This is a genomic window from Salinimicrobium sp. WS361, from assembly GCF_050750585.1.
Taxonomy (GTDB): domain Bacteria; phylum Bacteroidota; class Bacteroidia; order Flavobacteriales; family Flavobacteriaceae; genus Salinimicrobium.
In genome coordinates this window covers 57,672-105,366 of record NZ_JBOJLM010000013.1, presented here as the reverse complement: position 1 = coordinate 105,366, position 47,695 = coordinate 57,672, and the positions used below count along the sequence as shown (strand labels likewise).

Sequence of the window (47,695 nt, the reverse complement as noted above, 5' to 3'; positions counted from 1 at the left end):
GGTGGTTTTTCCAATGCTGAAGGTTTTAGTCCCTATCTGACCTGTTCCGTTTCCTGAAGTAACACCGCTCATGGTCCAGCTCAAAATTTCCCCCGAACAGTTATCGCTAAAACTCACATTAGGAATAGCGATAGATGCGGTACACTTTCCTGTATCTGTACTCTCAAAAATGTCATTTCCGAGGGTGATTTTTGGCGCTTCATTATCGGTAACCGTAATGTCGACAGCTCCTGAAGCCGTTAATCCCGCTGCGTCGGTGACGGTGTAACTAATGGTGGTTTTTCCAATGCTGAAGGTTTTGGTGCCCACCTGACCTGTTCCATTTCCTGAAGTAACACCGCTCATGGTCCAGCTCAAGGTTTCTCCTGAACAGTTGTCGCTAAAACTCACATTAGGAATAGCAATGGAAGCGGTACACTGGCCTGTGTCTGTACTCTCAAAAATGTCATTTCCAAGGGTTATTTTTGGCGCTTCATTATCAGTAACCGTAATGTCGACAGCTCCTGAAGCCGTTAATCCGGCTGCATCGGTGACGGTGTAATTAATGGTAGTTTTCCCAATACTGAAGGTTTTAGTTCCTACCTGACCTGTTCCATTTCCTGAAGTAACGCCGGTCATGGTCCAGCTCAAGGTTTCCCCTGAACAGTTATCGCTAAAACTCACATTTGGAATAGCGATGGAAGCCGTACACTGCCCTGAATCTGTACTCTCAAAAATGTCATTTCCGAGGGTTATTTCTGGAGACTCATCATCTGTAACAGTAATCTCGACAGCTCCTGAAGCGGTTAATCCTGCTGTATCAGTGACGGTGTAATTAATGGTAGTTTTTCCAATGTTGAAGGTTTTGGTGCCTACCTGACCTGTTCCATTTCCTGAAGTAACACCGCTCATGGTCCAGCTCAAGTTTTCCCCTGAACAGTTATCGCTAAAACTCACATTCGGAATAGCAATGGCTGCCGTACACTTTCCTGTATCTGTACTCTCAAAAATGTCATTTCCGAGGGTTATTTTTGGCGCTTCATTATCAGTAACCGTAATTTCTATAGTTCCTGAAGCGGTTAATCCTGCTGCATCGGTGACGGTGTAATTAATAGTGGTTTTTCCAATGTTGAAGGTTTTAGTGCCTACCTGACCTGTTCCATTTCCTGAAGTAACGCCGCTCATGGTCCAGCTCAAGGTTTCTCCTGAACAGTTATCGCTAAAATTCACATTTGAAATAGCGATAGAAGCGGTACACTTTCCTGTATCTGTACTCTCAAAAATGTCATTTCCGAGGGTTATTTCTGGAGCCTCATCATCAGTAACAGTAATGTCGACAGCTCCAGAAGCCTTTAATCCTGCTGCATCGGTGACGGTGTAATTAATAGTGGTTTTTCCAATGTTGAAGGTTTTGGTGCCTACCTGACCTGTTCCGTTTCCTGAAGTCACTCCGGTCATTGTCCAGCTCAAGGTTTCCCCCGAACAGTTGTCGCTAAAACTCACATTCGGAATAGCGATGGAAGCGGTACACTTTCCGTTGTCTGTGTTCTTGGAAATATTGCTTCCCACATTTATTTCTGGCGCTTCTTCGTCCTTAATGGTAACCGTCATAGAATCCTGATCTGTAGAAGAATTATCGCCGATAGAAGTGAAAACAATAGTAGTTACCCCTTTTTCAAAAGTATGTGTGCCTACCTGTCCTGTACCGGAATCGCTTGTTGCACCACTCATGGACCAGGTAAGACTGTTCCCGGTAAAAGATGCTTCCGGAATATTTATGGATGCTGAACATTTGCCGGAATCGGTCCTCTTTTGAACATCAGCTGGAGCTGTGACCGTGGCATTTTCAGTATTATCATTGAAGCCAAGGGCAAAAATTCCTTTAGGCGATTCATACCAGGGAGCGGTATAATTTTCAGATGGTTGAGGGTAACTAAAGGATTTAAGATCTGGGCTCGACCAGAAGGCACCCAATACAGGGGAGCCGACTAGTAAAAATAGTATCCATATCTTAACAGGAGTAAAATATTTCTCCATACCAAACCATTAGAAATCAGGTGGTAAAAGTAGGAAAAAAAACAAAGCCTTAAATTTTTACTTTATTTTAATAGATTAAAGGCTCCAAACTTGGCTAAAGTGCATAAAGCTAAGAAAATTTTAGTAAGTATTCTTTAAAGTCGATTTACTCCAGAATTACTTTTTTGGTAATGATTCCCTGTGCTGTATGCAGCTTCAGAATATATACTCCAGCACTAAAGCGTTCTACAGGTAGCTCTTCTTTTATTGTTAACGGGATATTGTAATAGACGTGAACCTGCTGTCCTGTAAGGTTGTTCAGATAGATTCTATTGACCTTTATCAGTTCGGGATTTTTAATTAAAATGATTCTGTCTTCATTCAGGTACTGGACTTTGAAAGGCCCATCGTCTACAACAACCGGATCTTCGGGTTCTACTACAGGTGTTTCATCATCTTTAAAGACCAGTTTAAAACGATCTGTAAAGACACCTTCTTCAACTTCTATAGTATATGGTTCGTTTTTTAAATTATGAATTGTGCCTGTGATGCTGTCTTTCAGGAATATTTCCTGATCTTCTGCAATGTTACCCAATCTATCTATGCTAATCTTTACAACTCCTTGTTCTTTTATCTTCACCCCCAGCTGAAGTTCCCGCTCCACATTAAAATCTTCTACTCCCTGTATCACAAATTCGTTATTGTTAAAGTACCAGTACATATCTTCAACATTATTTTCAATAAGAGGGGCGTCATAACCCAAATCGAAGTTATCGGTAGCATTGGGATCGGCAGTGACTAAGATTTGTCGGTAATATCCTTTTGGAGATTTAAATTTCAGCCAAATACGCTGTTGTTCTGCCTTTGAGGTATTTGTACCCTCAATTCCAGAAATTTCTTTCTTTTCCTGGGAGTGAAAAACTGATTTTTTAGCATCATTTTCAGTAATAAATAGTCTTTGATTATTCCTGAAAGTAACCTGTCCGCCATGGATAGTTATATTTGAAATATTTACAATTTCAGGATCTAAGCGGGTATTGACAAAAAAGCCCTGGCCTACCGGAATGAACTGCTGCGGAATGCGCCCGCCTTCATCTTCAGTAGCATTAATCCGGTCATCTATAGCCACAGCAATTACACCGCCTGAGAGATTATAGGTAGCATAGCCGCCAATATATTCTTCGAGATAATGAGTTTTATTGGCAAAATGGGACCAGAAATAGATGGTTCCGTTAAAGACGTTGGAAGTATTTCGGCCATTGATGACGTCTCGCATATTGTCTAGAATAAATTCATCGGCATCAATAGCAGAGGGATATGGATTCCCTAAAAGATAATTTTCTCCTGTGCCCGTGGCATTCATAGTTTCCATTAAAATGGTACCGTTGTTTGGGAGCCCTCTAAAGGTATAGTTTTGTGGGTCGAGTATAGCTGCACTACCAGAGGTACCTTTCATACTGTAGCCTTCCCCCACTTGCAAAGCTCCTGTACTTCCAATATGTTCCCACCTAAAGTAATTATTTGCCGTACCATGAAACTTGTGAAGCCAGTAAGCACTCACTTTGCGCGGGTTTGTAAAACCTGCATCGGCGTGATTGTAGGCGTTGCCAAAATTGATCTTAGCGGGGGTGGGGGTTGTGCCATCCATCATAACTGTTCCTACAGAATAATCGGCGTTAAGGCTTCCGGGACTTACAGGGGAAGACCAGTAATTGTAATTATAGCTGCTGGCAGTTCCTTGTTGGTCTCTATCCAGGAAACCTGTTATTTCCCGGTTTATACCCGAAGTCTGATCTACGATACTTCCATCAGGTTGAATAAGTTGTGATTCTCCATTGAGGTCAATAATACCATCAAGCAGGAGGTAATGGGAGATAAAAAGTCTATTTCCACTTCCACCGCTCGTCCATCCTGTGGGATTCGCTCCTTCCATATCAAGTACATTACTTTCAGATAATAAGCCCAGGACTGTAATGTCCCGATTACCGGAAGTGATATGATGAGAAGTTTTTACTATGTTCCAATCAATAGTACCTGTATGCGGAGGGTCCCAAACTTCAGGGCGCAACCAGGTATCATCTGTTCCCCAAATTCCATCTTTACCAGAATAATAGGGAAGGGGTGCAGTATTCTCCTGATTCGTTTCCATATTGACTAACCTTCCCGGAGATGCTGTTGCAGCACGATCTGGGGTTAACCCATCAAGAGGCATATCTTCTGGTAAGAAAATTACTGGACTAGTGGGTAAAGGTTCGGGTGTTGCCGAGATCAGCCTGTAGTATCCTGCCAGGTCTGAATAATTCAGTCCGCCGGGTACATTCATAAGAATTTGTTCTCCCATTTGAGTGCCATTCGCAATAAGACGCTGATTCATCATAAATCTAATCTGTTCAACAGTAAGTGCTTTATTCCATAACCTAACTTCCTCTATCCAGCCCGAAAATAAATTTTGAGCTTCCCCGTTAACCAGTTCGGCTCCAATCACGGTTCGGGAACCATTCCCATTACCCAAAGCTAAATTTGATCTTTCAATTCCATCCAGGTACAATTTACCATTGGAAATTGCTATGTGATACCATCTGGAATTTGGAGTGACAGCATTTGGTGTGCTAATGTTGAAATTTGGTCCAGAGATAATAGTTCCACCGGCAACGGCAGGTCGTATCCAGGCTTCAAAACTCACTACATTATTATATGGATCATCAATAATTATGTGATCATCTTGTCCATCAAAGTCCAAAGCAATGCAGCCGGCGATAACCACTTCTAATGGACTTACATCTGGAGCACAGGTTTCCGGATTTTCATAAAGGTTACCATTTTCGTCTACCTCTGTAGGTTCAAGGATCCATGATACATTGTATGTTCCTGCTGCTGTGGTAAGAAGCGTAGCATTAGGATCATTTTCCGCCGCAATATTATCAGTGGGATTAGAATCCACTAAAGTTGCCCCTGCTCCTTCAATAGACCATTTACCCACAAAACCGTCTGGAGTGGGGTAACTGATCACGGGCTCATTCTTCCCATTTAATACTGAAGCAGAAAGTTGGGCTTCAAAATTTCCGCAGCTACCATATTCTGCTGAGACCGAGGTGGTGTATTTATCAAAAACAAAAACTTCTATGTTTTCGGCATTTTCGGCTACCTCACAGGCATTTCCGGTGGAGTCGAAAACTAATTTTGTCTTTACTTCAAAAACATTAAGACCAATTTGTTTTGGGGCATATTGAACTGAATTAGTAGTTCCAATAGGAATAACCTGTTGAGGATTTGTATAATCATTCCATTCAATAGTAACATTTCTGGGACCTTCAGGTAATTTTATACCATCTACAGCCCAAATATCACCATCTCTTGCACCGTCAAAGGTAAATTTCAATCTCAGATTGCTTTTTCCCAGGTAATTGCCGAGATCTAACACCATTTTGTTCTTAAGCCGGGATTGGGGAGTGCCGGTTCCAAAACTACTGTAATTGCCGCTGGTTGCACTTCCGCTTATGCTGAATAGAACAGTTTCATAGTTTTGTCCTCCATCTTCAGAAATTTCTACAGTTATTGTGGCTCCGGGTGTTAGGTTGTAGGCCTGATCGAAAGTTACAATTGCCTGATCCATTGCTCCTATACTAAAAATGTTCGTTTCCATGGTAGCATTGTGGTCACCTGATACCATTGCAAATCCCTTATTTCCATCTTCAATTCCGGCATCCCACCTCATAGGACTCATTGAGTATGGACTCGTATTATAATTTGCAGTATTAAAATTATGTGGAGTAGCTCTTGACCAAAAATCCTGATTGGTATTGTTAGCGTTGGTTTCGAAGTTCATATCCTTCCCATCGAGTCTAAAACGCCATCCTTTATTTTTAAGTCCTGCATTATCAAAATTCCCGTTTTCAACTGTGGGAACGCTGTTAGTGTAACCTGTTTCTGAGCTTAAGGTTACCGTATCTCCCAAACAGACAACACTTTCACTTACTGTTACGGGGCTGGGAGTTATATCTGTTGGAATAACACTCAGAATTGCAGTTTGGGAGAAAACATTAGGGCTACAGGCCCCACTACCTATTTCTACCCTAAACACTGTTGTTTCAGGTAGGTTTAAACCCTGTATTGTAGAGGCAGATAACACATTGCCGGTAAAATTTCCCTCCTCTCCGGGTATAGTGATCCATGGAGCACCGTTTATACTATATTTCCATGCCAGGATGTTTCCTGTATGACCTGATAAGGTTATGGGTAAATATCCAGAAGTCGCCCCTTCACATATCATGAAGATCCTGCCGTTGTTATTAGTATTAACAAGATCTTCAAAAGCTAATTTCCCGCCAACTGGTAATGGATCAATAACTATGTCAACCGTACTGCTAACGTCTTCACAAAGCCCTTTTCCCGAAATAGTATATGTAATCTCATGAGGGCCGGTAATGTCATCTGTTTCCGTCCAGGTAATTGCTCCTGTAGTAGCGTTAATTTTACTTCCAAGAGTAGGACTGGAGAAAGTTCCCCCGGTTTCAAAACCACTCACTACCGAAGCACTTTTTGTGGAGATGCAAAAGGACGTACTTGTGTATTCAAATGAGGGATTAGATCTCTTTTCAATGTTAATGGAGAAAGAACCTTCCACCACATCACACCCGTCGTCTTCAATTTCTACTGTGTTTGTTATGATATAACTACCGGCTTCACTGGTCATGATATCAATATTTCCCGTAGTTGTGTCAAGGGAAAGAATTGAACCTTCGGGTATAGCAGTGTAACTAAAGGTTCCTTTAACTGCACCAACTTCAGGAATAGGAATAATTGTTTGCTCAACATTGGGGTCTGAACAATATTCTGCTTCGGAATATGTGAAATCGGGGATAGGTTTTTTATTTATGGTAATAGGTGCCGTATGAGTAACTACAGCACAACCCTGGGCAGAATAATCTACAGTGTTTGTAACTTCATAGGTATCTGGTGTGCTGGCAGCAAAATCAATTTCTCCTGTCGATGCATTGACGAAAACCAGTCCTTCTTTGGAAGAACTAAAAATGCCGGCCACACCGCCATTTAAAAAAGTGGGAGAAGTATTTGATGAATCACTACAAAAAGGTGTCTCTCCGTAAGTGAATTCGGCCACCGGTTTCTCTCCTATGGTCACTTTGAAGATCTTTTCTGCAGCTGTACAACCTGCTTCCTGGGAAGTTATGGTGTAGGTATAAGTTATTGAATACTCTCCAGGGCTAGTACCATTTGGAGTAATGGTTCCAGTAGTTGGGTTGATAGTAAGAGCAGTGTCATCTACTGAAAATAAACCCGTACCATTAGTAAGATTATTTCCGGCGATATGAGGAGTGTAGGTGGTAATATCTGTTTCACAAAATTCTGTGGAAACAGCACTGTTGTCGCTGGGGAGGTAGCTGAATTCAGTTATCACTGGTTGGGCTACTATTGTTAGACTTCTAGTATCCACAGCATCTTCACATACCTGAACACCTCCAACCTCTAATTTGGCAGTTAAAGTAAATGTAAGAGTATTACCAAAATCTGCTGCCACAGGCACATAGGTAGCGCCATTCAAATCTGTGGCATTTAAAATTTGTCCCAGTCCGTTAGTAGTCCATATCAAAGTACTGTAATTTGAGGCAGTGGCCCCTGTTCCAAGATCTAAACTCGTTGAAGTACTACAAACTTCTATATCTTCTCTCGCTTCAACTTCAGGAGGTGAATAAACAGTTACTGTGGCAGGATGAGAAATAATTTGTGAACAACTTCCTTCAGGACTGCTTATTACTACATCATAATTATCGGAATCCTCAAGAGCTAAATCTTTTATAATCAAATTTGCAGTACCTGTACCCGAATACTTAGCTCCATCTGAAATTGGGATGCCATTTTTTCTCCAAACGTAGTCATAGATGTTTCCGGTGGCGACTACAGCAATTTCAACAGCACTCCCTCCAAGACAGACGGGGTAGGTAGCCTCTGGTTGACTGGTGATAATTATACTTTGATTTACTTTTAGTTCTACTTTTTTTGTCGACTGCACATCTGCACAGGGAGCAGTCCCCTTAACCAGAACCGTATATAAACCTGCATCAGAAGCAGCCACTTGTGCAATTGTCAGGGTCGGAGAGTTGGTTCCAACGGGATTTCCATCTTTTGTCCATTCATAAGTCAGACCGGTTCCTGTTGATTCTATGGAAAATTCAACCGGGAAACCTGCACAAGCTTCTACTGGTGTCGAATCATCAAGATCTGTTATAATTTCTACAGGTTCGTTCACAGTTACCGCGCCTGAAACATTACTTGTCACTGCAGGAGTACAGGTTCCGCTAACAATTACGTAGTAATATAAAGTTCCGGAAGAAGTAGTTGCCGGAGTATAAATAGAAGAGGTGGCTCCACTAATTGCAGTGCCTCCGGAATTAGTATTGGTGGAATTGCTGTACCACTGATAGGTTAGGTCTTCTCCTGTAGCTGTTACCGTTAATTCTGCGGCAGGATCCTCCAGACATAAGGTTTGCTCAGTGGTCGAAGGCTGATCAGTTATTTCCGGGACAGCATTCACAGTTACCGCTCCTGAAACACTGCTTGTCACTGCAGGAGTGCAGGTTCCACTAACAATTGCATAGTAGTATAAAGTTCCTGAAGAAGTGGTTACAGGAATATATGTAGCAGAAGTAGCTCCATTAATTGCAGTGCCTCCGGTATTAGCGTTAGTTGAATTGCTAAACCATTGGTAGGTGAGCCCCGCTCCTGTTGCTGTGACTGATAATTCTACAGCAGGATCATCCGGGCATAAGGTTTGTTCTGTGGTCGCAGGCTGAGCGGTGATTTCCGGAGGAGCATTCACAGTTACCGCTCCTGAAACACTACTGGTCACTGCAGGAGTGCAGGCTCCTTCAACAATCACATAATAATATAATGTTCCAGAGGAAGTAGTAACTGGCGTATATGTAGCAGAAGTAGCTCCGCTAATTGCAGTGCCGCCGGAATTAGCGTTAGTGGAATTGCTGTACCACTGATAAGTCAGATCTTCTCCTGTAGCTGTTATCGACAATTCTGCGGCAGGATCCTCCAGGCATAAGGTTTGCTCAGTGGCAGAAGGCTGAGCGGTGATTTCCGGAGGAGCATTCACGGTTATCGCGCCTGTCACGTTGCTGGACACTGCGGGAGTACATGTGCCGCTGACCACCACATAATAATATAAGCTTCCGGCTGTTGCTGTTGCGGGAGTATAGGAAGAAGATGTAGCACCGTTAACTGCGGTACCTCCGCTATTTGAACTAGTCGTATTGCTATACCATTGGTAGGTGAGTCCCGCTCCTGTAGCTGTTACCGATAATTCTGTGGCAGTATCCTCCAGACATAAAGTTTGTTCAGCGGTCGAAGGCTGAACAGTGATTTCCGGAGGAGCATTCACCGTTACCGCTCCTGCAACACTACTAGTCACTGCAGGCGCACAGGTTCCTTCAACAGTTACGTAATAATATAAGGTTCCTGAAGCGGTAGTTGCAGGAGTATAAGTAGCAGAAGTAGCTCCATTAATTGCAGTACCTCCGGTATTAGCGTTAGTTGTATTGCTGTACCACTGATATGTCAATCCGGTTCCGGTAGCTGTAACTGATAATGGGGTTGAAGTATCATTAGGACATACGATTTGTTCAGTGGTTGACGGCTGAGCTGTGATTGCCGGTGGAGCGTTCACGGTTACCGCCCCTGAAACGTTGCTGGTTAGTGACGGAGTACATGTTCCACTGACCACCACATAATAATATAAAATTCCGTGCGTAGTAGTTACTGGTGTATAAGTAGCAGAAGTAGCCCCATTTATCGCAGTACCTCCGGTATTAGAATTGGTTGTATTGCTATACCATTGGTATGTTAATCCGGCTCCTGTGGCTGATACAGATAATTGTGTGGCAGCAGCATTTAGACATAATATCTGTGCAGTTGTTGAAGGCTGAGCAGTGATTGCAGGAGGTGCGTTCACTGTTAGAATCATTTTATCAGATAGTTGAGCGCAATTAAAATTCCCTGTAGTTTTTGTACTTGTGAGAGTTAGGGTAATTGAGCCTATGAAATCCTTTGAAGGAGTAAAAGTAGGATTTTTGGCTTTTATGTTGCTAAAAGAACCACTTCCAGCAGGACTTACAGTCCAGGTTGGGGCATTTTGACCACCACTATTTATATACCCACTATAATCTGAGTCAGTTATACTATAACTTCCATTCATACAAATGGAAGTATCCGCGCCTGCATAGACGGAGGCAGCCTTTTCAATAGTGACCGGCAAGGTAGTAGAACTACTTCCACAAGCATTCATCGCTGTTGCCACCAGATTATATGTTCCTGCATTTAAGTTACTATTATTAATTGTAATGGAGTTAGTTTCCGCTCCGGCCGTAATTACCCACCCGGTTGGCAATGTCCAGTTATAGCTGGTGACATTTGGATCTGAGGCCACCTTATAAACCAGACCAGTATTTGGTGGACAAAGTAGAGTAGTATTTACTGGCCCACCCTGTGTTGGAACAGGATCGAAAACAGGAGTTGCAGGAGGTGTATACCCTTTAATCGTTATTACATTACTGGTTGCAGTAACAGGTGATCCACAGGTGGCATTAGAGGTCATTACCACTGAAATTTGAGAACCATCAGCTAAGGAAGAAGCAGTGTAAGTTGCACCTGTCGCGCCGGAAATGCCTGAACCATTTCTTCTCCATTCATATGTTGGAGAAGCTCCACCATGAACCGGTGTGGCAGTAAATGTTACGGGAGTTGAGCCAGAGGCTGTTGAGGTACAAATATCAGTTGAAGTTGATGAGATGGTAACAGAAGGTATAAGAGTCGGGTTCACAGTCACAGTAATTGTATATGGCTCACCTGCACAATTTTCTGCATTAGCTGTAGGGGTAACAATATACTCTACGGTCCCTGCTGTTGAGTTGCTGGGGTTGATTAAGGTCTGATTTATTGTTGATCCATTTCCCGCACTTGCACCTGTAATACCTCCCGTAACGGTTCCAACGGTCCATGAAAATGAACCTGGAGTAGAAGCAGCCAATGAAATATTAGGTCCGAAGCCACTACATACTGTTGCGGAATTTGCTGTTGTTACAGTAGGTTTTGGATTTACCGTTACTGTAATAGTATAGGGTTCCCCTTCACAGCTTCCTGTAGTAGCTGTGGGTGTTACGATATATTGTACTGTCCCAGCTGATGAGTTGCTGGGGTTGGTTAGGGTCTGATCTATTGTTGATCCATTTCCTGCACTTGCACCTGAAATATTTCCTGTATTGGATCCCACGATCCAGGAGAAAGTACTGGGTGTAGATGCAGTCAATGGAATATTAGGACTTGCACCACTACATACTGTTGCAGAGTTTGCTGTTGTTACAGTAGGTTCCGGATTTACCGTTACCGTAATTGTGTAAGGTTCCCCTTCACAACTTCCTGTAGTAGCGGTAGGGGTTACTATATACTGAACAGTCCCTGCTGTTGAGTTGCCTGGATTGGTTAGGGTCTGATTTATTGTTGATCCTGATCCTGCACTTGCACCTGAAATATTTCCTGTATTGGATCCTACAGTCCAGGAGAAAGTACCCGGTGTAGATGCAGTCAATGGAATATTAGGACTTGCACCACTACATATTGTTGCAGAATTTGCTGTGGTTACAGTAGGTTTCGGATTTACCGTTACCGTAATTGTGTAAGGCTCCCCCGCACAGTTTCCTGTAGCGGCAGTAGGTGTTACGATATATTGAACTGTGCCTGCAGATGAACTACTTGGGTTCGTGAGAGTCTGATTAATGGTAGATCCCGAACCCGCACTTGCACCTGTGATACCTCCCGTAATGGATCCTACTGTCCAGGAAAACGTACTTGGTGTAGAAGCAGTCAAAGGGATGTTTGGACTGGTCTCACTGCATATGGTTGCAGAGCTGGCAGTAGTTATGGTAGGTTTCGAATTTACTGTTACTGTAATTGTATATGGTGCACCTGTACAACTTCCTGCATTAGCGGTTGGTGTTACCACATACTGAACTGTGCCTGTTGTATTACCTGTATTCGTGAGGGTCTGATTAATTGTAGATCCCGAACCGGCACTTGCCCCTGTTATTCCTCCGGTGATAGAACCTACTGTCCAGGAAAAGGAACTCGGTGTAGAAGCACTTAAAGAGATATTCGGACTTGTTCCACTGCATACTGTGATTGAGTTGGTTGTTGTTACCAACGGTTTTGGATTTACCGTAACCGTAATTGTGTAAGGGTACCCTTCACAATTTCCTGTCGTAGCAGTAGGTGTGACGATATACTGAACTGTCCCTGCAGCTGAACTGCTGGGATTGGTTAAAATTTGATTTATTGTCGATCCCGATCCTGCACTTGCACCTGTTATACCTCCTGTGACGGTTCCTACTGTCCAGGAAAACGAGCTGGGTGTAGAAGCATTTAAAGCAATATTAGGTCCGGTTCCACTGCATATTGTTGCTGTATTTGCAGTAGTTACTGTGGGAATTGGGTTCACAGTTACTGCAAGAGAATTACTCGTCAAAGGTGTAGCAAGACAATCGGCTGTAACAACCACTCTAACAGTATGTCCATCCTGAAGAGTATTACCAGTAAAAGTATTGGAAGAAGTTTTTGAACCCTCATTTACCCCATTAACCTGCCATTGGTATAGAAGATTTGTACCAGTTCCATCCAGGGCGGCGGTAAATTCCACAGGTTCCCCTGCACAAATCGTTGTTCCCGGTGATGCAGTGATATTTACAGACGTAGGACATTGTCCCCACCCCAAAATCGAGGTAAGAATAAAAGCCCAAAAAGTGAAAACTTTTAAGAATAGTTTTTTAACCATATTCACAGCATATTGGGGAAGGGGGAGTTAAGACCGAGGGGTGTCTTAACAGTCTAAGGTACTGCGAATTAACTTAAATTATCAGGGCTTTCGGCTAAAGGCCGCAAAAAACGTCCAGAGGTGAGGATTTAACTTATTATATTTTAATTTAACTTTCTGTATGTAAGAATTTTATGATAAAAACTCTTGCATTAGCAAAGGTTTAAAAAAGTCAAAAAAAAAGCCGCCAGAAAATATTTTTCTGGCGGCTTTTAATGAAGGGTTGTTTTGCTATTCTCCCAGGAATGGGTATCTGTAATCTGTTGCAGTTACAAAAGTTTCCTTGATAGTTCTTGGTGAGATCCATCGATATAGGTTGAGGATAGATCCTGCTTTATCATTGGTTCCGCTTCCACGTGCTCCTCCAAAAGGTTGTTGTCCCACAACGGCTCCTGTAGGTTTGTCATTGATGTAGAAGTTTCCTGCGGCATTCTGTAATGCTTTGGTAGCTTCCGCAGCTGCGTAACGGTCTTGAGAAAGAATTGCACCAGTAAGCGCATATTCAGAGTCATCTATCAACTTGAGGGTTTCATTCCATTTTTCATCCTCATACAGGTACACTGTCACTACAGGTCCAAAAAGTTCGGTACACATCGTACTGTATTTAGGGTTCTCTGTAAGTATAACTGTAGGTTCTATGAACCAGCCTTTAGATTTATCGTAATTTCCACCAACTACAATTTCAGCATCGCTGTCATTTTTTGCAGCATCAATGAATTTCGCCAGCTTATCGAACGAAGCCTCGTGAATTACCGCAGTGATGAAGTTGCTCATATCTTCGGGTGATCCCATCTTGAAAGATTTCACATCTTCTACCAGGTAATTCTTAACTTCTGCCCACATGCTTTTTGGGATGTAAACTCTTGAAGCAGCGCTACATTTTTGCCCCTGGAATTCAAATGCTCCTCTCGAAATAGCCGTTGCAACCTGCTTTGGTTTTGCACTTGGGTGCGCAAGAATGAAATCCTTACCACCTGTTTCTCCCACAATTCGGGGGTACGATCTGTAGTTGTGAATATTCTCACCAATCTGCTTCCAAAGGTTTTTAAAGACCGTTGTACTTCCGGTGAAGTGGATTCCGGAGAATTCTCTATTTGCCAGAATAGTGTCTGAGATCATTTTTGGGTCTCCCATCACCATATTAATAACACCATCTGGCAATCCGGCTTCCTTAAATACTTCCATAATTACCTTGGCCGAATATACCTGCGAGTCGCTTGGTTTCCAAACCGCAACATTCCCCATTAATGCAGGGGCCGAGGGTAAATTACCCGCAATTGCCGTAAAATTAAAAGGAGTTACTGCATATACAAAACCTTCAAGAGGGCGGTATTCGAGCCTGTTCCATGCTTCCGAAGAAGATTCAGGTTGTTCCTCATAAATGCGTGTCATGTACTCTACATTGAAACGAAGGAAGTCTATCAATTCACAAGCCGAGTCAATTTCAGCCTGAAATATATTTTTTGACTGCCCAATCATGGTCGCAGCATTGATCTTGTAACGGTAAGGACCGGCAATAAGCTCGGCTGCTTTTAGAAAAACGGCTGCTCTTTGTTCCCATTCAAGATTTGCCCATTTTTCGCGGGCATCAAGAGCAGATTGTATCGCCTTTTCCACATGCTCTTTTGAAGCTTTATGATAGTCTCCAAGATGATGCTGATGATCGTGCGGCGGATTCATAGGTGCTGTATCACCAGTTTTGATCTCTTCGCCACCAATATAAAGTGGTACCTCTACCTTGCTGTTGTACAATTCTTTATAAGCCTTTAAAACGGCTTCTCTTTCGGGTGTTCCCGGGGCATATGACTTTACGGGTTCATTTACTGCCTGCGGAACCTGGAATACACCTTTTCCCATACTGTTGTAATTTTTTTTTGATTTCTAAATGTATGGTCGTAAAGGTAAAAAAATTAAAATAGTTTTACTTACTCAATTTTTTACTGAACTTTACTCAATATCAGCACCTAAAAGGTAAAAAATCTTAATTTTTTCATAATGTGTACGGTTACTATCCTGCCTTTAAAAGGCCATAATTCGTTTGTTCTTACTTCCAATCGTGATGAGGCTCCGGGGAGGCAAACACTGCCGCCAAAAACCTATGATGTTGCAGGCTCAAAAATGGCATTTCCGAAAGATGTTTTGGCCGGGGGCACCTGGCTGGGAGTGAGCGATCGCAAACGTGCCATTTGTCTGCTGAATGGTGCCTTTAAAAAGCATGAACGAAAACTGCCTTACGGCAAAAGCAGGGGAGTGGTGGTAAAAGATCTATTGGCTGCTGAAGATTTTACTGAAGCTGTTGAAGGCTATAACTTTTCTGAAGTTGAACCTTTTACTATCGTAGCAGCCGATTGGCAAGAGCAACTTTTATTTTTTGAACTTGTGTGGGATGGAAATCAAAAGCATTTTAAGAAGTTGCCGCTGAAGCCTCACATCTGGTCTTCGAGTCCGCTTTATTCTGAAGAAATGAAGCAGCTGCGGGAAGAGTGGTTTTTAGAGCTTCAACTTCAGCAGAAAGAGAATATAGATCCTGAAGCATTGCTCAATTTCCACTTTTCAGCAGGAAAAGGAGACAGCGACAAAGGTGTGGTTATGGATCGGGGTTTTGTAAAGACCGTGAGCGTCTCCCAGGCGATCATTTCTGAAGCAAAAGAATCATTCTACTATAAAGATCTGGCTACTGGAGAGGAATCGACCTTAAATTTGGAATTGAGTTGAGGGTGTAATCGATTGTGGTCGCAGGCTCTCGTTGCAGGTTTTCTGTTCCAGGTTCCAAGTTACAGGTTGCAGGTTGCAAGTTACTTGTTGTGAAGTTCCGAATTGCGTGTTGTCCTTTCTTCAATTCAGTTTTGTTGTTCATTTTCACAGGCTCCCGGTTGCAGGTTGCACGTTGCAGGCTCCTGTTGCAGGTTGCGAAGTTCAGAGTTTTAGGTGTTAAAAATGACATTTTACGATGTAGATTTGAAGATAAGAAATGAAGAGAATTGGTTGCAGGTTTTCTGTTCCAGGTTGCAGGTTGCGGGTTGCGAAGTTTCGAGTTTTAGAGTGTCAAAAATAGCATTTTATGATGTTGATTTGGAGAGAATATGTTACCCGTTACAGGTTGCAAGTTGCCTTTTAGGGGTCGCAGGCTCCCGGTTGCACCTTGCACGTCGCAGGCTCCTGTTGCAGGTTGCGAAATTGCGAGTTTTAGGGTTGTCAAAAATGACATTTTACGATGTTGATTTGAAGATAATTATTGAAGAGAATAGGTTATCCGTTGCAGGTTGCGTGTTGCCTTTTAGGGGTCGCAGGCTCCCGGTTGCAAGTTGCGGGTTGCGAAGTTCCTCAGTGCAGTTTATTTTTTCTGACCACTGGCTACTGTCGAGTTGTCAAAAATGGCATTTTCTGATGTTGATTTGAAGGGAATAGCCTACCCGTTGCAGGTTGCGTGTTGAGAAGTTCCGAATTGAGTCTTCCGGTTATTCAGTTCAGGTTTTCCGTTTCGGGTTGCGAAGTTCGTAAGTGAGCTTGCCTGTATATAGTTGCACATTTTCGGGTTGCGAAGTTCCTCAGTGCAGTTTATTTTTTTTATTTTCTGACTTCTGACTTCTGACTTCTGACTTCTGACTACTGACTACTGACTACTGACCACTATGGGGGTGTCAAAAATGAGCTAATTCAATGCAAAAGGGGCGCTGAGTTTAAAGGAGGGAATGGCGACTCTGAATTTCCTGGTGGAAGTAAAATTGATCATGCTGTAAAAGCCGCTCATAGATCCAAATGGAGAGGTGAGTAGACATCCGCTTTTGTAGGTGTGGGATTCTCCCGGTTTAAGCACCGGTTTCTTTCCTATTACTCCTTCGCCTTCCACAATTTCTGTACGGTTAAGCGCATCTTTTATCTTCCAGAACCTGGAACTGAGTTGCACAGAATCTTTACTTTGATTCTCAATAGTGATTTGATAGCCAAAGGCGAAGTGGACTCTATAGTTTTTATAGAAAGTCCCTTCAAAATTTGTTTCTATAGAGATTTTTATGCCTCTGGTAATTTGTTGAATCATGCTAGTAGATCGCAAATGAAGCCAGCACCGAAAATATGAATGCTAATAAAGCTAAAGTAAAGAATATAATATTTATTATAATAAACTTTATCAACGTTTTAACTCTTCCCTGTCCGTAGAATTTTCTAAAAGCTTTATAGAGGTAAAAAGCGAAGATGAACATGGCAAGCGCGGTGGCAAAATTGCTGTTGAAGAGCGTATTAATGCCCACTGCTATTCCAAAAAGCACAAACCAGGTGGTTTGATTGTGGAAGGTAAAGATGAGATGTTCCATGTATGTGAAAGGCCTCCTCAAATAAAGCAGCCAGATGAACAGCGCAAAAACCGGAAGGTAAAAGAAGATGATGAACGGCAGCTTGCTGTAAAAATAACTCCAGAAAAGATTAGCATCTGAACCGAATATTTTTGAGTTCACGGTTTTCTTGTAAAACCATTGATTAAAGCGGGAATTTGAATAATTGAGGCTGTCTAAAGCAACTTTGGAATTTCTCATCCCGGTAGCTTCATAATGATCTGAAAATACCTGCCATTGCTTTATTCGGGCATTTAAAAAGCTCATGGTGTCCAGATCTTTTTCCGCAATATATTCTGGGGTTGAGATGCTGTCGTTGGCAGGAAGAAATACTTCTAAAGGCGGGTTTTCTATACCCTGGGCGGTTAAAATGGAATCAACTTCCTTTTGTTCTTCTGCACTGCCTTCCAGGTCGAAGTTAATGGGTGATTCAACTTCGTGAGTGACACTCCAAAGCAGGAAAAAAATAATGGAAGCGCTTAGGTAAAACCGGTAAGGATTGGCATAACGCACCCTCTTTCCCTGGATGTAATCTTTTGAGATTTTTCCGGGTTTAAAAAGCAGGGCTCCCAGGGTTCTGTAAAACCGGGAATCGTAAGCAAAAATTCCGGCGAAAAATTCGTTGAAAAAATCGTTAAAAGCCAGCTTTTTGGTGCTGTTAAGCTGACTGCAGTTTGGGCAAAATTCATCACTGATATCAAGAGGATGATGGCAGTTTAGGCATTCTGTGCTGCGGTACTTCAGTTTATGCCGCTCCTTGTATATCTTCGGTAAATTTTGACCCTCGTTCATGAGAAACTATGCAGATAATTTAATTGCTGATGTTTAATGAAGTAGCTGAGCCCATTCCAATAACCCTGGTAAACCTTCCGCCGGGAGGCAGGTAGTAGATGAGCACGGTATAATCGTTTTCGGTGCTAACAAAATTTCCGCTTATAAAACCTTCATCAAGAATGCCATCCTTCCGAAGAAATACATATTTGTAATCGTAGTATCCCTGTTTGAAGAGGCGTGCCGTTTCATAAGCGCCGGTGTTAGGGTTGTATTCGAGTTTTGTGCTTTCATCAAGCACGAAATTATTAAACTGGCCGTAAAGATGTACTTCACCACCTTCAAAAGGCTCGGGGGCAGCGAGGGCAAAATGGGTCCACACGTAGCCGGCCTCAATATCGTCTTCAAGCGCTTGAAATTTTCTCACCAAAAATTTTCCGTTGATATCGGGATTATAGGTGTAGTGTTCAAATGCCCTTATCGCGTCTGGGAAGAGGTAATGATGATATAGATCCTGGAGGTCAATGTACTGTATTTTTACGGTTGCCGCCCGCAAATCTTTGCTGTCAAAACTAAGGAATTCGTTACCGGCCCAGAAGGAAGTGAGGTCGTTGTATTTATAAATAAGGCTGGTGCCAATGTGGTACTGTGGGCGTATGTTGTAGATCGCGGTTTTTAAATTGTTGTTTTGAAGGATAACCGCCCAGGTTGATTGTTCCGGGTTGCGAATAATGAATTCGGGCGAGTCTACTTCAAAATTCACCACGTGTTTTGTTTGAATATTTCTCACTTCCGAAGATTTTCGCACGGCTACCTGCACACGGGTAAGAGGTTCGTAAACAATGAACTTTCGGGAGAATACCAGTTCTTTATTATCGTTAAAGATCTTTATTAAATAATTACCACTAACTTTAAGCGAACGGGTATTGTCATTGGGGATGCGCAGCTCGTAGTGAGAGTAAAGCTGAAGCGTGTTGAAAGAATTCTCGTAGTTAGTAATGCGAACGTTATCAAAGCCTTCTAAATACTCATTTTTAAGTAATTCTGAAGGTGTCCAGTCGTAATTAAAATGCTCAATAGTGTAATAGTAATTGGCCTCATCGCCTACCAGGTCGTCAAAAGTGAGCAACAGAGGCTCTCCCAGTTTAATGACAGGCACTCCGCTATACTCGTTAGAGCCAGTAAAGATTACGGTTCTTATAAAATTTGGAGGAGGATTTTCTACCGTCTGTGCGGCAGCAGAAAAAATTCCCAGGAGTAAAAAGAAAAAGAAGGATAAGTTTAACTTCATGCACCAAAAATAAATTTAAATATACTCAAAAACTGATTAGCATCATTATTTGTTCACTTTAACAAAATCTAAGGGAATTTATTCATTTTAAATTGGGATTTGTGGGTCGGAAATGAGTAAATTTGCCCGATTTTAAATGAAATTTAACACTTCGTCCTATGTCCAACGACATTAGAATTAAAAGAGGGATTACGCTTCGCCTAAAGGGTGAAGCCGACAAGACCCTTGTTGACGCACCCCGCTCCAAAACCTATGCTGTAAAACCGCCCGATTTCCATTCGGTCATACCAAAGATGGTGGTAAAAGAGGGTGCAAAAGTAAAGGTGGGTGATGAGCTTTTCTTTTCTAAATACACCGATAAGATTCGTTTCACTTCTCCTGTTAGTGGTACTTTAAAGGAAATTGTGAGAGGAGAGAAACGCCGCATTCTTGAGGTGGTGATCGAGGCTGATGCTTCAGATGACTACCGGGAATTTGGTACTCTTGATCCTTTAAACGCTGAAGCCGATGCTGTAAAAAGCCGCATCCTCGAAAGTGGAAGCTGGGCTTTCCTGAATCAGCGTCCTTACGATATTCCGGCAGATCCTAAAGATACCCCAAAAGCTATTTTTGTTTCGGCAATGAACACTGCGCCGCTTTCTGCAGATGTGGAGTTTATCCTGAAAGACCGCATGGAGGCTTTTCAGGCCGGGCTTAATGCCCTTACCAGGTTAACCCCGGGGAAGGTGCATGTTTCTGTAAACGGACAGGGTAGTGGAGTCTTTAAAGGTCTTAAAAATGTGGAAATTCACAACGTTTTTGGTCCGCATCCTGCTGCCAACGTGGGAGTACAGATACATAAGATCGATCCAATCAATATGGGAGATCGGGTTTGGACTGTTAAGCCTGAAGATGTTGCAAACATTGGAGATCTTTTCCTTAGCGGTAGGTTCACGCCAGTACGTACAGTAGCTGTTTGTGGAAGTGAGGCCAAGGAAAGGAAGTACTTTAGAACCCGAATTGGAGCTCCGGTAATTGATCTTTCGGGTGCTGTAGATACAAAAAATGTAAGGGTGATTTCCGGAGATGTTCTTACTGGAGAGCAGGTGAATACCGGGCAGTATATCGGCTTTTTTCCAAATGAGCTTACTTTAATACCCGAGGGTAATAAGTATCGTGCATTTGGATGGTTGCCGTTTACCTACAATAACATTCCTTCTAACTCACGTACTTCCTTAAGTTGGATGTTCCCTAATAAGAAATTTGAGGTGAACACTAACCTACACGGTGAAGAAAGAGCATTGGTGGTGACAGGGGAAATGGAAGAGGTGATGCCAATGGATATTTTCCCTATGCAGCTGTTAAAAGCCTGCATGGCGGCAGATATTGAAAAAATGGAAAATCTTGGGATCTATGAAGTGGCTCCCGAAGATTTTGCACTTGTAGATTATGTGAACACTTCAAAAATAGAGGCGCAAGAAATAATACGCTTAGGGCTGGATCTCATGATCACCGAAGTTGGATAAACTGTTTACTATGGAATGGATTAGACAAAAATTAGATAAATTTAAGGAGCCCTTTGCTAAGGGTAAGAAACTTGAAAAGTATTCTCCGGCAATTAATGCGCTTGATACTTTTCTTTTTACTCCAAATCACACTACGAGAAAAGGTGCCCATGTGAGGGACGCGGTAGATTTAAAGAGGGTGATGATCACTGTGGTGATCGCCCTGCTGCCGGTGCTGCTTTTTAGTATGTGGAATGTGGGATACCAGTACCTCAAACAAATTCAGCCTGAAGTTGACTTCTGGGATGCCTTTGGTCACGGTGCACTTGAGATCCTGCCAATGATCGTAGTTTCCTATGCGGTAGGTTTGGGGATTGAATTCGCTTTTGCCATTTTTAGAGGGCATGAAGTGAACGAAGGTTACCTGGTAACCGGACTTTTAATTCCGATGATCATGCCTGTAGGCTTGCCTTTATGGATGCTTGCAATTTCGGTTGTATTTGCTGTTATAATTGGAAAAGAAGCTTTTGGAGGAACAGGAATGAATATCTTAAACCCTGCTTTAACAGCCAGGGCCTTTGCTTTCTTTGCTTATCCAACTTATATGTCGGGTAACCAGGTATGGGTGATGAATGCTGCTAATGTAGATGGTGTATCTGGAGAAACTATTTTAGGAACTCTTGCAGCCGGACAGCCGGTTGAATACACTACTATGGATATGTTCTGGGGAATGATTCCCGGATCAGTTTCAGAAACTTCAGCAGCCTTATGTCTGTTGGGAGCTCTCTTCCTGATCTTTACAAAAGTAGGAAGCTGGAGAATCATGTTAAGCGCAGTAGTGGGAGCTTCTGTAATGGGATTGATCTTTAACGCGCTTCCTGCAATGGGAGTGGAAGGTAACTCACTTACAAATTTCCCCTGGTACAATCATCTTTTAGCTGGAGGTCTGGCTTTTGGTATTGTTTACATGGCAACAGATCCTGTTTCGGCTGCCCAAACCTATAAAGGGAAATGGGTCTATGGATTTCTTATAGGTTTCTTATCAGTTATGATCAGGGTGTTTAACCCTGCTTATCCTGAAGGAGTGATGCTGGCAATTCTGTTAATGAACGTATTTGCTCCAACTATAGATCACTACGTGATTCAGGGTAATATTAAACGTAGAGTGAAGAGAAAAGCAGCAGGTATTAACAAACAAGTTGAAACTGTAGTATAGTTATGGAAGAGAAAACAGTAAATAAGACGAACACCAACTCGTACACTTTCATTTTTGCCATCATTATGGTTGTGGTAGTAGGGGTGGTTCTTGCTTTTGCCGCTACCTCGTTGCAGCCAAGGCAATATGAAAACATGCGCCAGGAAAAGATGCAAAACATCCTTGCGACAGTAGGTGTTGAAACCGACAGGGCCGGAGCCGAAGCTTTATTTGAGCAGTACATTAAAGAACAACTTGTTCTAAATAATGAGGGGCAGGAGAAAGAAGGAGTGAATGCTTTTGATGTAGATCTTGCTAAAGAGCTTAAAAAAGTTGATACCGAACAAAACTTTCCGCTTTATATAGCCGAGGTTGACGGGGAAACCTATTACATTATTCCGCTTAGAGGAGCAGGGCTTTGGAATGCCATTTTTGGATACATTGCTCTACAGGATGATGTAAATACCATCAAAGGAGCCGTGTTTGATCACCTTGGGGAAACTCCGGGACTTGGTGCCGAGATTACTCAGGAGTGGTTTAGAGAGCGCTTTACAGATGAGAAGATCTTTGATGAGAATGGAGAACTTATAGGGGTATCTGTTGTTAAAGGAAACAGCAGTACTTCTAAGGATGATAATAAGGTTGATGCAATTTCGGGTGCAACTATTACCGGAGATGGGGTTTCAAATATGATTTCAGAGAGACTTCAGCATTACCTGCCTTATTTCAAGAGCAAAACAGAATTAAACGTTGCAAGTAATTTATAGTTATGGCACAGGAGACAAAAAATAGACCTGAGCAAATTGCTGAGGTAGACAAGGAAAGTAAGAAAGATGCAATGATCCTTTTTCTTTCTGATTCAGAAGAGAAAGAGCACTTTTTATCAAGGGCCAACAGAAAGTTACTTTCAGATCCTCTTAACGATGATAACCCTATTACCGTTCAGGTTCTGGGGATATGTTCTGCACTTGCGATTACGGTGCAATTAGAGCCTGCTATTGTAATGGCAATTGCGGTAACTGCGGTTATGGCTTTTAGTAACATGATCATTTCAGCACTAAGAAACCTAATTCCAAACAGGATTAGGATTATCGTTCAGCTTGTGGTAGTAGCCTCTTTGGTGGCATTGGTAGATCAGGTGCTTAGGGCTTATGCTTATGATGTAAGTAAACAACTATCGGTATTCATTGGGCTTATCATTACCAACTGTATTGTAATGGGGCGTCTTGAGGCTTTTGCTTTAGGTAACGGTGTCTACAAGTCTTTTCTTGATGGAATTGGAAATGCTGCAGGATATGGTTTGATCCTTATTATCGTAGCATTCTTTCGTGAGCTTCTTGGAGCTGGTAAGCTTTTTGGCTACGAGATCCTTGGGCACAAAGGAGCTACACTGGCAGAATCTACAGGGCTTTACGCTCTTGGATATGAGAACAACGGTTTAATGCTCCTTTCTCCTATGGCACTTATAGTGGTAGGGATCATTATTTGGGTACAGCGCTCAAGAAACCGTAAATTAATTGAAGCCTAATCTATAACTTCAAAAAAACCGACTATGGATTATATAAATTTATTCGTACGAAGCATCTTCATTGAGAACATGATCTTTGCATATTTCCTGGGAATGTGTTCGTACCTCGCAGTGTCCAAGACCGTTAAAACAGGGGTTGGATTAGGTGCAGCGGTGATCTTCGTGTTGACAATGACCGTGCCCATCAACTTTTTACTTGATAAATATCTTTTAAGGCCGGGTGCACTTTCCTGGTTGAATGAAGAATATGCAACCATCGACCTTAGTTTTCTAAGTTTCATAATGTTCATCGCCGTAATTGCAGCTATGGTACAGCTTGTAGAAATGGTAGTTGAAAAGTTTGCTCCCGCACTTTATGGTGCCCTGGGTATATTCCTTCCGCTTATCGCAGTAAACTGTGCTATTCTTGGAGGTGCGCTGTTCATGCAGCAAAAAGATTTCTCGGGTATTGGGGAAGCAGTAACTTATGGTTTGGGAAGTGGAATTGGCTGGTTCCTGGCTATTCTTGGAATTGCAGCTATTCGTGAAAAAATCGCTTATTCAAACGTTCCTGCGCCGCTCAAAGGTTTGGGGATCACTTTTATAATCACCGGACTTATGGCTCTTGGATTCATGAGTTTCATGGGAATCAAAATATAGAGAGAAAGCAATGGAAGTAATTATAGCAAGTGTTATTGTATTCTTAGTCCTAATCTTAATCCTGGTTGCTGTTCTTTTGGGAGCAAAAGCCAAGTTAATACCATCGGGACCTGTAAAGATCAATATTAACAACGAAAAAGATATCGAAGTAGGTTCGGGGGGTACGCTCCTGTCTACTTTAGGTGAGAACAAACTGTTCCTTCCTTCTGCCTGTGGTGGAGGTGGTACCTGTATACAGTGTAAATGTATTGTTGCTGAGGGTGGTGGGACTATCCTGCCAACAGAAGAACCACACTTTACCCGTAAAGAAATTGCCGATGGCTGGCGTCTTGGTTGCCAGGTAAAAGTGAAGCAGGATATGAAGATTACCATTCCTGAAGAAGTTTTTGGTATCAAGAAATGGGAAGCTACTGTAGTAAGTAACTACAACGTAGCATCATTTATCAAGGAATTTGTAGTAGAAATTCCTGAAGATATGGATTATAAGGCTGGAGGATATATCCAGATTGAAATTCCGAAGTGTGAGGTGAAGTATGAAGATATGGATATCACCGCTCACCCTGAAGAACATCCGGGAGAACCTGATAAATTTAAACTGGAGTGGGACAAGTTCAACTTGTGGCCACTTGTAATGAAGAACCCTGAGGTAGTGGAGAGAGCTTATTCTATGGCTTCTTACCCTGCCGAAGGAAGAAGGGTTATGCTTAACGTTCGTGTGGCGACTCCGCCATGGGATCGTGCTAAGAACGACTGGATGACAGTAAATCCAGGGATAGCTTCTTCTTACATCTTCAATCAGAAAAAAGGAGATAAGGTTACAATTTCAGGACCTTATGGCGAATTCTTTATCAACCACAGCGATGCCGAAATGCTATACGTTGGTGGGGGAGCCGGGATGGCGCCAATGCGTTCGCACTTATATCACCTCTTCAGAACTCTTCAAACCGGAAGAAAAGTAACTTACTGGTATGGCGGACGTTCTAAGAGAGAATTGTTCTACACAGAACACTTTAGAGCTTTGGAAAGAGATTTCCCTAACTTTAAGTTTTATATCGCCCTTTCTGAACCTCTTGAAGAAGACAACTGGAAAGTTAAAGATGGAATTGAGGGAGAAGGAGATGGTTTTGTAGGCTTCATTCACCAGGTGGTAATTGATAATTACCTTAGCCTGCACGATGAGCCTGAAGAAATTGAATTCTACTTCTGTGGGCCACCATTAATGAACAAGGCTGTTGAAAAAATGGCCGATGATTTTGGTGTACCACCAGAGAATGTAAGATTTGATGACTTTGGAGGATAACCTGAAGAAGTTAAAATGATAAAAAACAGCTGCCTTTTGGTGGCTGTTTTTGATTTGGGCACATTATATTAATCTGAATTAACTAATTTTGGATCATGTCACAATTAACCAATCAGGAACTGCATAATCTTGCAATGAACATTGTGGGGAAAGATCTTGAAGAACAGGGATATCAATTTTTAGGTGTAAACAGTGATTTTAAAAAAGATCCTCAGTTTGTGGCCTTACGAGATAAGAAATTGCATTTTGTTATAGTACGTGCAATAGAATATCCGCACGATCCTCGAGATATTGATATGATCTTTCTTGAAACCGTGAAAGAACATGCTTTGAAATTTAATGCCCGCACGTTCTATGCCGGTGTAGGACTGGCAAACTCCAGAGATTATGAGTTACCCGTTACAAGTTCAGAAGATTATATTGTTAATTACCCCGGCCTAAAAGAAATCTAAAAATGACATTTTTAAGACCTGTTTTTCTGCTGCTTTCATTCTTCTTGATCCTTTCCTGTTCTAAAGCCGATAAGCAAAGGAACGCTTATGGTGAAGCGTTAGGCACTACCTATGCGATAAGCTATTATTCCGAAGATATGATTCCGCTGGATAAAGCGCTCGATTCAATTTTTGAGCGGGTTAATCAGTCTATGAGCACCTACATGGAATCTTCTGATATTTCCAGAATCAACAGGGGAGACAGCCTTGTAGAGGTAGATACCCTTTTTCAAAATGTTTTTAAACTGTCTAAAGATGTGTGGCAGCATAGTAACGGATACTTCGATCCTACAGTAGGAGATCTTGTCAATCAATACGGATTTGGTCCTGAATCGGGTCCTAAAGAAATAGATTCAGTGACTATAGATTCCCTCATGCGTTCTGTAGGTTTTCAAAAACTGGAATTAAAAGGTAATAAGCTTGTAAAAGAAACGCCTGAAATTTACCTGGATTTTAATGCTATTGCTAAAGGTTATACCATTGATCTTATAGGTCATTACCTCAATTCAAAAGGTGTTGAAGATTATTTGATTGAATTAGGTGGAGAACTTTTGGCAAAAGGTGTAAACCGAAAAAGAGAGTCTTATTGGACTGTGGGAATAGATGATCCCACACAGGAGGAGGGACAAAGAGAACTGACTGCTACTATAGGATTGCAGGACAAAGCTATGGCCACCTCGGGTAACTATCGTAAACATCGTACAGACTCTGAGACAGGTGCCCAGTACGTGCATACTATTAATCCTCTCACCGGCTTTGCCCAAAAAAGCGATCTTCTTAGTGTTACCGTACTTGCCGAAAATTGTGCTTTAGCAGATGCCTATGCCACTGCTTTTATGGCCATGGGGTTTGACCTTTCAAAAATGGTACTGTCGCAAAACAAAGATTTAGATGCTTTTCTTATCTACGCTACACTTGGTGGAGAAATGAGAGAATACGCTACCCCGGGTTTTAAAGAACTAATGGAAGATCTTTAACGGGTTTTATTTTTTTGCTACGGGAATAATTTCTCCCTTTGCGAGCCGGTATTTATTTACCAGTTGTAAATTCATTTGAGAGGTAAGGTCTACTTCTTCTACCCTAAAGCCAACTTCTCTCAGTTTGTCGAAGTAATCTCGTCCATACACCCTTACATGGTCATATTGCCCGAAGATCTTTGCCCGTTCGGCAGGATCGGTAATCGAATTGTCTTCAAAAGTTTTTTCCCGGTTTAAATCCTGCGGAATCTGAAGAATTGCAGTGCCACCAGGACTTAAGATCCTAAATATTTCCTGCATTGCCTTAGTGTCATCTGGAATATGTTCCAGCACATGGTTACACAGAATGAAATCAAAGCTGTTATCTTCAAACGGAAGGTCGCAGATGTCGGCTTTTACGTCGGCCAAAGGAGAGTTTAGATCTGTGGTAGTATAGTCAAGATTATTTAATTTCCTGAAGCGCTTGTAAAAAGCCTGTTCAGGAGCAAAGTGCAGTACTTCATGCGGGGCAGTAAAGAAAGTGGTGTGTTCTTTTAGGTAAAGCCATAATAGCCGGTGTCGTTCCAGGGAAAGGGTAGAAGGGGAAAGTACATTCTCACGTTGCTGTTCATAGCCATAAGGCAGGAATTTTGAAAAGCTTCGGCCGTCAATGGGATCTGTATAATTACTTCCGCGAAGCGTAAGCAGAAAAACAGGTTTTACCGCATAGCTAAGGCGGATAAGTACAGGCCGGGGAATCCTGTTCAAAAAAAACTTGAAAGCTTTCCCAATCATACCTTAATGTCTCCCCAGTTTTCTCCCGATTTGATGCGGTAGAGCTGCATTTCTGAAACCCCGAATTGCTTTGCCAGTACCCTTATGCGGGTTTTTCGGTTGGGGTCAAGCAGTTTTTTCTTAAGGACTGTGGCCTGGGCATAACTTAGCTTGGAGTAGCATTTTATGGTGCCCAGCTTTCGCTTCAGCTTATTTTCCTTTACCTGCGGATTGTTCTGTTGATGCGCCACCCACTCTTTTTTGGTCACCCAGGCGAGGTTACTCACTTTATTCTCTGTTTTGTTGTAGTTCCTGTGAATTACGTATTCATCTCCTTCCTTTTGCGCTATAAAAAGTTCGGCTACTACACGATGAATATAACAGGCCTGTTTTTTGCCATTTTTGAGAGTTGCAACAAAGGTGAGGAAGCCTTGAGATTTTCCACCTTTCAGGAGATCTCCGTCAGGATTTTTTACATAGCTCACTACTCTCCCGTAATTAGAAACTGCATACCTGAAGCGGTCGTGCCATTTCTCTCTGGAATAGGGGAGCCATTTTTCCTGGCGAAAATTTTTAATCATGGAAGTTGATTGTTTGTGCCCTAAATTCTTCTTCTTCATTACTTTCTATTCCCAGAGCCTCATAAATGTAATGAAAAGTTGATAATAGTTCTGGCTTTCCATCAATTAAAGCTACATCATGTTCAAAGTGGGCACTTGGTTTATTATCTGCAGTGAGAATGGTCCAGCCGTCGCGCAATTGTTTAATTCGGTGTGTACCGGCATTGATCATAGGCTCAATGGCTACTACCATGCCTTCAATGAATTTTTTTCCGCGGCCGCGTTTTCCGTAATTCGGCATCTCTGGATCTTCATGCATTTTAGCTCCCAGGCCATGACCTACCAGCTCTCTTACCACTCCAAAGCCATTCTTTTCGGCGTGTTGTTGAATGGCAAAACCTACATCTCCCACCCGGTTCCCTAACTGGAATTCCCGAATCCCTATGTATAGGGATTCTTTGGTAACATCCAGTAATTTTTGTGTTTCAGGGGTAATTTCTCCTACTCCAAAGGTGTAGGCATGATCTCCGTAAAATCCATTTTTAAAGGCCCCGCAATCAATAGAAATCACATCTCCTTCCTTGAGAGGCTCGTTATTAGGAATACCATGTACCACCTGGGCATTGGGGCTCATACATAAAGAATTGGGGAAATCGTACATTCCAAGAAAACCCGGCTCGGCACCGTGGTCACGAATAAACTCTTCGGCCATTTTATCGAGCTGGAGGGTGGTAACTCCCGGCTTAACTTCAGAAGCCAGCATTCCAAGCGTTTTCGACACGATTAGGGCGCTGTGGCGAATAAGTTCAATTTCTTCTCTGGTTCTTTGTATGATCATAACTTTTTAAAAATACTTAGCAATTTATTCTTTTTTTTGGGCAGCACGGGATCAACTTTAGAAGTCTCTATAAGTTGATGATAGATCTCCCCCCAGGGGGGGAGACCATTAATATTGCGGTCGTCTATAAAAAGATCGGCCAGGATCTTACGACTCATGGCCTTCTCTTCAAATTCCTCTTCCGGATAACTTTTATTGACTGCATAAAAGCTGATGCCTTTGCTCTCGCAAAAGTCTACCGCTTCCTGTAATTTAACTCCGCTTCTATAAGTCCAGAGTATGATTTGATGTCCTTCCTGTTGAAGTTTCTGTAAAGCTTCAAAAGCAAACAAAATGGGTTTGCCTATTTCGGGATAGCGGTTTTCCACCAATGTTCCGTCAAAATCTACAGCTATTGTCAACAATTTGGGCATATGCAAAAATAACAATTTAAATGGCAGCCAAAACTACTCGTAAGAGTGCTTGTATTCCTGCCCCGAAACTATTTTTGCAATATCATCTTCCAGCTCTTCCTGCGGGTATTCTACAAACCTGCCTACTTCTTCACCATCTTTAAAAAAGATAATAGTGGGAACGTAAATAACATCATACTCCTGTTCCATTTCATTAGGGAGGGTTTTGTCTTCCCTTACCGCCATTACCTGCAGCCTGTCTAAATCATAATCGCTAAGCTCCAGTAACTTATAAAATTTCGGAACTTCCCGTTGGCTATCGGCACACCAGGTTCCCATGAACATCATGATGTCGTACTCATTAATATTCTCTTTAATTGTGCTGAGTGCTTCCTCTCCCGGTTTATAGGATTGGTACATTGGGTCAAACCAGGCAGAATAGGGAGCTTGTTGTAAATCTTCAAAATTAATCTCTCCAATTAAGTTCCCTGTTTCTTCCTCCTGTGAAACCGGTTCTGTCGTCTTCTGTTCATTCTCTGTATTTCCGGTATTTCCGCAATTGGATGCCGTGATCAACAGCAATAAATAAAGGAATATCTTCATCTTTAAAATAGTGGTTTTTGCGTCATTAATTCAGGTTGTTCCACGCCCATCAACTTTAAAATTGTAGGTGCAATGTCTCCAAGAATACCATCCTTAACCGCTTTTATATCGTTGTCTACAAGAACAAACGGTACCGGGTTGGTAGTATGTGCTGTATTTGGACTGCCATCTTCATTGATCATGAACTCGCTATTTCCATGATCGGCAATTACAAGTACAGAGTAGTCATTAGCTACGGCAGCATCCACAACTTTTTTGGCACATTCATCAACTGTTTCGCAGGCTTTCACCGCGGCTTCAAAAACTCCTGTATGCCCAACCATATCTGGATTGGCAAAGTTAAGGCAAATGAAGTCGGCCGATTTCTGATTGATTTCAGGCACAATAGCGTCAGTCAGTTCATAAGCACTCATTTCAGGTTGCAGGTCATATGTTGCCACCTTGGGAGAGTTGATCATTATGCGGCGTTCTTTGTGAAAAGGGTTTTCCCTTCCGCCAGAAAAGAAGAAAGTAACATGTGGGTACTTTTCTGTCTCGGCAATTCTTATTTGTGACTTTCCGGCGTGTTCAAGGACTTCACCAAGCGTAGCTTTGATATCTTCTTTGCTGAAAACAACATGAACATTTTTAAATGTCTCATCGTAACGGGTGATGGTTACAAAATACAGTGGCAAAGCCTTCATTTCCTGCTCCGGAAAATCCTGCTGAGTAAGAGCTGCTGTAAGTTGTCTTCCGCGGTCGGTTCTAAAGTTGAAGAAGATCACTACATCTTCTTCTGAAACCTTAGCCACAGGATTGCCCTGGCTATCGGTCATCACAATTGGCTTAATGAATTCGTCGGTAACGCCTTCATCATAGCTTTTCTGAATAGCGTCTACAGCGTTTTGACAGGGTTCTCCTTTGCCATTCACTATAAGATCATAGGCCAATTTTGTTCGCTCCCAGCGTTTATCGCGATCCATGGCATAATATCTGCCAATAACCGAAGCCAGTTTGCCATTGGTTTTATTTAAATGATCTTCCAGGTCTTCAATAAAACCTTTTCCCGAATTGGGATCTACATCACGACCATCAGTAAAAGCGTGCACATATTTTTGGGAGATGCCAAATTCTTCAGCAGCGGTGAGTAATCCTTTAAGGTGATTAATGTGAGAATGCACACCGCCATCACTTACAAGGCCCATAAAATGTATGGCTTTATTATGAGTTTTGGCGTAGTTGAAAGCCTGTTCCAAAACCGGCTCTTTTCCAAGCGAATTATTCTGTACCGCCAGGTTGATCTTTGCCAGGTCCTGGTAAACTATTCGTCCGGCACCAAGGTTCATATGGCCAACCTCGCTGTTGCCCATTTGTCCTTCAGGTAAGCCAACGTTCATTCCGTCTGTGCGTAACTTGCTGTGAGGGTATTTGTTATAAAGGGAATCAATAAAAGGTGTATTTGCCTTATCAACGGCCGAAGTGTTGGGGTCATTGCTGATCCCCCAGCCGTCCAGGATCATCAATATTACTTTTTTATTCATCGAATTAGGGTATTTTCACAAAGATACGAAATATGCATAGTAAGGAAAGCTGCAGGAGACTTATAATTCATCTGAATAGCAGAAACAGTATGTAAACTTATTTTTAACAGTTAAAGATCCATTTTACACAATAATTTTATCATTTTGCAGTTCTTAATCACAGAAGGTGGTGAATGTTAAAATGCTCATTATTACTGAATTGATTAGCTATTTTTCCTTTTTGGTATGACCTTTGGACTATAATAGGCAACTAACTATTTAACAAAAAGATATGATAAACAAAATAACTGTATTTGCTCTTCTTCTTACAATAAGTGCCTCCTTTGCCTTTACCACCTATTCCTCAAATTCTGAAATAGTTTTTGCTGAAAAAACTTCCGAAAAAGAAGTTATCGAAGTAAAAACCGAATTAACCGCCGAAGAAAAAATTAATCTCCTTTACGAAGAATTCGCTGCTGTGAATGCCCAGATGCCTTCAAAGGTTTCTTTTACCTATGCAATTACCGGGTATAACAAACTTGAAAACGAAGAAAAGATTGAAAACAGACTGTTGAGTATCGTCGACTTTAGTCTTCCTTCAACCGAAAAAAGATTGTGGATCCTTGATATGGAAACCAACGAGATCATTTACCATACTTATGTTTCTCACGGAAAGAACACCGGAGGAAACATGGCAACTGAATTCTCCAACACACCAAACTCTCTGCAGAGCTCCCTCGGATTCTATGTTACTGCGGAAACTTACTACGGAAAAAACGGACTTTCGCTTTTCATCGACGGTATGGAAAAAGAATTTAACTCAAATGCCCGTGACCGATATGTAGTGATCCACGGTGCAGATTATGCACAGGAATCGTCTATCAAAAGGCTCGGCAGATTAGGCCGTAGCTACGGATGTCCTGCTGTACCTACCGAAATCTCAAAAGAGATCATCAATAAGATCAAAGGTGGATCGGCCTTATTTATTTACCACACGAATAAGGATTATATCTCTAACTCAACTTATTTGAATTCTCAATCGGTTTAAAAAGCTATTCTCCGGTTAATTTCGTGTAAATCTTTTCATCGAGATCATAGACGTCATTCAAAATAACAGTCTCATTTCCGGCCCGCCAGGCAGTCCAGTAAAAATGATGGACCTGGATGGGCCGGTCGACTTTTACAGTAGTTGTTTCTCCAGTCTCAATAATCTCCTTGATCCTCTCTTTTTGCCAGTCATCCTGATTCTCTACCACGTAAGCAGCCAAATCAACAGCATCTTCTACTCTCACACACCCCGAACTCTCTGCTCGCTGGGTTTGACTAAACAGGTTTTTTGCAGGGGTATCGTGTAAATAGATAAGATATTTATTCGGGTACATGATCTTTACCCGTCCCAGCGGATTCGCAGGCCCGGCCCTTTGGGTAATGTTGTAGTTTAGCGCTTCATCGCTGCTCCAGTCCACGCTTGATGGGTCAACACGTTCGCCGCTACGGGTGGTAATGGTCATGTTGTTATTGCTAAGATAAGAGCGGTTTGCTGCCATTTTTGGAAGTACATCCTGCGACTTGATCGTTGGTGGAACCGTCCATGTAGGATTGATCACCAGGTGATCTATAGTGTCCGAAAAAATAGGGGTGGGGCGTTCTTTAGCTCCGGCGATCACGTTGTGTTTCCTTACGGTGTCGCCATCTTTGATTACTGCCAGTTTAAAATTGGGAATATTGATCAAAATGTAATGCTCACCCAAATCTCTCGGGTACCAGCGCCATCTCTCTAGATTTGCCAGTATTTGATTGTAAACTTCTTTTGGCCCTTTATTCAATTCATCAATGGTGGCATCTCCTATAATTCCGTCGGTTTGAATACTTTTTTTCTGCTGAAATTTTCTCACTGCATCTACCAAAGCTTCAGAATAAGTTTGCCCAACGCCTGAAGTATCTGCTTTAAAGACCCCAAGCTCCTGAAGCCTTTGTGCAATAGCAGGAATTCGGGGATCTGTCTGCCCCGGTTCAATAATTTCTCCCCGTGAGATCTTATTTATTGCAGTTTCCTGGGTCTTTTGTTCCTTATAATCAGCAAGGCTTTTTTTGAGCCCCTGGTAAACCGGGTGAGAAGGCTTTAGGTCTTCCAGGATAGAAGTTACTTCGTTCTGTTCAACTCCTTCTTTTAGTAGTTTCCCAAAATCTTTTTCTTTCCGGCTAATTCCCCAGAACTCGTGCAGCTCTTCGGGATTCAGTTTTCCGTAGTATAGGTGGCGGGCGTAGGTGAGAAAAGCATCCGAAAGCAGCAGGTCAAGGCGTGCGGCCTGTTGTGAACTCAGGTCGGCAGTTGATAAAAGAGAGTCAATCTCTTTTCCGTGGTAATCTTTAAAATTAAGGCCTTCTTCATTGGCTCCCTGCAGGCTGTTATACAGGGAATGAATGGTTTCTCCATCGCGCCAAAGAGATTTGTAATCCCTCCCGCTGTATACCTCTTCTAAAAGTCCCCCCTCAAAAATGTCATTTTTGGAAGATATTTCTGTCTTGATCCCATCTGGTGAGGCTTCTGCAATTTTTTCTGAAGCCTTGTCAGACGAAGCCCTGTCTGCCGGATTGTTTTTGTCGCCGGTACAGGCACCAAGGCTTAAAAATAAGATCGATAAGGGTAGTAAAAAGCTCTTTTTCATAATTCAGTAGGTGTTTTGTACATCACGATATGCATGCACACGTTTGGGATCATAAAGGCAGGGCCTGTAGTTGAATATCCATACTTTTTATAGAATTCCACGGCAGTTTCGCGCGCATTGAACCACAGTAAAGTATTCGGATTTCTACTTTTTAAGACCTCTTCCCCTTTATGAAGCAATTTTTCTCCCAGTTTCTGGTTGCGGTGAGAAGGCAGTACGGCCATTCCTCTAAGCTGGTACTGTATTGGGGTTTCAAAAATGGCATTTTTACGGGCTGCAAAAGTGGCCACAGCCACTACTTGTTCTTCCTCAAAAAACCCCAGGTGAATGGTGTCTTCTTCGAGATCGCCCTCAAAAAAGCACTCTTTTAAAGGTCGGCCGGGGCGTAGTACTTCCTGGCGGACCTTATAAGTTTCTTCGGCTGATATTTGGCGGATCATTTATCCTTCGGTGGCCTGTACCTCCCGGTACTCCTCATGCCTTTCAAATTGTTTTGCGGCATAAGCGCAAAGAGGATCTATCTTGATTTCTTTTTTCTTGGCGAAGCTAACACTGTGCTTTACAAGGCTACTGGCCAGGCCTTCGCCGGTATATTTTGGATCGGTTTCGGTATGATCAATGGTCATGACGTTGTTGTCTTTCAGGGTATAGGTGAGTTCAGCAACTATTTCGCCGTCATCTTCAATGTAGAACATCCCTTTTCCGTCTGTTTCTTTATGCTGAATATCTTTGTTCATTTTATCTTTTTTGAATTATTTCGTCTACAATTCCGTAGCCTACAGATTCTGATGCATCCATCCAGTAGTCACGGTTGAAGTCTTTATAAATGCGTTCATAAGGCTGCCCACAATTGTCGGCAAGAATTTGAGCGCTTTGTTCTTTGATCTTTAATATTTCGGCGGCCTGAATTTCGATATTGGAAGCCTGTCCCTGCGCACCTCCGCTTGGCTGGTGGATCATCACCTTGGCGTGCGGCTGAATGAATCTTCGTCCTTTAGCCCCGGCCGAAAGTAGGATTGATGCCATAGATGCGGCCAGGCCGGTACAAATGGTAGATACCGGGCTGTTGAGGCTCAGCATCGTATCATAGATTGCAAAGCCCGAGGTAACATATCCTCCCGGACTGCTTATATAGAATTGAATTTCATCATCTCCCGTGGCATCCAGGTACATCATTCTTTCAATAACATGTTTTGCAGTTTTCTCGTTTACTGTGCCCCAAAGAAAAATTTTGCGTTCGTTTAGTAGGGACTGTTCGATGCGGTCCTGAATTTTTCCGGGTTTATCTGTGTCTTTCATTGTATTTTTTAAATGATTGGTAGCTAAAAATATGACTATTTTTGCAGAAAAGATGGGGATGAACCTTGCATTTAACAAGATTTTAAAGGAAGAAATTCCGCATATCCTGCCTATGGTACAGGAGTTAATGGGGCAGCAATTTTCAAACGAGATCCTTATCCAAAGGTTTTCTGAAATGTTTGATCAAAATTACGAATGTTTTAAGATCACACATGATGAGCAAACGGTGGGAGTATTTGGCTTGTGGTTTATGACGCGGCACTATGCGGGGCGCTCTTGTGAACCCGACCATATCTTTATAAAGGAGGAATACCGAAGCAAAGGCGTGGGGAAGAATTTATTTGAATTTATCTATAAATATGCGGCCGAAAAAGGCTGTGAAACTTCAGAATTAAATAGTTACGTTCAAAACTACCGAAGCCATAAGTTTTATCTCAATGAAGGTTATGAAATCAAAGGGTATCACTTTTTAAAAAAGCTGTAAATTTTTCTTGAGCAATAAAAACTTTCGATATATATTTGCAGAGCAATATCAACGCGGGAGTAGCTCTCCCGATAGCTTTCTGAAGGTAGAGCGTTAGCCTTCTCCAGTAAAATAAAAACTACCAATGCGGGAGTAGCTCAGTTGGTAGAGCGTCAGCCTTCCAAGCTGAATGTCGCCGGTTCGAACCCGGTCTCCCGCTCAAAGCCTCGTCGAAAGACGGGGCTTTTCTTTTGCTGCGGCACAGATTACAAATCCGCGCCAACTTCCGAAGCTTCGGAAATTCCCTCGTTAGGTTACGAATGAACGCCGTTGGGGCAGACCTTCAAGGTTTTCAAAACCTTGAAGGTCTCATCTAAAGGGTTTAGTCTAATTCTTCAACAGACTTCCCTTATTTACGAATCCCGGAAATGATAGATAGATTGATTAAAAATAAAATTCGTTTAATTTTAAACCTTTTTTTGAATGATCCATGAAAATAAAAAAAATCTAGCCGGCGTTCCTTTTGAAAATGTGCTTTCCTGCTTTCTTTCTGCTTTTGAAGGTTATTTTATAAAACTGCCCGAAGACCCTAACTACTGGTGGGAGCGATTCACCATTGCCCGTGTAAACTGGGAGCTCTCCTTTGGAATGTTTGATGAAGATGAGCTGGTGGGCTATATTATAAATTGTGTGGATCAACACCGGGAGTCACTTACAGCATATAACACCGGCACAGGAGTGCTACCTGATTACCGCGGAAGGGCAATCGTGGATCAACTTTATGAACACGCTATTCCAGTTTTAAAGGCTCACGGAGTCGAAAAATGTCTGCTGGAAGTGATCTGTGAGAATGAAAGGGCTTTAAAAGTGTATAACCGCATAGGCTTCGAGATTACCCGCCAACTCCGTAGCTTTACCGGATCTTTTCCTGAAACTTCTTCGGAAATTACCCTTCAAAAATGTCATTTTTCGCAGGTAATTCAGAGTGGGCTTTATAAGGAAGCACTTTATTCCTGGGACAATTCAGCCAAAGCTGTAGAATTGATGCAAAACCGGGTTCAAACCTGGTGTTTAGGAGATCCTGACTCTCCTGAAGCTTACCTGGTGATCGATAATGCCGGGAATATCATTCAATTATTCTCAAAAAGCGATAATTACCCCGGGCTTCTGAATGCTGCAGGCCCGTTAGCAAAAGAAGTTAAGCTGAAAAATGTAAGTGCCGGAAGAGAGAGCCAGATAAATACCCTTCAAAAATGCCATTTTTCGAATCCCGTAAACCAGTACGAGATGGAGATGGAAATCTCTTCCTTCTGAGTTAAGGTTGGGACTTCAGGATTTTTTTTAACTTCAACAGTAACACCTTTTAATTATAACCTTACAATTGATGCAGACTGCTTATCCTCCAAATATATTACCCAGTGATGGGGAAAGTTATTACTTCGGAAAAATACTGAACAACAGTGAAGAGCAGCGTTTTTTCAATAATTTGCTGGATGAGGTGGCGTGGCAGCATGATGAGGTCATGATCTTTGGGAAGAAAATTGTTACCGCCCGAAAGACAGCCTGGTATGGCGACCGTGAATTTGAATACACCTATTCAAAAATGACAAAAAAAGCAAAGCTTTGGATCCCGGAGTTATTAGAATTACGAAAAAGGGTAGAGGAGGAGACGGGCCTGGAGTTCAATTCGTGCCTGCTCAATCTCTACCACAGCGGGGAAGAGGGAATGTCATGGCACAGTGATGCAGAAGCAGAATTGGGAAAGCAGCCGGCAATAGCTTCTGTAAGCCTTGGTGCTGAACGTCGGTTTGTTTTTAAGCACAAAGCTTCAGCCGAAAAAATAGAACTTCAGCTTGAACCGGGAAGCCTACTGCTTATGGCCGGGGATACTCAGAAAAACTGGTTGCACAGCCTTCCGAAGTCAAAAAGAATTAAGGAGCCAAGGATCAATCTGACTTTCAGAAATATTAAAAAATCGAAAATCCGGTGAGGGTAGTGAGGCGTTCGAGGGAGGCCATTCCCAACGCCGAATTGCCTTTGGGGTTCAAAGGCGGACTCCATACGGCCACTGCAAACCTGTCGGGGTGAACAGCAACTATGCCACCGCCCACGCCACTTTTTCCCGGTAGGCCCACTTCAAAACTAAATTCACCGGCTTCATCGTAAAATCCGCAGGTTTGCATGAGCGCATTCACGCGTTTTACCTGGCGGCCGGTGAGAAACTCTCTTTCAGAACCTATAGTTGTACCGTTATTTGCGAAAATAATAAAAGCATTAGCCAGCTCCTGGCAAGACATGGCGATAGAACACTGGTGAAAATAGAAATCGAGCACGTCTTCTACATCGTTCTCAATATTCCCAAAAGATTTTAGGTAGTTAACCATGGCGTAATTGCGGTAACCTTTAGATTGCTCGGAGGCGGCAACCACGGGATCAAAATCAATTTCGGGGTTTCCGGTTATTTCATGAAGAAAGGTGAGGAGTGCAGCCTTGGCATTGCTAAAGGAAGATACCAGTACATCGGCTACTACAAGCGCTCCCGCGTTTATAAAAGGATTCCGGGGAATACCCGAATCGTTCTCGAGCTGCGAAAGAGAATTGAAGGGGTCTCCCGAGGGTTCAACGCCCACCCGGTTCCACAACTTATCTCCCATGACTTTCATGGCAAGGGAGAGGGTGAAAACCTTGGAAATTGACTGGATAGAAAAGCGTTCCTGGCTGTCGCCAAAGCAATAGTTACTTCCGTCAAGATCATAAAGATGCATGCCAAATTTGTTCGACGGCACCTTGGCCAGCTCGGGGATGTAAGATGCCACTTTGCCCGACCGTGGCTGGTCTATAAATTCCTGGTTGATCTGGTTGAGGATCTTTTGGTAATCTACGTTAGTTGAGGTCATTCAGCACGGTTTCCGGTTCTACTTCAAAGGGCTCTTTATCGGCTTCAAAAATTCGGGCGGTAAGTGTTCCTTTCAGCTTAATTTCTTTTCCTTTTACTTCCAGCCAGCTCCCTTCGCGAAGGCCTATTACCGGTGGTGTATTGTGACGGTGAAATTCCATGATACGTGTTTCGCGGGTTTCACCTTTGTGGGTTGATTTAGGATCGGGATCCAGGTAGTGCGGATTGATATTGAAAGGCACCAGCCCAAGGGTATTAAAGGAGGGCGGGTACACAATAGGCATATCATTGGTGGTTTTCATCGTGAGCCCGGCAATATTAGTCCCGGCACTGGTACCCAGGTAAGGTTTCCCCTGGTTTACAGCTTCCTTAAGCACCGCAAGCAAATCGTGCCTGTAGAGCTGTTGTACAAGGAGAAAGGTATTTCCTCCACCGGTAAAAAATCCGTCAGCCTCTTTCACAGCTTCATGTGGAGAATCAAATTCATGGATCCCTTTAATCTCAAGGCCTGCTTTTTCAAAAGCTTTTTGTGCAGTTGCAGTGTAATCTTCATGAGAGATTCCGCCGGGGCGGGCATAGGGAATAAACAGGATGTTGCTGCAGTCTCTAAAATGGCTTTTTAGGAGGGGCAGTAAATATTCAAGATATTCCTGGCTGTGCAGGGTAGAAGTACTGGCAAGAATAAGATTTTTCATGCGGCTTGTTTAGTAATTGATGTAAAATTAAAAAATATGACACAGGGAGATTCTAAAATTTGGCCAATTCTGTAGAGAAAGCAGATTAAGAGGGCAAATAATATGGCTTGAACAAGGCTTCAGAGGCTAATGAATATATATTTCTGCTGAAGGATATTTAACGAAAGTTTAGTCGGGAATTAAATTTTTATAAAGAATAGATTTTGTTTCTTTAAGAAAATCAGCATTATGAAACCCTTATTATCCTGTATTGTTTTCTTTATTTCCTTCACAGTTTTGTCTCAGGACAGAGTGCAGATCAATGGTAGTGTTACCCCGCCGGTAGGGGAGACTTCCGAAGGTATTACTGTTGTTAACCGCACGGCTAAAAGTGCTACTGTGGTAAATGATCAGGGGAATTTTACCATAAGGGTGGTGGCCGGAGATACATTGCAGTTCTCGGCACTTCAATTTCAGGATTTTTCAGTAGTGGTAGATGAAGGCGTTGTAGAAAACCGGCAGCTCAACGTTTTTATTTCTGAAGCAGTAACCGAACTACCGGAAGTTGTAGTGAGCCCGTATGACCTTTCAGGAAACGTAGAGGTAGATGTAAAGATTATTCCTGTGGTATCAACCGATCTTCCTACAAAATCGGCCGCAGAAATTAATCCGTATAACCACACTTTTAGACCCGATTCACTGGTTTCTCCTTCCAATGCAGCTATGCGTAGCGGGATGATTTACAGCGGGATGAATTTTGCCAACATCTTCAGGAATATTTTCACCTCTCGTGATGTCACAACAACGGTGGGCGGTGATGATGACCTTGACGAGCAAATTCTTCAACTTCATGATGATGAATTTTTCCAGGATCAGCTTAATGTCCCGGAAGAGGATATATCAGATTTCATTTATTTTGCTGCAGATAATGGCCTTACGGAAGAAATGCTGAAACCAAAGAATGAGATGTTGCTAATTGAGTTTCTAGTAGCGCAAAGCCAGAAATACAAACAGCAGAAGGCGAATGCTCCTGTGGAAGATTAAATGCATGGATTTAAAAAATATTGTCTGAATTTGACATTTTTGACAGGTATAACATTCTTTATTTCTGCACTTTTTGCATTTCGATGTAATTATGCCTGAATTGTGGCGTTATTTACAATATGAAGTACGTATTAATTTTCGTCTTGCTTTTTACCTCATTTACTGCTGTCTCTCAAACTATGGGTGAAGTTGAAATACAGGGGAGCATAAAAGTCCCTGCCGATGCTGAGGCGGAAGGAATTACTATCTACAATAAAACTACCGGAAAAGGTAGTGTATCTACAAAAGGTGGACATTTTACTATTAATGCGAGTTTGAACGATTCCCTCTATTTTTCGGCTGTACAATACCGGGATCTTCTGGTTGTAATTGACAAAAACGTTTTAAAAACCGGGGTATTACAGGTAGAGATCACAGAAGATATCAATGAACTTGCAGAAGTAGTGATAAAGCCTCATAACCTCACCGGAAATCTTGCAGCAGACCTTAAGAACATCCCCGTTTTAGAACTTGAACTGCCTACATGGTCTGCCGCGGAAATCATGGGCATGGATTACTCGTTTTCACCCGATGCCCAGACAGGTGTTACAAATCCGGGAATGTCGGCAAATATGGAATATGGTTTTCAGCCAATAAAGATCATTGGCGGCCTTGTAGATCTTGTAGCTCCGGCTCCAAAAAACAGGTCTCAGGAAATACGAAGAGCAAGGGCAGGTTATGACCTGCTTGAGCGGGAGTTACTGAACCGGTATGACCATGAATTTTTTCAGGAGGTCTTAAAGATCGATAAGGAAGAGATTCTGGCTTTTATTGCCTATCTGCACAAGAAAGGAGTATCACACGCACTTTTAGAAAAAGAAAACGAGCTACAGCTTTTAGACCTTATGGTGCTGCAAAGCACAGAATTTATGAAGCGGTAAAGAAGGTTATGGCTAAAAACCATGTTCTATCTCCGCATGAAAAATATAGGTTCTAAATTAAACTGAACTTCTTTAAAAGACGATAAGCTCTTGCTAACTTCAGTAGCTTTCAGAATTTAAAGTCTTAACTTTCTGATTATATTACCTCCACACAATTATTTCTTTTAATAGTAGTCCAGTATATCTGGAAGACCTTCAGCAGGTTTCAAAAAGGGTATTTTTGAGTGGCTATTACTTAATAATTGCTGAAGATATAAAGAGTATTTCCCTGAGCCTCTCTTATAGATGAATATGAACCACAGACTTATTAGAATTTTTATTTCCAGTCTCGAATAAAATTTTAATTTTATTTAAGGTAATCGATTGCATAAAGTTTTTTTGTACATCCCCAATTCTTGTGTTCTTCCGGGACTTGAAATCGCTTTAATCCAGGTAATCTCTTGCTTTTTTTAACACTGCTTTTACAACTCTATTAAATTTCTATTAATTTTATTTATATAAAAATTGCTTTTATTGATTCTTTTCTCTAGGTTTGTGTAATCGATTACATTGTTAAAAAGAGCTTATAAATCTGTTTTAATTATCAAATATTAAAATATTTAGGAAGCTTATTAACTAATTGATAAAAACCCCAGTTTTTTGATGTTGTTTTTTCTCAAATGGCTGGTAATTTTCAAAAGAAATAACGAAAACGATTTAGTTGGAGTTTCTTTTGAATGACGGATAGCTTAAACCAGAACTATTAAACGATTAACCAATTTTAGTCCAGAATTATGAGTATGAAATTATTTAGTCTTTTCTCTAAGGAGTTTCTTTTGGTCTGCGGGTTTCTCCTGCTACTGGGAGTGGATGCGCAGTCTCAGAATACGACCACTGTGAATGGTATTGTAGTTGACGCAACAACTCAGGAACCTCTTCCTGGTGTCAATATTCTTGAAAAAGGAACTTCTAACGGAACTATGACAAATTTTGATGGAGAGTTTTCTATTACAGTTTCGAGCCCTAATGCTGTTTTAATATTCAGTTACGTGGGGTTTGCGCCTCTCGAAGTTAAAGTAGACGGAAGAACTACAATTGATGCGGCACTTGAGTTGGATCAAAATGCTCTAGATGAAGTTGTAGTTGTAGGTTATGGTACATCTAGAAGATCAGATTTAACAGGGTCGGTAGCGTCTATTTCCGGAGAAAAGCTAGACGAACAGGCCAGAGCTAGTGTGGCTGAAACCCTTACTGGGAGACTTCCCGGGGTACAGGTGCTCGCTACCGAAGGTTCGCCAGATGCCGAAATTAATATTCGAATACGAGGTAATGGTTCATTAACACAGGATAGTTCTCCTTTAATTATTGTAGATGGATTTCCTGTGGCCAGTATGTCTGATATCAGTCCGACCGATATTTCCAGTATTTCGGTCTTAAAAGATGCATCATCTACAGCTATCTATGGGTCCAGAGGGGCTAACGGAGTTATTATCATAACTACCAAAGATGGGGTTAGCGGGAAGATCAATGTAAGTGTAAATGCTTTTCATGGTTTTCAAAAAATTGCTAATACCATCGATGTTTTGAGTCCCGAAGACTTCGTCAAGTGGCAATATGAATATGCATTACTTGATGATCCAGAGAACCTCGACTCCTATGAACAACTTTTTGGACTTTGGCAGGATTACGACCTATATGTCGGCCAGGAAGGAAATAACTGGCAAAAACAAGTCTATGGTAATATGGGTGAAGTTCAAAGTCATGATATTTCTATAAGAGGTGGATCTGAGAAAGCCAACTACAGCTTTAATTATGCTCATTATGATGTAAGTACTATAATGTTAGGTTCAGCTTACACAAGAGATAACCTGTCACTGGCACTTAAGAGCCAGGCAGGTGAAAAGGTAGATTTGTCTTTTACAGTAAGGTATTCAGATACTGAGATTGATGGTGGAGGAACCAATGAGCAAAATGAAGTTTCTTCTGCAGATTCAAGGCTTAAATATAGTGTTCAATATTCCCCAATACCTATTTCTGGTCTTACCACAACGAACACCGATGAGGCCTTGACAGGATATTTGGTTAATCCTTTTGTAGCTACTGCCGATAACCAGAGACAGCAACTGAGAAGAAATTATAATATGCTTGGAAGTTTTGGATGGAATATTATGGATAATCTAAGATTTCAATCGGATTTTGGTCTTGATTATCGTATTGAGCAAGACTACCGCTATTATGGTAGGTCTACTTATTATGCAAGAAATAAACCTTCTGCAAGCAATCAGGGATTGCCATCTTTAGTCTATAGTGATCGAAAACGTGAAAGCTTTAGAAATGCCAATACCATTAATTATGACTTCAACAAACATCTTGGAGAAGATCACAATCTCAAATTATTGGTAGGGCAGGAGATGATCCTAACTAAGGATAATGAAGAAACGGCTGAAATTCAGGGATTTCCTAAAGATTTTGATTTTGAGACAACAAGAAAATTAACTACGCAGGGTATCCCGCAAAGTGTGGACAATTTTTACCGGCCTGATGACAAGCTTTTGTCCTTCTTTGGTCGTGTAAATTATGACTTCAGAAGTAAATATTTACTTACTGCAACTTTCCGGGCTGACGGGTCAAGTAAATTTTTGGGTGATAATCGATGGGGATATTTTCCATCTGCCGCAGTAGCCTGGAAATTGAATGAAGAAGACTTTCTTCAAGACGTAGAATGGCTGGATGCTCTAAAGTTAAGATTAAGTTATGGGGAGGCAGGGAATAACAATATTCCCGCTGGTCAAACGGTACAAAGCTTCCAGTCAAAAACCACAACTTATATTAATGGCATCCCCACATATTGGGCGGCTTCAAATGCCCTGGCTAATCCTGATTTGAAATGGGAGACTACTGTAACACAGAATGCAGGTATTGATTTCGAAATTATGAGGGGACTACTACAAGGTAGTTTTGAGACCTATAAAAATGTGACAACAGATCTATTGCTTGCTTTTAGGACACCGGGTTCAGGATATGAATTTCAATACCGTAACCTTGGGGAGATTCAGAATACCGGAATCGAGGGGGCTTTAAATTTTTATCCGCTGGCAGAGGAGAATTATGGGTTGAGTTTTGGCTTAAATATGTCGGCCAATAAGAACAAGATTAACTCCTTGGGTACTTTAGAAGATTACCAGGACTATTCGGGGTGGGCTTCTTCAGAGATTTCTAACGGGGATTATGCTGTTTGGGTAGGACATCCGGTTGGAGCCATGTATGGTTTTAAGAATGATGGTCGCTACGAAGTGTCAGATTTTAATTATGACCCTGAATTGAATTCTTACACTCTAAAATCTGATGTAGTAGATGCTACAGATATTGTGGGGGAGATAATGCCGGGATCTTTAAAACTAAAAGATATAAATGGAGATGGGGTAGTGAATATTGAAGATAACTCTATAATTGGAGATGCAAATCCCGATTTCACAGGAGGGTTTGTCATAGATGCTTATGCTTACGGATTTGATTTTTCTGCAGCTTTTAACTTTAGCGTAGGAAATGATGTATATAATGCTAATAAAATACAGTTTACAACTGCTAGTGAAAGTGGTCAATACAGAAATCTAAGTACTGTAATGGCAGATGGTAACAGGTGGACGAACCTTAATCCTGAAACGGGACAGCTCATATCCGATCCTGAAGAACTGGCAGCTGCCAATGCTAACACTACTATGTGGTCGCCTTACATGCGTAATTATGTATTTAGTGATTGGGCAGTGGAAGATGGTTCATTTCTGAGATTGAATACACTTACATTAGGTTACACCTTGCCAGAGTCTCTTGTAGCAAAAGCTAATTTGACCAAATTAAGAGTGTATGCAACTGCAAATAATGTGTTTATTCTTACCAACTATTCTGGTCTTGATCCTGAGGTTTCTACCAGAAGAAAAACGCCACTTACACCAGGGGTAGATCATTCTCCATTTCCAAGAAGTAGACAAGTTGTATTTGGTGTAAACCTTAATTTTTAAAAAAAAATTACTTGAAAATGAAAAACTTATTTAAAATCTTTTCGGTATTGCTTCTAATAATCGTTGTAGTTTCTTGCGAGGATGATTTTCTAGATGAAGACTTCTTGGAAGCGCCTGCAAATTCAACACTTGATAAATCGACTATTTTTTCTACACTTGATTTAGCGAAGGGAGCTGTGGATGGCATTCTTGAACCCATGGGACAGACTAACTCCTATAGGGGAAGATGGATCCCTTACTACGGGTTTAATACTGATGTTGAGTATAACTACAGTTCTGGCAGTGAAGGTTCGGATGCCGATTTGTTGTATTATGATGCCAAGCCCAGCAATTCCAGAATGAATACAGACAATAATGTCTGGGCTATGATGTATCAGGGGATTGAGAGGGCAAACATAGCTATAGAAAACCTTCGTCTCTTTGGAAATCCTGAACCCGGGAACGCCTTTGGTCAACTTTTAGGAGCGGCACTAACATATAGAGCAATCTATTATGCAGATCTTATGAAAACCTGGGGGGATGTTCCTGCTCGTTTTGAGCCAATTTCTTCAGAGACGCTATACTTACCAAAAACCAGTCGCGATACCATATACAAGAAACTTATTGCAGATCTTGGTGAAGCAGCTACTTTAGTTGCATGGCCAAATGAAAATGCTACAACCTCTTCCGTAGAACGTATAAATAAGGCTTTTGTAAAAGGATTCAGGGCTCGTCTTGCTTTGGTAGCTGCCGGATATCAACAATATCCTGATGGGGTGAGAAGAAGCAATGATCCAGATCTCTCTGTTGAGAAAATGTATCGTCTGGCTCTTGAAGAAGCCCGTGCTGTTATAAACAGTGGAAGGGCACATCTTGAACCATCTTTTGAAGGCTTCTGGAGGAAGTACAATAGTGAAGACACCAATGCGGGTGGAGAATCTCTTTGGGAAATACCTTTCGCCGATGGTCGTGGCAGGGTGTTATTTTCATTTGCTGTGCCTCACAACACTGTAGACCAATTTACAGAGCAACCGCGAGGTGGTAATGCCGGGCCTACGCCAACAATATATTATGATTTTGATGAAGGCGATACTCGTAGAGATGTTTCCGCTGTACCCTTTGAGTGGGGTGCTGCAGTAGATGGTATTGCGCAACAGGAACTCACTGGGATTAACAGGTGGTACTTCGGAAAATATCGATATGAATGGATGGATCGTAAGGTAACTTCCACAAATGATGACGGGGTAAATCTTATTTACATGAGATATGCTGAAGTTCTTTTAACTGCTGCTGAAGCGGCTAATGAACTGGAAGGCCCGGGAGCGGCAGCGCCATATCTTAAGGAAATTCGACGCAGGGCTTTCCCTACTGAACTTCATGCAGAAAAGGTAGATGCTTATGTAGATGCTCTTGGTTCTAAAGAAGAGATGTTTAATGCCATTGTAGAAGAGTACAAGTACGAATTTACAGGAGAAATGGATCGAAAAATGGATCTGATCCGCTGGAACCTTTTGGGGGAGAAACTGGACGAAGAAAAGCAGGAATTAGAGAATCTTGAAAATAGAACTGGAGATTATGCAAATGTACCTTCCACCCTTTATTATAAATATGAGGATGATGGATATACACTAGATATCTACGGGTTAAATAGAGGGGAAACCGGAAACCCGGGACCAGAATATTCTGCATATTCATGGGACCAGCCCCTGGATGAAATAATTAACTCGTTGAACAAGCCGGGAGTTGATCCAGATAACAGACAATTTTGGCCAATATGGCAGGTCTTTATAGATGCGAGTAACGGTCAATTGGTGAACGATTACGGGTACTAGAACCCAATAAACAGAATCAATTTATAAATTATGAAAGTAAAAGATATCTTTAAAAGTCTACTAATGGCTATCCTGGTTGCAGTTACTATTACGGCATGTGATTATGATAAAGAGCTAATCGAAGAGCTTCCGGTAAGCCGGGAATTTGCGCCAGTGAATTTAAAAGCCTTCGTAAGGAATCAGTTAAATGTAGAGTTGAACTGGACTGTGAACGAAGATGCAAATAGTTATATAGTGGAGTTTTCCAATGATTCATTACAATTCAACAATATTGTCAAAACAGTTGAGGTGAATCCAGATGAATTACCGGTTCTGATACCTTTAGAAAGTGAAAAGCTTTATTCTATTAGAGTTAAAGCAATAAGCGAAAGGGGCATCGATGATTCCTC

37 protein-coding genes and 1 tRNA gene (1 of these 38 running past the window's edge) are annotated in these 47,695 nt (G+C 41.9%); 19 read left to right on the top strand and 19 right to left on the bottom strand.

The window, feature by feature from the left end; genetic code table 11:
* From ACQ93I_RS13225 to pruA, 3 genes are all read right to left on the bottom strand, one after another.
* Positions 1–2,016: HYR domain-containing protein (locus ACQ93I_RS13225; RefSeq protein WP_431698914.1), on the bottom strand; the 2,016-nt coding region annotated here is incomplete at its 3' end.
* Positions 2,017–2,161: 145 nt separating this feature from the next.
* Entirely contained in the window at positions 2,162–12,841 is a 10,680-nt protein-coding gene (locus ACQ93I_RS13220) for a PKD-like domain-containing protein (protein ID WP_431698913.1), read from the bottom strand.
* 270 nt (positions 12,842–13,111) lie between these two features.
* Positions 13,112–14,737: an L-glutamate gamma-semialdehyde dehydrogenase gene (gene pruA, locus ACQ93I_RS13215; RefSeq protein ID WP_431698912.1), complete on the bottom strand. Its 1,626-nt coding sequence runs from the start codon at positions 14,735–14,737 to the stop codon at positions 13,112–13,114.
* 138 nt (positions 14,738–14,875) lie between these two features.
* Between pruA and ACQ93I_RS13210 the strand changes: the two genes are divergently transcribed.
* Positions 14,876–15,595 carry an NRDE family protein gene (locus tag ACQ93I_RS13210; RefSeq protein ID WP_431698911.1) on the top strand — a complete coding sequence of 240 codons (720 nt, stop codon included), beginning with the start codon at positions 14,876–14,878 and terminating at the stop codon, positions 15,593–15,595.
* A 322-nt stretch (positions 15,596–15,917) separates the two neighbouring features.
* On the opposite strand, the gene ACQ93I_RS13205 is transcribed toward ACQ93I_RS13210, so the two are convergent.
* From ACQ93I_RS13205 to ACQ93I_RS13190, 4 genes are all read right to left on the bottom strand, one after another.
* Positions 15,918–16,088: a hypothetical protein gene (locus ACQ93I_RS13205; RefSeq protein ID WP_431698910.1), complete on the bottom strand. Its 171-nt coding sequence runs from the start codon at positions 16,086–16,088 to the stop codon at positions 15,918–15,920.
* 444 nt (positions 16,089–16,532) lie between these two features.
* Entirely contained in the window at positions 16,533–16,919 is a 387-nt protein-coding gene (gene apaG / locus ACQ93I_RS13200) for a Co2+/Mg2+ efflux protein ApaG (RefSeq protein WP_431698909.1), read from the bottom strand.
* A gap of 1 nt (position 16,920) precedes the next feature.
* Positions 16,921–18,003, bottom strand: a complete 1,083-nt coding sequence (locus ACQ93I_RS13195; RefSeq protein WP_431698908.1) for a DUF3667 domain-containing protein — start codon at positions 18,001–18,003, stop codon at positions 16,921–16,923.
* Positions 18,004–18,022: 19 nt separating this feature from the next.
* Positions 18,023–19,273, bottom strand: coding sequence for a DUF5103 domain-containing protein (locus ACQ93I_RS13190; protein ID WP_431698907.1), 1,251 nt, complete (start codon positions 19,271–19,273; stop codon positions 18,023–18,025).
* 158 nt (positions 19,274–19,431) lie between these two features.
* On the opposite strand from ACQ93I_RS13190, the gene ACQ93I_RS13185 reads away from it, so the two are divergent.
* The 8 genes from ACQ93I_RS13185 (at position 19,432) to ACQ93I_RS13150 (ending at position 26,887) form a co-directional block, all read left to right on the top strand.
* The gene (locus ACQ93I_RS13185) at positions 19,432–20,778 is read left to right on the top strand and encodes a Na(+)-translocating NADH-quinone reductase subunit A (protein ID WP_431698906.1); all 1,347 of its coding nucleotides are present in this window, start codon (positions 19,432–19,434) and stop codon (positions 20,776–20,778) included.
* Positions 20,779–20,788: 10 nt separating this feature from the next.
* Positions 20,789–21,973 (top strand): NADH:ubiquinone reductase (Na(+)-transporting) subunit B, encoded by a 1,185-nt coding sequence (locus ACQ93I_RS13180; protein WP_345599072.1) that lies wholly within the window; start codon positions 20,789–20,791, stop codon positions 21,971–21,973.
* A 2-nt stretch (positions 21,974–21,975) separates the two neighbouring features.
* Complete coding sequence (locus ACQ93I_RS13175; protein WP_431698905.1) at positions 21,976–22,719, top strand: Na(+)-translocating NADH-quinone reductase subunit C; 744 nt, start codon at positions 21,976–21,978, stop codon at positions 22,717–22,719.
* A gap of 2 nt (positions 22,720–22,721) precedes the next feature.
* Entirely contained in the window at positions 22,722–23,480 is a 759-nt protein-coding gene (locus tag ACQ93I_RS13170) for an NADH:ubiquinone reductase (Na(+)-transporting) subunit D (RefSeq protein ID WP_266069467.1), read from the top strand.
* A 24-nt stretch (positions 23,481–23,504) separates the two neighbouring features.
* Positions 23,505–24,119: an NADH:ubiquinone reductase (Na(+)-transporting) subunit E gene (nqrE, locus tag ACQ93I_RS13165; RefSeq protein ID WP_266069468.1), complete on the top strand. Its 615-nt coding sequence runs from the start codon at positions 23,505–23,507 to the stop codon at positions 24,117–24,119.
* Positions 24,120–24,129: 10 nt separating this feature from the next.
* Complete coding sequence (nqrF, locus tag ACQ93I_RS13160; protein WP_431698904.1) at positions 24,130–25,419, top strand: NADH:ubiquinone reductase (Na(+)-transporting) subunit F; 1,290 nt, start codon at positions 24,130–24,132, stop codon at positions 25,417–25,419.
* 95 nt (positions 25,420–25,514) lie between these two features.
* Positions 25,515–25,871: a Na(+)-translocating NADH-quinone reductase subunit F gene (locus ACQ93I_RS13155; RefSeq protein WP_431698903.1), complete on the top strand. Its 357-nt coding sequence runs from the start codon at positions 25,515–25,517 to the stop codon at positions 25,869–25,871.
* Between the two features lie 2 nt (positions 25,872–25,873).
* Positions 25,874–26,887 carry an FAD:protein FMN transferase gene (locus ACQ93I_RS13150; RefSeq protein WP_431698902.1) on the top strand — a complete coding sequence of 338 codons (1,014 nt, stop codon included), beginning with the start codon at positions 25,874–25,876 and terminating at the stop codon, positions 26,885–26,887.
* 6 nt (positions 26,888–26,893) lie between these two features.
* Here the strand turns inward: ACQ93I_RS13150 and ACQ93I_RS13145 are convergent, their stop codons facing one another.
* The 6 genes from ACQ93I_RS13145 to gpmI are packed head-to-tail and all read right to left on the bottom strand — an operon-like array spanning position 26,894 to position 31,553.
* Complete coding sequence (locus tag ACQ93I_RS13145; RefSeq protein WP_431698901.1) at positions 26,894–27,661, bottom strand: class I SAM-dependent methyltransferase; 768 nt, start codon at positions 27,659–27,661, stop codon at positions 26,894–26,896.
* Positions 27,658–28,221 carry an HNH endonuclease gene (locus tag ACQ93I_RS13140; RefSeq protein WP_431698900.1) on the bottom strand — a complete coding sequence of 188 codons (564 nt, stop codon included), beginning with the start codon at positions 28,219–28,221 and terminating at the stop codon, positions 27,658–27,660. Before ACQ93I_RS13140 ends, ACQ93I_RS13145 begins: the two co-directional genes overlap by 4 nt.
* A complete protein-coding gene (gene map, locus ACQ93I_RS13135; protein ID WP_431698899.1) occupies positions 28,214–29,038 on the bottom strand; it encodes a type I methionyl aminopeptidase in 825 nt (274 codons plus the stop codon). Before map ends, ACQ93I_RS13140 begins: the two co-directional genes overlap by 8 nt.
* On the bottom strand, positions 29,035–29,451 hold the full coding sequence (locus ACQ93I_RS13130) for a BT0820 family HAD-type phosphatase (protein WP_266069475.1): 417 nt from the start codon (positions 29,449–29,451) through the stop codon (positions 29,035–29,037). The genes map and ACQ93I_RS13130 overlap by 4 nt, the downstream gene beginning before the upstream one ends.
* 33 nt (positions 29,452–29,484) lie before the next feature.
* Positions 29,485–30,033 carry a thioredoxin family protein gene (locus tag ACQ93I_RS13125; RefSeq protein ID WP_431698898.1) on the bottom strand — a complete coding sequence of 183 codons (549 nt, stop codon included), beginning with the start codon at positions 30,031–30,033 and terminating at the stop codon, positions 29,485–29,487.
* Positions 30,034–30,035: 2 nt separating this feature from the next.
* Positions 30,036–31,553, bottom strand: coding sequence for a 2,3-bisphosphoglycerate-independent phosphoglycerate mutase (gene gpmI, locus ACQ93I_RS13120; RefSeq protein WP_431698897.1), 1,518 nt, complete (start codon positions 31,551–31,553; stop codon positions 30,036–30,038).
* 271 nt (positions 31,554–31,824) lie between these two features.
* Between gpmI and ACQ93I_RS13115 the strand changes: the two genes are divergently transcribed.
* Positions 31,825–32,580 (top strand): murein L,D-transpeptidase catalytic domain family protein, encoded by a 756-nt coding sequence (locus tag ACQ93I_RS13115; RefSeq protein ID WP_431698896.1) that lies wholly within the window; start codon positions 31,825–31,827, stop codon positions 32,578–32,580.
* A 4-nt stretch (positions 32,581–32,584) separates the two neighbouring features.
* On the opposite strand, the gene ACQ93I_RS13110 is transcribed toward ACQ93I_RS13115, so the two are convergent.
* From ACQ93I_RS13110 to ACQ93I_RS13095, 4 genes are read right to left on the bottom strand one after another with little or no spacing between them, the layout of a single operon-like run.
* Entirely contained in the window at positions 32,585–34,201 is a 1,617-nt protein-coding gene (locus ACQ93I_RS13110; RefSeq protein WP_431698895.1) for a L,D-transpeptidase family protein, read from the bottom strand.
* Positions 34,198–34,641: a GNAT family N-acetyltransferase gene (locus ACQ93I_RS13105; protein ID WP_431698894.1), complete on the bottom strand. Its 444-nt coding sequence runs from the start codon at positions 34,639–34,641 to the stop codon at positions 34,198–34,200. The genes ACQ93I_RS13110 and ACQ93I_RS13105 overlap by 4 nt, the downstream gene beginning before the upstream one ends.
* The gene (locus ACQ93I_RS13100) at positions 34,642–34,938 is read right to left on the bottom strand and encodes a GNAT family N-acetyltransferase (RefSeq protein ID WP_431698893.1); all 297 of its coding nucleotides are present in this window, start codon (positions 34,936–34,938) and stop codon (positions 34,642–34,644) included. It abuts the gene before it with no gap.
* Position 34,939: 1 nt separating this feature from the next.
* Entirely contained in the window at positions 34,940–35,500 is a 561-nt protein-coding gene (locus ACQ93I_RS13095) for a ClpP family protease (protein WP_431698892.1), read from the bottom strand.
* A 31-nt stretch (positions 35,501–35,531) separates the two neighbouring features.
* On the opposite strand from ACQ93I_RS13095, the gene ACQ93I_RS13090 reads away from it, so the two are divergent.
* From ACQ93I_RS13090 to ACQ93I_RS13075, 4 genes are all read left to right on the top strand, one after another.
* Positions 35,532–35,984 carry a GNAT family N-acetyltransferase gene (locus tag ACQ93I_RS13090; RefSeq protein ID WP_431698891.1) on the top strand — a complete coding sequence of 151 codons (453 nt, stop codon included), beginning with the start codon at positions 35,532–35,534 and terminating at the stop codon, positions 35,982–35,984.
* A gap of 126 nt (positions 35,985–36,110) precedes the next feature.
* Positions 36,111–36,183 (top strand) — tRNA-Gly (locus ACQ93I_RS13085).
* A 263-nt stretch (positions 36,184–36,446) separates the two neighbouring features.
* Positions 36,447–37,277, top strand: a complete 831-nt coding sequence (locus ACQ93I_RS13080; protein WP_431698890.1) for a GNAT family N-acetyltransferase — start codon at positions 36,447–36,449, stop codon at positions 37,275–37,277.
* Positions 37,278–37,347: 70 nt separating this feature from the next.
* Positions 37,348–37,953: an alpha-ketoglutarate-dependent dioxygenase AlkB family protein gene (locus tag ACQ93I_RS13075; protein ID WP_431698889.1), complete on the top strand. Its 606-nt coding sequence runs from the start codon at positions 37,348–37,350 to the stop codon at positions 37,951–37,953.
* Here ACQ93I_RS13075 and ACQ93I_RS13070 read toward each other — a convergent pair.
* Both ACQ93I_RS13070 and pepE read right to left on the bottom strand, forming a co-directional pair.
* Positions 37,931–38,860 (bottom strand): glutaminase, encoded by a 930-nt coding sequence (locus ACQ93I_RS13070; protein ID WP_431698888.1) that lies wholly within the window; start codon positions 38,858–38,860, stop codon positions 37,931–37,933. The genes ACQ93I_RS13075 and ACQ93I_RS13070 overlap by 23 nt on opposite strands.
* A complete protein-coding gene (pepE, locus tag ACQ93I_RS13065) occupies positions 38,847–39,554 on the bottom strand; it encodes a dipeptidase PepE (RefSeq protein ID WP_431698887.1) in 708 nt (235 codons plus the stop codon). Before pepE ends, ACQ93I_RS13070 begins: the two co-directional genes overlap by 14 nt.
* 228 nt (positions 39,555–39,782) lie before the next feature.
* On the opposite strand from pepE, the gene ACQ93I_RS13060 reads away from it, so the two are divergent.
* From ACQ93I_RS13060 to ACQ93I_RS13040, 5 genes are all read left to right on the top strand, one after another.
* Entirely contained in the window at positions 39,783–40,577 is a 795-nt protein-coding gene (locus ACQ93I_RS13060; protein WP_431698886.1) for a hypothetical protein, read from the top strand.
* A 119-nt stretch (positions 40,578–40,696) separates the two neighbouring features.
* Positions 40,697–41,497 (top strand): hypothetical protein, encoded by an 801-nt coding sequence (locus ACQ93I_RS13055; protein ID WP_431698885.1) that lies wholly within the window; start codon positions 40,697–40,699, stop codon positions 41,495–41,497.
* Positions 41,498–42,276: 779 nt separating this feature from the next.
* Entirely contained in the window at positions 42,277–45,495 is a 3,219-nt protein-coding gene (locus ACQ93I_RS13050; protein WP_431698884.1) for a SusC/RagA family TonB-linked outer membrane protein, read from the top strand.
* A gap of 17 nt (positions 45,496–45,512) precedes the next feature.
* Positions 45,513–47,306 (top strand): RagB/SusD family nutrient uptake outer membrane protein, encoded by a 1,794-nt coding sequence (locus ACQ93I_RS13045; protein ID WP_431698883.1) that lies wholly within the window; start codon positions 45,513–45,515, stop codon positions 47,304–47,306.
* Between the two features lie 30 nt (positions 47,307–47,336).
* Positions 47,337–47,695 carry the 5' portion of a DUF5123 domain-containing protein gene (locus tag ACQ93I_RS13040; protein WP_431698882.1) on the top strand. Its footprint extends 1,195 nt past the window's final position, so the window shows 359 of its 1,554 coding nt (coding positions 1–359); its start codon is at positions 47,337–47,339; its stop codon lies off the right edge, out of view.

Excerpts from the sequence above, each read along its gene's own strand:
- ACQ93I_RS13220 (WP_431698913.1), bottom strand. The coding sequence starts at position 12,841 with ATGGTTAAAAAACTATTCTTAAAAGTTTTCACTTTTTGGGCTTTTATT.
- pruA (WP_431698912.1), bottom strand. The coding sequence starts at position 14,737 with ATGGGAAAAGGTGTATTCCAGGTTCCGCAGGCAGTAAATGAACCCGTA.
- ACQ93I_RS13210 (WP_431698911.1), top strand. The coding sequence starts at position 14,876 with ATGTGTACGGTTACTATCCTGCCTTTAAAAGGCCATAATTCGTTTGTT.
- ACQ93I_RS13205 (WP_431698910.1), bottom strand. The coding sequence starts at position 16,088 with ATGTCATTTTTGACAACCCTAAAACTCGCAATTTCGCAACCTGCAACA.
- apaG (WP_431698909.1), bottom strand. The coding sequence starts at position 16,919 with ATGATTCAACAAATTACCAGAGGCATAAAAATCTCTATAGAAACAAAT.
- ACQ93I_RS13195 (WP_431698908.1), bottom strand. The coding sequence starts at position 18,003 with ATGAACGAGGGTCAAAATTTACCGAAGATATACAAGGAGCGGCATAAA.
- ACQ93I_RS13190 (WP_431698907.1), bottom strand. The coding sequence starts at position 19,273 with ATGAAGTTAAACTTATCCTTCTTTTTCTTTTTACTCCTGGGAATTTTT.
- ACQ93I_RS13185 (WP_431698906.1), top strand. The coding sequence starts at position 19,432 with ATGTCCAACGACATTAGAATTAAAAGAGGGATTACGCTTCGCCTAAAG.
- ACQ93I_RS13180 (WP_345599072.1), top strand. The coding sequence starts at position 20,789 with ATGGAATGGATTAGACAAAAATTAGATAAATTTAAGGAGCCCTTTGCT.
- ACQ93I_RS13175 (WP_431698905.1), top strand. The coding sequence starts at position 21,976 with ATGGAAGAGAAAACAGTAAATAAGACGAACACCAACTCGTACACTTTC.
- ACQ93I_RS13170 (WP_266069467.1), top strand. The coding sequence starts at position 22,722 with ATGGCACAGGAGACAAAAAATAGACCTGAGCAAATTGCTGAGGTAGAC.
- nqrE (WP_266069468.1), top strand. The coding sequence starts at position 23,505 with ATGGATTATATAAATTTATTCGTACGAAGCATCTTCATTGAGAACATG.
- nqrF (WP_431698904.1), top strand. The coding sequence starts at position 24,130 with ATGGAAGTAATTATAGCAAGTGTTATTGTATTCTTAGTCCTAATCTTA.
- ACQ93I_RS13155 (WP_431698903.1), top strand. The coding sequence starts at position 25,515 with ATGTCACAATTAACCAATCAGGAACTGCATAATCTTGCAATGAACATT.
- ACQ93I_RS13150 (WP_431698902.1), top strand. The coding sequence starts at position 25,874 with ATGACATTTTTAAGACCTGTTTTTCTGCTGCTTTCATTCTTCTTGATC.
- ACQ93I_RS13145 (WP_431698901.1), bottom strand. The coding sequence starts at position 27,661 with ATGATTGGGAAAGCTTTCAAGTTTTTTTTGAACAGGATTCCCCGGCCT.
- ACQ93I_RS13140 (WP_431698900.1), bottom strand. The coding sequence starts at position 28,221 with ATGATTAAAAATTTTCGCCAGGAAAAATGGCTCCCCTATTCCAGAGAG.
- map (WP_431698899.1), bottom strand. The coding sequence starts at position 29,038 with ATGATCATACAAAGAACCAGAGAAGAAATTGAACTTATTCGCCACAGC.
- ACQ93I_RS13130 (WP_266069475.1), bottom strand. The coding sequence starts at position 29,451 with ATGCCCAAATTGTTGACAATAGCTGTAGATTTTGACGGAACATTGGTG.
- ACQ93I_RS13125 (WP_431698898.1), bottom strand. The coding sequence starts at position 30,033 with ATGAAGATATTCCTTTATTTATTGCTGTTGATCACGGCATCCAATTGC.
- gpmI (WP_431698897.1), bottom strand. The coding sequence starts at position 31,553 with ATGAATAAAAAAGTAATATTGATGATCCTGGACGGCTGGGGGATCAGC.
- ACQ93I_RS13115 (WP_431698896.1), top strand. The coding sequence starts at position 31,825 with ATGATAAACAAAATAACTGTATTTGCTCTTCTTCTTACAATAAGTGCC.
- ACQ93I_RS13110 (WP_431698895.1), bottom strand. The coding sequence starts at position 34,201 with ATGAAAAAGAGCTTTTTACTACCCTTATCGATCTTATTTTTAAGCCTT.
- ACQ93I_RS13105 (WP_431698894.1), bottom strand. The coding sequence starts at position 34,641 with ATGATCCGCCAAATATCAGCCGAAGAAACTTATAAGGTCCGCCAGGAA.
- ACQ93I_RS13100 (WP_431698893.1), bottom strand. The coding sequence starts at position 34,938 with ATGAACAAAGATATTCAGCATAAAGAAACAGACGGAAAAGGGATGTTC.
- ACQ93I_RS13095 (WP_431698892.1), bottom strand. The coding sequence starts at position 35,500 with ATGAAAGACACAGATAAACCCGGAAAAATTCAGGACCGCATCGAACAG.
- ACQ93I_RS13090 (WP_431698891.1), top strand. The coding sequence starts at position 35,532 with ATGACTATTTTTGCAGAAAAGATGGGGATGAACCTTGCATTTAACAAG.
- ACQ93I_RS13080 (WP_431698890.1), top strand. The coding sequence starts at position 36,447 with ATGATCCATGAAAATAAAAAAAATCTAGCCGGCGTTCCTTTTGAAAAT.
- ACQ93I_RS13075 (WP_431698889.1), top strand. The coding sequence starts at position 37,348 with ATGCAGACTGCTTATCCTCCAAATATATTACCCAGTGATGGGGAAAGT.
- ACQ93I_RS13070 (WP_431698888.1), bottom strand. The coding sequence starts at position 38,860 with ATGACCTCAACTAACGTAGATTACCAAAAGATCCTCAACCAGATCAAC.
- pepE (WP_431698887.1), bottom strand. The coding sequence starts at position 39,554 with ATGAAAAATCTTATTCTTGCCAGTACTTCTACCCTGCACAGCCAGGAA.
- ACQ93I_RS13060 (WP_431698886.1), top strand. The coding sequence starts at position 39,783 with ATGAAACCCTTATTATCCTGTATTGTTTTCTTTATTTCCTTCACAGTT.
- ACQ93I_RS13055 (WP_431698885.1), top strand. The coding sequence starts at position 40,697 with ATGAAGTACGTATTAATTTTCGTCTTGCTTTTTACCTCATTTACTGCT.
- ACQ93I_RS13050 (WP_431698884.1), top strand. The coding sequence starts at position 42,277 with ATGAAATTATTTAGTCTTTTCTCTAAGGAGTTTCTTTTGGTCTGCGGG.
- ACQ93I_RS13045 (WP_431698883.1), top strand. The coding sequence starts at position 45,513 with ATGAAAAACTTATTTAAAATCTTTTCGGTATTGCTTCTAATAATCGTT.